This window comes from Phycobacter azelaicus, from assembly GCF_014884385.1.
Classification (GTDB): domain Bacteria; phylum Pseudomonadota; class Alphaproteobacteria; order Rhodobacterales; family Rhodobacteraceae; genus Phycobacter; species Phycobacter azelaicus.
The window spans coordinates 965,547-1,022,100 of the sequence record NZ_WKFH01000003.1 but is presented as its reverse complement, the minus strand read 5'-3'; the positions used below and the strand labels follow the sequence as shown (position 1 = coordinate 1,022,100).

Below are 56,554 nucleotides of genomic sequence, written 5' to 3'. Positions count from 1 at the left end.
CGCCCACAAGCTCCCTTTGTTTGTTGTTGCATTCGGCGCCTTTATGGCCGCGGTTATTGTTACGATCAGCACTGTGACAGCGCGAAACAGCGCTGCGCACCAGGCCGAAGAACATTTCGAATCACTCGTGGCAGGCCGGGAAACCGCCGTTGAGGCCCTCATGCGCGGGATTGAGGCCGATCTTCTGACACTCGCCGCCATGCCCTCGACAGAAACGGCCCTGCAACGCCTGTCCGGCGCCTGGACCAACCTTGGCGATGAGGCCGCAAACACGGTGCGTGACGCCTACATCGCCAACAACCCGAACCCACTGGGCGAACGTCACCTGCTTGATCGCGCGAAAGCGACGATTCCCTACAACATCCATCATGCAAAGTTTCACCCGGCCTTCCGAACTCTGCTAACGGCGAAGGGCTATTATGATGCCTTCCTGGTGAACCTGACCGGGAACATCATCTACACGGTCTACAAAGAAGACGATTACGCAACCAACCTCTTCGATGGTCCCTACAAGGATTCAGGAATCGGCGATCTTTACCGCCGGATTGTTGAGGCGGAACCAGGGCAAGTGCTGTTCTCCGACTTCGCCCCCTATGCTCCTAGCGGCAATGCGCCTGCGGCCTTTGTGGGGACACAGCTGGCGTCGAACTCAGGGCAAATGGTCGGAGTTCTCATCCTGCAGATCCCCGTTGGCATGATCAATGCCTTCATGAACGACTCGCGCGGAGTTGGCGAGACAGTCGAGGCCTACTTGGTCGGACCAGACATGCTGATGCGGTCCTCCTCCCGTTTTGAAGGCGGTTACCAGACCCTTGATCCGGTTCCCGAACAGGAGCATATCAGGGCGGCCTTGAATGGGGTCAGCGCCTTTTACCCATCCGTTAAAGGCCACGACGGTCAGAACGTCGCCGCCTTCTCTGAACCTTTCCAAATGATGGACACCGATATGGCCATCGTGATCGAACAGGATCGCGCTGAACTGATGGCGCCGGTGAATAACGCCATGACGGTCCTGCTCCTGATATCGGTGGCCTGTGCAGCAGGTCTGTCGGTGCTGGGATGGCTCTTCGCACGCACGATCACTCGGCCTCTGGATCGCATCAGCGTCAGTATGGAATCGGTTGCCTCCGGTAATCTCAGCACCGAAGTCACCGAGGCCAAGCGCAGTGATGAGATCGGTAAGATCGGTAAAACTTTGGTTTCGATGCAGGAAGACCTGCGTCACGCGCGCAGCGCACAGGAAGAACGGGCAGAACAGCAACAGGAACAGCAGCGCGTAGTGGAGCAGCTCAGCTCTGGCCTGCTGCGCCTCGCGCAGGGTGATTTCTCTCAGACGATTACCGAACCCTTCAGCGGCGAACATGAACAGCTTCGTGCCGACTTCAACAAAACAGTCGAGAACCTCAGCGCCACCGTCTCGCAGGTCGTCGATTCTGCGCAGAGCATCCGCAACGGCGCGGCCGAGATCAGCCAGTCTTCGGATGATCTGTCGCACCGCACCGAAAGCCAGGCGGCCACCCTTGAAGAGACCGCCGCCGCGCTGGATGAACTCACAGCATCGGTGAAATCCGCTGCCGAGGGCGCGCGCAGCGTCGAGAACATCATGGAAGAGGCCAAGCAGGAGGCTGAAAACAGCGGCGTCGTTGTGCAAAGCGCGGTGTCTGCGATGACCGAGATTGAGCAGTCCTCGACCCATATCGCGCAGATCATCAGCGTGATCGATGACATTGCCTTCCAGACCAACCTTTTGGCGCTGAACGCAGGCGTCGAAGCCGCCCGCGCGGGCGAAGCGGGCCGCGGCTTTGCGGTGGTGGCCTCCGAGGTGCGGGCGCTGGCGCAGCGTTCTTCGGATGCGGCGATGGAGATCAAGACGCTGATCAGCGACAGCTCGCGCCAGGTGGAGCGCGGCGTGGATCTGGTCGGCAAGGCGGGCGATGCGCTCACCAATATCGTCGAGCGGGTGAACCATATCTCGAAGCTGGTGACGGATATTGCTGAAGGTGCTGTGGAGCAATCCACCGGCCTCGGGGAGATCAACACAGGTGTGGTGCAGCTTGATCAGGTGACGCAGCAGAACGCGGCCATGGTCGAAGAGGCGACGGCTGCGGGCCACATGCTGAACAGCGATGCAACCAAGCTGGCCGAGCTGGTGGCGAATTTCAAAGTCTCCGGCAGTAGCGGCATCACACAGATGAGCGCGCCGAAACCAGCCGCCAGCACGCCGACGGCGCATGGGGATGACGACTGGGACTTCAGCGATTTCAACGAAGCCGCCCCGGCCGCAACCGGCACCGACGGCAACGCTGCTCTCGACAAGTGGCAGGATTTCTAAGGATCAGAGATCTGGAGCGCCTCACGGCGCTCCTTCAAACTGTGGAACTTTTGGCATTGCGCCGAAAAAACGTGACTGGGTAAAGCATTGACGTCTCAAAATCTTCTTATCATTACGACGGATCGGGCTTTTGCCCGCTCATTGCAATCGCACATGGAATCGGCATATCCCGGTATGAAGGTTCTTTTGGCCAATAATCTGATGATGGCGTACAATCAGGCGGAGGCGGCTCAGCCCACCTTTGCCTTCGTGGAGGACGGCTTCACCCGATTGCCTGAGTTCGAAATGATGTTGGCACTGTTCTCGGCCGTCGACACGCGCTGGGTATCGGTCATGGATAGCCCCGGTGCGACACCAGCCCGTCAATCGAACCCTTTGCTGAATGTGGGTGCGGGTATCTTCGAACTGACCAAGGCTGACAGTCCGCGTCAATTCGCACAATACTATGACATGATGGTCAAGGCACCGCGCCGGGGCGCTCCGATGCGGTCGGCTGCTGCCAGAGCTGCACCTGCCCGCAGCGATTTCAAGAAGATCATCCTGATCGGTTCCTCTACAGGGGGTGTCGAAGCCCTGCGCAGCGTCCTAGTGGGCTTTTCCCACGACTGTCCTCCAACCATGATCGTTCAGCACACTGGAAAGAACTTTGGGCCAGGTCTGGTCTCGCTATTGGACCGTATTTGCGCTGCCAAAGTGGTGCCGGCCGAAGACGGGATTCAGGTCCAGCCGGGGCATGTATACGTGGCGGCTGGACAAACGCGCCACATGGGGTTGTCCTCACGCAAACCTATACGTTTGCGCATGAAGGATGGTCCGCCCATTTCCGGTCATACGCCTTCTGTTGACGCTTTATTCACTTCTGCAGTGCCATATGGGAAGGACGTGGTAGCAACAATCCTGACAGGAATGGGGCAGGATGGAGCAAAAGGTCTGATGGAATTGCGTAAAGCTGGCGCATCCACCTTTGCACAGGATGAAAAATCCTCTGTCGTTTATGGAATGCCAAGGGTTGCTTGGGAAACTGGAGCCGCGCAGAAACAAGTATCGCTCGCCAGGATGGCAGGGGCCCTGCTCCAAGCCGCAAAATCCTGAGTGAAAGGGTAACAAGGAGACCGCTGTGACGTCAGTATTCGCCAACTCCACCTCGGTAACGCTCCTGCAGGGGGAATACCGCGTGTCAACCGATCCGTCGGTCGTGTTCTCGACGGTCCTCGGCTCGTGCATTGCAGCTTGCATCTATGACGCTGAAAATGGCGTGGGTGGGATGAACCATTTCCTTTTGGCGAATGCCAACGGCGGAGCCGTGAGCGCACGCTACGGAATCCACGCGATGGAACTGTTGATCAACGGGGTCATGAAGAAGGGGGCGGAGCGGCGCAACCTCAAGGCCAAGGTATTCGGCGGGGCCAAGATGTCGGTGAACCTGTCGGACATCGGCGCGTCAAACGCACAATTCGTGCAGCAGTTCCTGAAGGATGAAGGCATCCCTTGCATTTCCTCAAGCGTTGGCGGCACCTCGGCCCGCCGCGTGAGGTTCCACCCGGTCACTGGCAGCGCGCAGCAAACACGGGTCGCCAACGACCGCCGTCTTGGTGAACAAGAGATCGCGGCAGCCCGCGCGGCGCCGAAACCGGCACCGGCCGCCACTCCGGCTGGCGCAGGTGATCTGACCCTGTTCTGATCACAGGTCCCGGCACCCAATATTCTACATTTCGAGGCCGGTCGCAGATCTGTGACCGGTCTTTTTGGTTTGAGGCATGAGTACTAGCTGGTGTGGCTGAGTAGAAATTATTCCTTGCCCCGCTGGGGAGGCGCAGCTAGTCCGGAAGAGAACCTTAAACCACTCGTGAGGCTCCATATGCTTTTCTCTCGCATTCGCCGCCACATGTTGGCCGCCATGCTGGGGATCGCCATGGTCTCACTGGCGCCTGCCCACTTGTGTGCGGGTCAGGCCACGATCTTTGCACCTGCAAGCATGACCAACGCTATGGCCCGGCTTAGCGCTGAGTTTGAAGCGCAGACGGACAACAGGCTCTTTTTCTCGTTTGCCGGTTCTTCGGTTCTGGCCCGTCAGATCGAACAAGGCGCTCCGGCTGATGTGTTTATCTCTGCTAATCCGTCCTGGATGGATTATCTTGAGGGCGCGGGCCGGATCCTGCCTGAAACGCGTTTTGATTTGATTGGGAACCGGTTGGTGTTGATCGGACATGGCAACCGGGCGACGGTTGAGATGTCACCTGATTTCGATTTGGCCGGTTTGTTGGCCGGAGAACGCCTAGTGATGGCTCTGACCGAGGCTGTCCCTGCTGGTATCTACGGGAAGGCGGCCCTAATCACTTTGGGGCAGTGGGACAAAGTGCAGCCCGATGTGGTGCAAACGGACAACGTGCGCGTGGCCCTGGCCTTGGTTGCAAACCGGGAGGCTCCGTTCGGTATTGTATATGCAACGGATGCGCGCGCCAGTGCATCGGTTTCTGTTCTTGCAACCTTTCCACCAGGCAGCCATCCGCAGATCGTCTACCCCGCAGCAGCCGTTTCGCCGGGACAAAACCAGATCGCGCTGGCTTTTCTTGAGTATCTGAAAACACCCTCCGCTCAGTCGATCCTGATGGAAGAGGGGTTTTCTGCCTTGCCGGATTGATTGCCGGTATGGAGTGGCTCGGCCCAGAAGAATGGCAGGCGGTTGTCCTGTCGCTGCGGGTTTCCCTTTGGGCGACCCTGTTGGCCCTGCCTATTGCTGTTTTGACGGCGTTTGCCCTAGCCCGGTGGGCTTTTCCGGGCAAACAGCTGCTCAATGGACTGGTGCATCTGCCGCTTATTCTGCCGCCAGTGGTGACCGGGTATCTCTTGCTGTTGATCTTTGGGACACAGGGGCCTGTGGGTGGGCTCTTGCAAGAACTGGGAATCGTTCTTGCCTTTCGCTGGACCGGTGCGGCCCTGGCAGCTGCCATCATGGGCTTTCCCTTGATGGTCCGGGCGATCCGTTTGTCGATCGAAGCTGTGGATCCAAAGCTTGAGCAGGCTGCAGCAACGCTCGGGGCATCACGTCCTTGGGTCTTTCTGACCGTGACACTGCCCATGATCCTGCCGGGTTTGATCGCAGGTTCGATCCTCGGTTTTGCCAAGGCGATGGGAGAGTTCGGCGCGACCATCACCTTTGTGTCCAACATTCCCGGCCAAACCCAGACCTTGCCCTCGGCGGTTTATGCTTTTCTGCAAATCCCCGGAGGTGAGGCGGCCGCCACGCGCCTGGTGCTGATCTCGATTGTGATCGCCATGGGCGCCCTGCTGCTTTCCGAAGTTCTGGCCCGTAAGGCAGCAAAACGGGTTGCAGGCGGATGATGCTATCGGTCAGCCTCAAACACAAAAGGCCGGGCTTTGCCCTCGATGTCGCCTTTGAAGCACCTCCTGGTATCACCGTGCTGTTTGGGCGATCGGGGTCTGGCAAGACAACCGTGGTGAATGCGGTTGCCGGTCTGCTGCGGCCCGCCCACGGGCGCATTGCCCTGAATGATCGGGTTCTGTGTGATACGGATCAGGGGGTTTGGCTGCCGCCAAACCGGCGCCGTATCGGTTACGTCTTTCAGGAGGGGCGGTTGTTCCCTCATCTGACGGTTCGGCAAAATCTGCTGTTCGGCCGCTGGTTCGCGCCAAAGGCATCGCCGCGCGCCGATCTGGATCAGATTGTCGAGATGCTGGGCATAGGCCATCTTCTGAAGCGGCGACCCGGCGGATTGTCGGGCGGGGAAAAGCAACGTATCGCTATAGGGCGTGCTCTGTTGTCCGCTCCCGAGATGATCCTTGCGGATGAGCCTTTGGCGGCCCTTGATGACGCCCGAAAGAGTGAGATCCTGCCCTATTTTGAACGCCTCAGAGATGAGGTCGGGGTCCCGATCCTTTACGTCAGCCACTCCGCGAGCGAGGTGGCGCGGCTCGCAACGACTGTGGTCGTTCTGCAAGACGGAAAGACGACACGGCAAGGTCCAGCGGTAGAGATTCTGAGCGATCCCAAGGTTATGCCGACCGGGGTACGCTCGGTCGGGGCCATGCTGGAAACGCGGGTCAAGGCGCATCATTCCGACGGGCTGAGCGAGCTGGATGCGGCCGGGCTGTCGCTGTTCTTGCCGCGTGTGGCCCAGGCACCGGGAGAAGAGGTGCGCGTGCGCATCTCGGCGCATGAGGTGATCCTGTCGCGAGAAAAACCTCAAGGTCTGTCGGCCTTGAATATCCTGCCGGGGCAGGTTCAGCAAATTCATACCGGCGATGGCCCCGGTGCGATGGTGTCCCTCAGAACGCCTGCCGGACATATTCTGGCCCGGATAACACAACGCTCCGCGCAGGCCCTCGGGCTTGAGGAGGGAAGCGACTGTTATGCGGTGATCAAGTCGGTTGCCATTGCCCCCGGCGACATCAGCAAAACCAGCAGGTCATGACGAAATGGAGGGGCACCGGTTGCGGCACCCCTCACTTCGATCTCTATTTGGGCTGTGCCTTTAGGACAGGCGTCGCAAGAAACCATCACGCGCGACTGTGATGAGCAGGCGATCATGGATCTGTCGATCGATCTCAAAACCGGTGTTTTCCTTGAGGTAGGTCTGGATCGCGGTGTGGGGGTTGTCGCCTTTGCCCCAGGGGCGATCCGTGTAGGTGTCGGGCTCCATGTCTTCGATCAACGTGTCAAAGACCACGCAGTAGCTGCCTTCAGAGGCCAGCGGTGCATAGGCTTTCAGTTCTTGCAGCACGTGCTCATGGGTGTGGTTACTGTCGAGGCAAACGAGAACTTTCTTGTAGTCTTTTGCAATCTCGTGAACCTGGGCAATGATGTCCGGAGCGACCGAAGAGCCTTGGATCATCTCGATCCGTGATCGCATCGGATGAGCCTCGATGGCTTCGCGGTTGTGGGGACGAATGTCGATGTCGATGCCAAGCACTTTGCGCTTGGGCTTATTGGGATCAAAGCTGGTGCCAGCCTCGATGGCCTCGGTCATCTCAAGAAGCGCAAGCATGGAGGCCGAGAAGATCAACGAGCCGCCATGCGCAATACCGGTTTCAATCACGAGATCGGGTTTGATCTCGTGGATCAACTCCTGCATGGCGACGATGTCCTGCGGATATTGGATGATTGGGCGGCCCATCCAGTGAAAGTTGTAGGAGTATTTGGCCTTTGCGGAGGCTTGAAGAAAATTCATTGCGGCCGATTGCAGAACCGGGTCAGCGCGCATGTCCTGCGTGCGAGAGGTGATTTCGCTTTGGAAGGGAGTCATTGTGTCATCCTTTCAGTCGTGGCGGTCAGGCCAGTGCCAGAGGCGGCGGATTGGGGGAAAAGCGGTTGTTGGGTCGGGCCGCGGTGCCCGACGACAAACGGTGGATCGTCCGGGTTGTCGGGGCGCGTGTCAAATTGCAGCAGGTCGCGGCGCCCGTATTGATCGGCGATGTGTTCGGCCAAAGCGCGCACCGTGATGCCGGTCTGGGAGCAGATGTTGCTAATGCCGCAGCGGTCCGACACCGCGTCGTTGACCAGCATCTTGGCGGCGTCTGCCACATCCAGAAAATCCCGAACCTGTCGGCCTGAGGTCAGGGCAATAGGCTGTCCCTGCGATAGGTGTTGATGCAGCGCGGCCACAAGGCGGCGCGGATCTTCGCCGTCACCGTGAAGGTAAAACAGACGCGCCCAAAGAAACTCTACTCCCGCTTGTGGCAGGCTTTGACCGAGGGCAAGGGCGCAGGCGGCCTTTGCTGCGGCATATGGCGATTGAGGGTTCAGCGGACCATCGGTGCCGACGCTTTGGCGCGTCCCTTGCGTCCCCCGCAGATCATATTCCAGGCAGGTTCCAACCCCGACAAAGCGTTGCAGTTGGGCGGCAATCGCACCCTGCGCCATCGCGAGTGTGCCGATCAGGCAATCCGTGTTCTTTGGAGAGGTCTGGTATTTTCCGGCCTCGGCATACCAGGCCATATGCAAGGCCAGATCCTGGCCTTGCATCACCTCAGCCCACCATTTGGCAGGCTCGGCAAAAACATCAGGGACCTCGATGACACGGTCCTCTGCTCCGAGAACCGGGATACGATCCGCGCTGCCGGTGCGTACCACATGGCACAACCGATGCCCGGCGCCGTGCGCGGCTTTGGTGACCGCACGACCGACAAAACCGGTGGAGCCGGTCATCAGGATATGTTTGGGTGACGCACTCATGGGAATTTCTGTATCAGATCGGCATCGCGTACCCGTGCGAGCGCGCGAGTTTCGGCGCATTCAACAAGCGCGTCATCCTTGCAGCCCAGATCAAGGACCATATCGGCTTCATGTATATCGTCTGGTGAGCCAGCGTGGCGGACTGGCAGGCTGGCGATGGAGTCGAGTTGGTTCACCGTCTCTTCACTGCAGTCGCCGATAAGTGCGATACCGTTGGCCTGAAGTGTTCCTGGCAGTTTCACACAGCCAAAATAGAGTGCTGCGGCTGTGCGGATCTGCTCCATCGGGGCTGGCAGATTCGCGATTTGCCCACAGCCGCGCAGTCTTGCGGCCAGAGCATAGTTCTCAAGCGGATCTCCGCCGCTTTGGAGCCGCAATCTAAGTGCGACGATCATCCGTTCTATCGGCAGAGATTGTACGAAGCGCAGGGTTCGCTGAGGGTTTTTTAAACCGCCATGTTGAACTGCAAGACCGTACATGTACTCAACGCCACCGCGGTAGCTATCCCATGCGGTCATCACGTCGTTGAAACCTTCCTGAGAGCGGTTGTCCCCCACGAAATGACGGCTCACCGAGCTGTAGAACGGTGTCTTCGAGTAGATCAGGTCACCATATCCGAGGTATTCACAGGGCATTGTGAAGGCCCAGAAAGCCAGATCATTGCCCATTGGGTGCAGCGCACGGAAGGCATCGCGCCGTAGTATACTGATTTCCGAGAAAATCCGGTGCTTGGCGACATGTTCCATGAGCTGAGCATAATTGCCGCGCGCAATCGTAACATCTTTGTCTTGTTTGTAGAATTGGCTCTTCACCTCATTTGTTACAAGGTCGAACCGTTCCCAAGGCGCATAGAGGGCGGAGGCTTTGGGGTTGGATTCCAGTTGTTCGACAGCTTTGACGAGCGCACCGGGCTTAAGCCGATCATCGTCGGCGAGATAGACCAGATAGGTGCCTTTGCCCGCGCGCATGGTACAGCTGATGTTGCGAATGACCCCTAGGTTTTCGGGCTGGCACAAGGCCAACAAAGGAAGACGATGTTGTGCTTCTGCCAACACCTCCTGAGTGTTGTCGGTAGAGGCGTTGTCCGAAACAATGATTTCCACCTCGAACGGAATTTGCGCCACCACGTCTTCCAGATCCGTAAGAAGGGTCGCGAGGTAGGTTGCCCGATTATAGGTGGGTATGCAGATGCTGAGTTTTGGTTGTGACATCGTCGCCTCTTAGCGGCTTTTTCATTCAGGCCGAGAGCGCGGCAGGTGGAATGGAATCGGCAGGCGGTTCCATCTGTTCGGGGTAGGGGAGTATGGTCCAGAATCTCGTGCCGTGCTCACGTGACAGCCATGCCAGATCGCGGGCAATCTCGTCTTTGATGTTCCAGGGCAGGATCAGCAAATGCTGCGGTGGGTTCTTGCGCAGCTCGATCGGGTTTCGGACGGGTACATGGCACCCCGGCAGGTAGCGTCCCTGTTTGAACGGTGCTGCATCACAGACATAAGGCAGGATCCGCGGGTTCACCCTTGCGTAGTTCAGCAATGTTGTCCCCTTGGCCGCAGCGCCATAGGCGGCCACGGTTTCGCCCTTGGCCTTGATGTCCAATAGGAACGAAAGCAACGCGTCGGCTGCGTGATCGGCCTGGCTTTGCAGATCCTTGAAGAAGGCGCCCGTTGTGATGGTGACGTCGCGCTCTTGCTGCAATATCGCCTTTACAGTCGGTGTTTCCATGTGCTGCGCTGTCGTCCGGCACCCCCATACCCGCAGGCTGCCGCCGTGGGTTGGAAGCTCTTCCACATCAAAGATGCGCAGGTTTGCCGCCGCAAAGATCTTTTGCACGGTTGTGAGCGATAGATATGAGAAATGCTCGTGATAGACAGTGTCGAACTGGCCCTGTTTCACCAGCTGCAGCAAATGCGGAAACTCCAGTGAGATCACGCCCTGATTTGCAAGAAGACGCTCCAGCCCGCGCGTGAAGTCATTGATGTCGGGAACATGCGCGTAGACATTGTTTCCTATGATCAGATCAGCACCGCCGGGTTTCTCCTCACGGAGCGCTTTTGCTTCAGCCTCGCCGAAGAACGCAGTGCGGGTTTCTACACCTTTGCGCGCTGCGACCTCGGCAGTGCTGGCAGTCGGTTCGAACCCCAGGCAGGGTATTTCTGCGGTCACGAAGTTTTGCAGCAGATAACCGTCATTTGAGGCCACCTCCACGACAAAACTGTCTTTTGTCAGCCCTAGGCGGGCAATTGCGCCTTCTGCAAATCGTGCTGCGTGGGCACACCAGCTGCTGGAGGTTGAGGAGAAATAGACATAGTTGTCATCAAACAGCTGATCTGCGTCGCAGAAATCTTCTGTTTGAACCAAGCCGCAGCTTTCACACAGGAAAAGACGCAGCGGGAAATGCATCTCGGGCTGCCGCAACTGCCCTTTCTCAAGATAGGCGTTGGAGGGTGGGGCGTGCGCCAGGTCAAGCACGGGCAGGGACAGTTCAGTTGCGCAATGACGACACTGCATCACAGAGCCTCCTCCAGGATTTTCAGATTGGGTAACTCGGCGTCCCGGTCGGACAAGGCCGTGATCGGGAGCGGCCAGCGAATTGCGACCTGCGGATCACGGTAGGACAGACCGGCCTGATGATCCGGGCTGAAAGCGGCCGAATGGCTGTAATGCAGCGTGACATCGTCGCTCAGCGTTTGAAAACCATGCGCTAGGCCGGAGGGGATATAGAGAGTATCAGCCGCTGCGCCGTCCAACTCTATGCCGGTCCATTGCCCGAAGGTGGGTGAGTCTGGGCGCAGGTCCACCAGTACGTCATAGACGCAACCAGACAGGCAGGTCAGTAGCTTGATTTCGTCAAAAGGGGGCTTTTGATAGTGCATGCCTCTGACGGTGCCACGGGCCTTGGTGCGCGATAGGTTGGTCTGAACCCAGGTGGTGTTCATACCTGCATCCCGGAGCGTTTCGTCACAGGTCAGTCGGCTGAAACTGCCGCGGTGATCGTGATGAGGGTGTGGGCGATAGTGAAAGGCACCAGCCAGTGGCAGCTCGACGATATCAGGGCGCGCCATGGATCAGTGTCCGATCTGGCCCGAGGCAGAGAGTGCGCCCAGAGGCACAGTCGACGCGCCAGGCTTTGGAGCAGGGCCGAAGGGCAGCTGTGCTTCGGGTGTTTCCCAGACTTTCCAGGGGGCTTTTCCACTGTTCCACAGCTCCTCGAGGAGCCTTTTGTCCCGCATGGTGTCCATAGCGCTCCAGAAACCGCGATGCTTGTAGACCGAAAGCTGCCGGTCGCGCGTGAGCGTTTCCAACGGATCTTTTTCCCAGATCGTATCGAGGCTTGGAATGAGATCCAGAACGCCAGGTTCGCAAACGAAGAAGCCACCGCTTACCCAGTTGTGGTCTCCGGCTGGTTTTTCCACGAAGTTCAGTGCTGCAGTCCCATCGGTTTCGAGACTGCCAAAACGACCGGCAGGCTGCACGGCGGTGACAGTTGCTTGTCGGCCTTCCGTTTTATGAAATTCGATCAGCGTTTTAATATCGACGTCCGCAACACCGTCACCATAGGTCAAACAAAAACGCTCGCCCAAATGAGGCCGAGCCAGAGCCAGCCGACCGCCGGTTTGAGTTTCCGCGCCGGTGTCCAGCATGGTGATCCGCCAAGGTTCGGCGGTATGATTCAGGATCTTGTGCTCGCCGGAGGCCAGATCCACCTGCACGTCCGAATTATAGAGCAGGTAGTTCGTAAAGTACTCCTTGATCATATGGCCCTTGTAACCGCAGCAAATCACAAAGTCGGTAAGACCATGCGCGCTGAATGTCTTCATGATGTGCCACAGGATCGGCTTGCCGCCAATTTCGATCATTGGCTTGGGACGCAGGTGGGATTCTTCACTGATGCGAGTGCCAAGTCCGCCGGCCAGGATGACAACTTTCATGTGTGCTCTCGATTCATTTTCTGCCTCGTTGAGGGCGACTTTAGGAAAGCCGCAGTTAATTTTCGGTTGAATTGCCGAGAATTGTATCAATCGCGGTCAGGCGCAGGAGTTGGGGCGGTCGGCAGGTCACGGGGCATGGCGGTATTTCAAATTTGGTAAGAATTGCAATTTAGGGTGTGGTCTGTGATCGCAGACCGCGAGTGAGCGGAACGCAGGTCTTATTGGCAGAGGAGTCCAGACCGCCATGACCCAGATTCAGCCTCACGCTTGTCCTGTATGCAGCGGCGGCAAAATGACTGTTATCGAGCGGCGGCTTAATGTGCCGACCCTGCAAAACGTAACGCTGCCCGATCGAAAAAGCGCGCAAGGTTTCAGTCGTGGTGTGCTGACTATGGTTCAATGTGGGGAATGCGGCTTTGTCTGGAATGCCGCTTTTGATCCGCAGCGGATTTCCTATGATGCCGGCTACAACAACGATGTGTCTGCTTCGGCGTTCTATCAGGCTCACTTGCGGGCCATGGCAGACAGGATATTGGCCGCCGTGCCGTCTGAGCAAGACATTCATTACGTCGAAATCGGTTGTGGAGAGGGCGACTTTCTGCGTCTGCTGCATGAGCGATCAAAGGGGCGTGTAAAGAGCGCTGTTGGATTTGATCCATCCTGTACAACTCCGACCCCACTGCCCGATGGGGTGACTATACATCGCTGTTTCTTCACTCCGGACGAGGTGTCCAAGATCCCGCCGGAGGCCAATGTCATCTGCTCGCGCCATACGATTGAGCACGTCAGCGATGTGCAGGGTTTTGCTGCCAATCTCGCGGCTGCGATGGCGCCGGGGCGGCACCTGTTCGTTGAGACGCCCGATGTTGACTGGATTTTGCACCATGGTGCATTCCAGGACTTCTTTTATGAACACTGTGCACTCTACAACCCGCCCTCGATCAGGCGGCTTTTGTCCATGCACGGTTTGCAGGCCAGCGTTTCACCCGTCTATGATGACCAGTACATGTGGGTTGAAGCGGGCTTAAAATCTGCTGCGGCAACAGCCGTCGAGGCTGAGGATGGGCGTGCCCCAGAGGAGGCCGTCTTGGGCGAGCAGTACCTATATCAGCGCAATGCACTTCTGGATCGCTGGGCCGAATTCCTGATCGGACGCCACGAAGTCGGCGGTGTTGCGATCTGGGGCGCGGCTTCCAAAGGGGTGACGTTCGCTCTGTTGATGAATTCCCGTGCGGCGAACCTGATTGATTTCGGTATCGATCTTAACCCGGCCAAGCAGGGCTGTTTCATGCCGGTCAGCGCCACCCCCATCGTGGATCCGGCCACGGCGATGGCGCAGGGTGTGGCGACCATCGTGATCATGAATCCGAATTACGAAGCAGAAATCCGCGCTCAGATTGACCAGATGGGTTGGCAGGCCGAGGTGGCGGTTCTGAGCGAGGCGGAAGTGTCTTCGGCTGCCTTCGATCTGGTCACAACCGCCAAGACAGTGAGTCAGAACGCATCTTGACTGCGCCTTCACCAAAAACGAGAAGCCATGACTTTGACCTTATCTGCTGCTTACCCAACTGAAGACTTCTGGCGCGGCCGACGCGTGTTTGTAACCGGCCATACGGGGTTCAAGGGCAGTTGGCTAACCTGCTGGCTGCTGCAGATGGGGGCCGAGGTGCGCGGCTTTGCGCGGCCCGCCTCGCGCGACGGTGTGCCCGGTGGGGCTGGTCGTCAGAGTCTGTTCGAAGAGCTGGAAATTGCTGCGCACATGGATCACGTGGAGGGCGATATCCGGGACGCCGAAGCCCTGCGACAGGCTGTAGCAGACTTCGATCCCGAAGTGGTTATTCATATGGCGGCGCAGCCTTTGGTGCGTCTTTCCTATGCAGCGCCGGTTGAGACTTATGCTACCAATGTGATGGGCACAGTTCATCTGCTTGAGGCGTGCCGGACCTCGGCGCCCTCTGTGCGCTCCATCGTCGTGGTGAGCAGCGACAAATGTTACGAGAACCGGGAGCAGATCTGGGGGTACCGGGAAAGCGACCCCATGGGGGGACATGATCCCTACTCGAATTCCAAGGGCTGCACCGAACTGGTGACCGCATCCTATCGTAACTCCTTCTTTCACACTGCGTCGCAACTGGTCGATCGTCATCCTGTCGCTGTGGCGTCCGCGCGGGCGGGCAATGTCATTGGCGGCGGTGATTGGAGCCTTGATCGCCTGATCCCGGATGCGATGCGTGCTTTGGCCTCGGGGCAGACGCTTGCGATACGACACCCAAACGCCCTGCGTCCCTGGCAGCACGTTCTGGATCCGATTGCGGGGTATCTGCTGCTGGCCGAACGTGGCTGGGCGTCGCCTGAACGGTTTGCGCAAGGCTGGAACTTCGGTCCGGCAGATCACATGACGCTCAGCGTTGGCGAGGTGATCACCTCGCTTGGCGACATGCTTGGTCCGGCTTTCAAGTGGTGCCAGGAACCCGGAGACGGGCTCCATGAGGCAACGCTCCTGCGGCTCGACTGCGCAGCAGCCCGAGAGTTTTTGGGCTGGTGTCCTCAGCTTGATGCGGCACAGATGCTGAACTGGACGGCTGAGTGGTACAGAGGCAGCACAGCCGCTCAACGGGCCGATCTGGTGCGGCGGCAGATTGCCGACTACCGGCTCAAGCTTGCTGGCACGGATGCCGCGCAAGGTCAGGGCGGTTCTACGAACGCTCGGGTAACTGCGGCCTAGACCTGCTTCCGGGGCCGTAAGCACCTGCTGCTTACGTGTTGTGACAGTCTACGCCGTACACAATCAAATCCAATCTCACATTCATCACTCCCAGACCGGTTTGGCATGGACCGAACCGGTATTTGTGGTGGGGCAATTTCTCTTGCTTCAGCAGGGGAGATAATATTTATACGTTTGTATAACAAATTTCACTACCAGAGAGATCATGACCCAAAGCCGCCGCAAATTCAGCCGTGAGCCTGCCGATGCGCGCAAGGCGGCCCTGATCGATGCCACGCTTGAGCTTGTGGCTGAAAAGGGCGTGGGCGGATCGACAGTGCGGGCTATTGCCGAACGGGCCGATGTGACGCCCGGTCTGATCCGCCACTACTTCTCGTCCAAGGAAGATCTGATCACCGCCGCCTATGAACAGCACATGACCGGCCTGACCGAGCTCACCGCTGTCATGGCAGAGCAGAGCTGCGGCACCGCAGTCTCGCGTCTGGCTGGGTTCGTGGTGGCCTCGCTCACACCGCCGGTGGTGGATGAACGCTCGGTCGCTCTATGGGCCAGTTTCCTCAACCGGGTGCAGCAGGATCCTGAGATGCGCCGAATCCATGCTGAAACCTATGCGGATTTCCGAGGCCGTTTGGAGAGTTTGATTTCAGCGGCCCTTGCAGAGGTCGGCGCCCCTGCCACCCCGGCGCAGTTGCGCCAGCTTGCCATTGCCGCCAATGCGGTGGTCGATGGACTGTGGCTTGAGGGCGGTGCGCTGCCCGAAGCCTTTGAACCCGGTGAGTTGCCCCAGATCGGCCTGCGGTCGGTCAGTGCGATCACCGGGTTGAACTTGCAAAACCCTTCTCTGGAAAAGGCCGGAAAGCCATGAAAACAACTGATGTGATGCAGCGCCTTGCCGGGCTGGGCGGGGCGAAATGGGACCTCCACTTCAAGGCCCGCGAAATGGCCGCAGGGGGCAAGGATGTGATCGAGATGACCATCGGAGAGCCGGACGTGCCGGTGCCGCAATCGCTGCTCGATACGGCTGCGCGCGCAATGCACGCCGGGCGCACGGGCTATTCCGACGGGCGCGGAGAGATGAACCTGCGCGTTGCCCTGGCCGAAGACTATTCAGCCCGCTCGGGTCGGCCCATTGAACCGGACAACATTCTTTGTTTTCCGGGCACCCAGACCGCGCTCTTTGCGGTGATGGCAGGTGTTGCGCAGCAGGGTGACGAAGTGCTGGTGGGTGATCCGCTCTATGCGACCTATGAAGGTGTGATCCGCGCGACCGGGGCCGAGATGGTGCCTGTGCCGCTGCGCGCTGATCATGGCTTTAGAATGCAGGCCGAGGATATCGCGGCCCGCATTACGCCGCGCACCAGGGCAATCCTTCTGACCACGCCGCACAACCCGACCGGTTCGATCCTGACACGCGAAGACATCACAGACATCGGCAAACTGGCCCTCAAACATGACCTCTGGATCCTGTCGGACGAGGTTTATGCCGATCTTGTGTTCGAGGGTGCAACTTTCACGTCTCCCCTTGCCGTGGAGGAAATCGCCGACCGGGTGATCGCGGTGTCTTCCGTCTCGAAATCTCACGCGTCTCCCGGGTTCCGAAGCGGCTGGTGCGTGGGGCCCAGGTCCTTTTGCGATGCGCTCTTGCCCTATTGCGAGACCATGCTGTTCGGCAATCAGCCTTTCATTGCGGATATGACCGAACAGGCGGTCCGTGAGGGGTCTCCAGTTGCCGCAGGCATGGCCGCGCGGTTTGCCGCGCGAGCCGGGCGGCTGGCAGAGCAATTGCACGCGCAGACCGATTTGCGGGTGCACCGGCCCCAAGCGGGCATGTTCGCCATGATCAATGTCGGGGCGACAGGGCAGACTGGTGAGGCCTACGCGATGGACCTGCTCGCAAGCGTAGGGGTTGCGGTCATGCCGGGATCCTCGTTCGGCGACACGCTGCCGGGCTGGGTGCGGGTCGCCCTGACGATTGAAGACACGCGCTTTGATGAGGCTGTTGCACGCATCGTTTCCCACGCTGTAACACGTAAACAGGCCGTTGCATGACGACGCTGGGTGAAGCACTTGTAGCGGCGCTTGAGGCGCGGGGTGTCGACTTCGTCTTTGGTATTCCTGGCGTGCATACGGTTGAACTTTATCGGGGGCTCGCGGCATCTGGGCTGCGCCATGTCACACCGCGCCACGAACAGGGGGCAGGCTTCATGGCCGATGGCTATGCGCGTGTCACGGGAAAGCCGGGCGTCGCCTTTGTGATCACTGGGCCGGGGTTGACCAACACGCTCACGCCGATGGCGCAGGCGCGAGCGGATTCCGTGCCGATGTTGGTGCTGTCCGGGGTCAACACCCGCGCATCGCTGGGGCTGGGCATGGGGCATCTGCATGAACTCCCGGATCAGCACGCTCTGGCCTCAACCGTGGCTTTGGTGTCCGAACATCTGGAGGTGCCAGATGCGCTGGATCAGGCTCTCAATCGGGCGTTTGAGCCGTTTTCCAAGGGGCGACCGGGTCCGACTCACATCCAGATTCCGCTGGATGTTGCGGGAGCGGAGGCGGCCGCGAGAACCGGCATTGATGCGCCAGAGCGGCCCGCGCCCACGCAGCATCAGGTGTCAGAGGCTGCCGCGCGGCTTGGCGCGGCCAAGCGTCCCGTTATCCTTGCAGGTGGCGGTGCACGGATGCTGGATCTAGAGCTGCGGACTTTGGCGGAACGACTGGATGCGCCGGTTGTGCAGACCGTCAACGCGCGGGGGATTATGCACGGGCATGGGCTTTCGGTGCCTGCCAGCCCCAGCCTTTCTGCCACCCGCGCCCTGATTGAAGAGGCTGACGTGGTGCTCGCTCTTGGCACCGAGTTGGGGCCGACGGACTACGATATGTATGCTAGCGGCACCATGCCTGTGATGGCAGGATTGATCCGCGTGGATATCTGCGAGCGGCAACTGGCGCGTCACCCTGCGGACATGAACATTCACAGTGCGGCAGAGTCGTTCGTGATCGACCTGCTTGCGGCCTTGGAAGGCGATGCCGGACAAGCAGGCGGAGTGGCGCGCGCGGCCAGGGCCCGTGCGGCGGCATGGGCGGAGATCGGTTCCGACTACCGTGCGCAGGTCGAGATCCTGAACGCTATGCGCGATGCGCTTCCAGGCGCTGTAATGGTGGGGGATTCCACCCAGCCGATATATGCCGGGAACCTTTACTATGATCATGATCGCCCCAGTGGCTGGTTCAATGCGGCGACGGGCTATGGCGCGCTCGGTTATGGTATTCCAGCCGCGATTGGTGCTGCCATTGGCGCGCCTGATGCGCGGGTTCTGTCGATCCTCGGCGATGGCGGTGCGCAGTTCACCCTGCCCGAAATCATGGTGGCGGTGGAGGAACGCCTGCCCGTGACCTTCATCGTCTGGAACAACCATGGATACCGGGAGATCGCCACTTCGATGCAGCATGTAGGCGTGACCGTGGTGGGCTGTGATCCGACCCCGCCGGATTTTGCGGCGGCAGCGCAGTCATTTGGCATCCCCCACCAGAGGGTTCCAGCCGAACCGTCCAAGGTCGCTGCGGCTCTGAGGGCTGCGCCCGCCGATGGACCATCACTGATCGAAATATCGGCACCGCAGTTTGTGCCAGGACAGGACGACAGATGACCGACCCAACCTATCAGTTCACCCGCGCCATTACCCGTCGTCCGGGACAGAGCGTTATAGACGGCCTGCGTGCCGAAGACATCGGCACGCCGGATCTCGGTAACATGCTCGAGGCGCACGCTGCTTATGTGACTGCTCTGCAGAGCACCGGCGCCAAAGTGATCGAACTGGAGCCGCTTGAGGCCTTCCCGGATGCGCTGTTCGTTGAAGACACGGCACTGTGCTTGCCCAAGGGCGCGGTGCTGATGCGCCCCGGTGCCCCGTCTCGCAGAGGGGAGGTTGCCGAGATGAAGCCCGCCTTGCGCGACTGTTTCGAGGATCTGCGTGAAGTCACCGGACCCGGCCATATCGAAGGCGGTGACATCCTTGTCACCGGGCGCGAGATACTGGTTGGAAGGTCTGATCGCACCGATGCGGCGGGCGTGGGTCAGCTTACGGAAATTGTGGCGGACTGGGGGTATGCGGTGCGCGAGGTCATCACCCCGCCGGGCGTTCTCCATTTCAAAACGGACTGCTCGCTTCTGGATGCGGAAACCATCCTGTCGACGAGGCGGCTGGATGCCTCGGGGTGTTTCGAAGGCTACCGCGTCTTGCATGTGCCAGAGGGTGAGGAGGCCGCCGCCAATGCGATCCGTTTCAACGACCCTGTTATCATGGCCGCAGGATTTCCGCGCACGGCTGAGATGCTGGACCGCGCGGGGTTTCGCGTGGTGGAGATCGACAATCGTGAGTCCGCCAAGCTGGATGGTGGCATGTCTTGCCTGTCGCTCCGATTCTAAGGGCTATTCCCTGAGTCGGGGCAGGCGAGAGCCGGTCCAATAGGCGCCGCTGTCCTGACGCAGATCTTCATAAGCTTCGATCCGGCGGCGTGCCTCTGCGCCCCCGGCCTCGATCAGGTGGGTCAGCAGGCACTCCAGCACTGCCATGGCGCCGCCATAGGCCCCGAAGGCATGGATCGAGTTCGAAGAGACCGCCAGCACATGATCGGCATGAATGCCGGGCGCGATAACCTGGCTGTCGGAAATCAGAACAACCTTCGCCTTGCGTTCTGCCGCCATGCGCAGCGCCTGAATGGTGCCTGAGGAATAGGGCGCAAAGGTAACGGCGATCAGGCAGTCCCGGTCCGAAAGGTCGATCAGATCGTCAATGGCCGATCCCATGTGTCGCGGCACCAGGTCCAGATCCGGCAGCGCCATGCGGCCCACATAGTGAAAATAATGGGCGAGCGCATATGAAGCCCGGGTGGCCGTTACATAGCATCTGCGTGCTTCGGTCAGCGTTTTCACGATGGAGGCGGTGCGTTCCGGCGTCATCAGCCGCAAGGAGCGCGCGACGATGTTGATCTCGTTTCGGGCCGCGCGGGCCTGCAAGGCTGCGGCGGGGGCGGTTGAGGCCTGCATCTGGGTTAGCCAGTCCTCCCCCAGTCCCGCCTCACGCTCGGTCACCAGGGAGGCCCGAAAGGGGCTGCGCAGGGCTTCGAAGCCTTCAAAGCCCAGGAACTCTGCCAGCCGTACCAGTGTATTGGCGCTGATACCTGCCTTCTGGGCTGTGACCCGGACCGGATCCAGCGCAAAATCACCGGGATTGTCGATTATGTACTTTGCCGCTGCCGCCAGTTTCGGTGGCATCTCGGCTATCCGGTCTTTCAGCGTGGCGATCAGCCGGGTGGTCTGTTTCGGGTCTAGTTGCGGATCCATGAGGTGATTAGGAGCAAATGTTTGGCAAACGGCAAGTGAAAAACAATTGCTCCGGCAGCGTCAGCCTTATCCACGCATCGCAGCACGCCGCAGCGTATCTCCGAGGCTTGAGACAGCAAACAGCACGGCCGCAAGGCAGACGATCGTCGGGCCAGTGGGGGTGTCAAAGGTAAAGGCAAGCTGCAATCCTCCGAGAGCGGACAGGGCGCCTATGATTGCGGCGATCAGGGCCATGCGCTCAGGCGTATTGGCAAAAGGGCGCGCGGTTGCCGCAGGGATCAGCAGGAGCGCAGCAATCAAGAGAACCCCCACGACCTTGATTGCTACAGCCACCACAAGAGCCAGCGCCACGGTCAGCACCATTTGTTCGCGCTTTGGATCGATCCCGGCCGCATAGGCCAGGTCCGGGTTCAGCGTTGCAGTCAATAGCGCGGACCAGCGCGCCCAGAGCAGGAGCAACACAAGCGCTGCCCCGCCCCAGATCACCGCCAGATCCGCACGGCCCACCGCCAGGATATCGCCAAACAGATAGGCCATAAGGTCAATCCGGACCCCTTGCAGGAAAGAGACCGCCACCAGACCGAAGGCCAGAGCGGAATGCGCCATGACGCCCAGCAGCGTATCCATGGCATAGCCACGGTTGCTGAGGCTGGATACGGTGGTCGCCATCACCAGAGAGGTCGCCAGAACGCCCGCAAAGATCGACGTATCAAAGGACAGAGCGAGCGCCACCCCGAGGATCGAGGCATGCGCGGTTGCATCGCCAAAATAGGCCATGCGGCGCCATACCACGAAACAGCCTAATGGAGCGGCGGCCAGGGCGACGCCGACCCCGGCCAGCGCGGCCCGGACAAGAAAACTGTCAAGAAGATCCATCATGAGGCCATATCCTTTGTCGTGGCCCCGTGATCGTGGTCGCAGCCGGGGCCATGATCATGATTATGAGCATGATCGTGCGAGTGATTATGCTCATGCCGGTAAAGTGCAAGCGCGCCTTGAGTTCCCGTCCCGAACAGCGCCCGGTACTCGGGGGCTGAGGCGACGTGTTCCGGCTCGCCTTCACAGCAGATGTGGCCATTGAGGCAGATCACCCGGTCCGAGGCGGCCATAACCACATGCAATTCGTGGCTGACCATCAGGACGGCGCAGTCCAACTGGGCGCGTACGGTGGCGATCTGCTGGTAAAAAGCGGCGGATCCGGGTTGGTCCAAGCCTTGCGTTGCTTCGTCCAGAATCAGCAGTTGCGGGTCATTGAGCAGCGCGCGGGCCAGAAGCACCCGTTGGAATTGACCGCCAGACAGGTCCGACATCTGCCGTTCCGCCAGAGGACCGGCCCCAGCCTGCTGCAGAGCGTCTTCGGCGCGGTCATCGCTGACGCTGGCGGGCAGGCTGAGGAACCGGCGCACGGTCAGGGGCAGTGTGGGATCGATATGCAGCTTCTGCGGCACATAGCCGATCCGCAAGCCCGGCGCGCGGGACACGTCGCCACTGCTCGGCTTCAGTGCACCGATGATGCTGCGCAGGAGTGTGGATTTTCCGGAGCCGTTTGGCCCGACGACGGTCACGATTTCTCCCGGTTCGATCGAGAGGTTCACATCGGACAGGACCGTATTGCCACCGTAGCGGACCGACAGGCCCTTGAGGGTGACAAGACTCATGCGGCTTGTGCCTCCTGGCATTTGGGGCAGATGCCCTCGGCCTCAACCACGGTGCGCTCGATCAGGAAACCTGCTTCTTTTGCGGCCTCGCCCAGCTGGCCTTTGGTTGGATCGGTGTGCACCTCAGCCACTGCGTTGCAGATGCGGCAGATCATGAAGATCGGCGCATGGGTGTCGCCAGGGTGGGTGCAGGCGATAAAGGCATTGAGCCTCTCGATCTTATGAGCAAAGCGGTTTTTCACCAAGAAATCCAGCGCGCGGTAGGCGACGGGAGGCTGCGAGCCAAGCCCTTCCTCGCGGAGGCGGTCAAGGATCTCGTAAGCCCCGAGCGAGCGGTGTTCCTGCAAAAGGATCTCCAGCACGCGCCGCCGCACTGGGGTAAATTGCAGGCCCCGCGCCTTGCAGTCTGCATCGACTGCAGCGATGCAGTCCTGAATACAGCTGTTGTGATCGTGAGTTTCAAAGCCGATCGTTTCCATATGGGTGGTCTCCGCGCGGGCTGAATTGCTGTGCGTATTTTAGCCTTGATATGTAATGTTATGACGCTTATCAAGCGGCTTAATGTTATGTGATAACACGTGCTGGTCAACTCGGGCCGGGATGCGCGCTCTATAAGTAAAGGACTGTCGGGATGAAGGGTTTTTCATATGCAGCGGTGATCCCCGCTGTTCTGGGTGGTGGAATGGTGATGGCGGATGTCCCGCGCGTGGCCGTGGACATCGCGCCGGTGCATGGGCTGGTGGCGCGGGTGATGCAAGGGGTTGGAACCCCGGATCTTGTCATCGCGCCGGGAGCGTCGCCGCATGGGTATTCGATGCGTCCGTCTGAAGCTCTGGCGCTTGAACGTGCAGATGCTGTGTTCTGGATGGGGGAGGCCCTGACCCCTTGGCTTGAAGGTCCCCTGGGAACGCTTGCCGCAGATGCGCATGTGACCGAGTTGCTGGAGGTTCCAGGCACGCTGAAACTGGAATTCCGCACCGGTGCGATTTTTGAGGCGCATGATCACGACGATGGCCATCACGACGGGGAACATCACGAGGAGGATCACGCCGATCACGCGGACGGCCATAACCATGAGGGTCATGACGACCACGATCATGACAAGCACCATGATCACGAAGCGCATGATGATCATGATCACGACAAACATGACCATGACATGCACAAACATGACGACCATGCGGATCACGACGACCACGCGGATCATGCCAACCATGCGGATCACGACGACCATGCGGATCATGACGGTCACAGCCACACAGGTTTGGATCCCCATGCCTGGCTTGCGCCTGAAAATGCTGAGCTTTGGCTGATGGCCATTGCCGAGGAACTGTCAGAGCTGGACCCTGAAAACGCCGCGACCTACAAGGCAAACGCAGCGGCGGGCAAGGCCGAGATCGACGCAGTGATCGATGAGGTCAACGCTCTGCTGGAGCCTTTCCGGGCAAACTCGTTCATCGTCTTCCACGACGCTTACCAGTATTTCGAGAAGAGCTTTGGCCTTGCCTCTGCCGGGGCAATCTCTCTTGGGGACGCCTCTGACCCCAGCCCGGCGCGAATCGCGGAAATCCGTGCTGAGGTAACCGAGCGTGGCGTGACCTGCGTCTTCTCTGAGCCGCAGTTCAATCCGGGGCTTGTCGCTACCGTTCTTGACGGAACCGGAGCCGAGACCGTTGTGATCGACCCCATCGGCACCGAGATCCCGACCGGTCCTACGTTTTATACGGACCTGATCATCGGACTGGGCAAGGCAATGGCGCGCTGCGGCTAAGCATATTAGGAACGCGTGTCAGGCCAAGAACCTTGGCCTGACCTTAAAGGCGATCCTTAAGGAGATGGGTCAAGGTGGCACCTGTCTCGTAAAAGGCCTGACGAACTCCGGCAAATGGCAGGCGGTGGGTTGTGACGGGTGCAACGGGTAGACAGGTCTCATCCCCCGACAACAGCGCCCGCGCCATACGGTTGCCAAACAGAGTGCCGGGGCAGATCCCGCGCCCCGAATAGCCAAAACACGCAAATCCTCCTTCCAGCCGCTGAATTTTTGGAAGATGTTCCGTCGTCATGGCGATGCGCCCGAACCAGATATGTCGCAATGGCATGTCGGCCAGTGCCGGGAACATGCGGGCAATCTTGCGGCGCAGCCAGCCAAGGTGGATTTCCTTGCCGATATGATCCAGCGCACCCATTGCGCCGATGATAAGCCGCCCCTCCCGGTCACGGCGCCACGATGACATGACCAGGGCCGAATCCCAGCATCCCTCAAGGCCCGGCAGTATCTGGTCGAGAACATGATCCGGCAGCGGATCGGTGGCCGCCTGGAAGTAGTGAACCGGGACCTTTGTGGGTGTCTGCAGCCCCTCGATCGCCAGCGCGTAGCCATTGGTGGCAACAATCAGATGTTTGCCGCGCACCCGTCCCTGCGGCGTTGAGATGTTCCAGGCATCGCCGTTTCGTGTGGCACTCAGCGCAGGAGTTTCCCCATGCAGCATAGCTCCGGCACCCGCTGCGGCCCGCGCCAGCCCACGCGCGTAGGACAGAGGTTGGATGGTGCCTGCACGTGGATCAAACAGGGCTCCGTAGACTTGATCAGAGCCAACCCGAGCCTGCGCCTCATCTGCATCCAGTAAACGAACCGGCGCACCAATTGCGCTGAGTTGTTCATACCGTCGGGCCAGATCGGTCATTCCGGCAGAAGCATGGGCGCAATGAAGGGTGCCTTTGCGTACCGGCTCGCAGGCGATTTGGTGTTTCTCGATCAGCCCGTAGACCATATCCGGGGCATCAGCCAATAGGGAGGACAGGCGGCGGCCCGCATCCGCTCCGATCTGGGCGTTGATATCCTCAGGTGGCAGCCACAGGCCCGCATTCGCCAGTCCGACGTTGCGCCCCGATCCGCCACCCCCGAAGGTACCAGCCTCCAGAAGCCGTACTTCGGCGCCCATCTGGGTGGCCTCAAGTGCTGCTGAACAGCCCGTGTACCCTCCGCCGATCACCACCAGATCTGCGGACACGTCATCACGCAGAGGTGGCGCTGTGACCTTTTCCTTGCAGGTGTCGCTCCAAAGGCTGGATGAAAGCTCTGATGTCAAAACAGGAGTACTCCACAGGCAATGCGGTGAAATGGCCCACAATCAAAATGTAGACACGCGGACCATGCGAGCCGATACCGCAAAACGGGCCATTTTGCCGAGAGAAAAATGCCGTCTGGCATATCTTTTCCGCTCCGGTCGAAGACAGTGGCCGTCGCTTTCTGGTGTGACGAAAAAAAACCGATGCGCCCGAAATTGGTCTCTTGGGTGAGCGGCCTGCCAGATCCCGAAACTGTGACGCTGGCATTGATTGCATTATGCCCCCATATCGCCCACAAACGCGAAAATCAGAATGTTTGGAGACTTCGATGAAACCGGTGGAAATCTACACCTCACCTCTGTGTGGCTTTTGTCATGCCGCAAAGCGCTTGCTGAACAAGAAGGGCGTGACCTTTTCCGAGGTCGACGTCATGATGAACCCTGGCCGCAAGTCCGAGATGATTGAGCGGGCGAACGGTGGCCGCACTGTGCCGCAGATCTTCATCGGGGAGACCCATGTAGGCGGTTGCGATGATCTTTATGCGCTGGAAAAGGCCGGAAAACTGGACGCGCTTCTGGCAGACTGAACGGGGAGCTCCTTTCAATGCGCGCTGCACTGCTGCAAATCACCTCTAGCGACGACCCGGCCGAGAACCTGGATACCGTGCGCGGCATGATGGCTGAAGCTGTGGTGAAAGGGGCCGGTTTCGTGCTGACGCCTGAGGTCACCAATTGCCTGTCAACCAGTCGGACGCATCAGAACGCGGTTCTGTGCCACGAAGAAGACGACCCCACGCTTGCTGCCCTGCGGGATGAAGCCGCAAAGCACGGGATCTGGCTGCTGATCGGGTCGCTGGGTGTGAAGACCCATGATGCGGATGGCCGGTTTGCCAATCGTCAGTTCCTGATCGCTCCCGATGGCGCGGTCACCGCGCGCTATGACAAGATCCACATGTTCGATGTTGAGGTGACGCCCGAAGAAACCTACCGCGAATCCGATGGATATCGTCCGGGTGCCTGTGCGGTGGTGGCTGAGACTCCCTTTGCAAAGATCGGTATGACGATCTGCTACGATGTGCGCTTCCCTCACCTTCACAGGGCACTGGCCAAAGCGGGCGCGCAGATCCTGACGGTCCCAGCGGCCTTTTCGCACGTGACGGGGGCGGCTCACTGGCATGCGCTGTTGCAGGCGCGTGCGATCGAAACGGGCTGCTATGTGCTGGCTCCGGCGCAGACCGGCACCCACAAGGCCAGCCGGGGCGCGGTGCGCCGCACATATGGGCATTCGCTTGTCGTTGCACCCTGGGGAGAGATCCTTGCCGATGCCGGCACCGATCCGGGGGTTGTCTACGTTGATCTCGACATGGGAAAAGTGGCACAAGCACGCAAACGTGTTCCTGCGCTGACCCATGACCGAGAGTTCGACGAACCCTGATGGAAGAAACCCATTCCCTGGCCGTTTCGCTGTTCAGCGAAATCCTTATGGCCGAACAACTTGCCAAATCACGGCTGGGCAAGGCGCTGCCCAAGGGGATGGAGCTGTCGCATTTCTCGGTTCTGAACCATCTGGCGCGTGCCGGCCTTGAGCGGTCTCCGGCGCAATTGGCCAAGTCTTTTCATGTCACCCGTGGGGCCATGACAAATACGCTCAACAAGCTCGAGATGGCGGGATACGTCCACATTCGCCCCGACTGGGACGACGCCCGGCGCAAGATGGTTGCGATCAGCCCTGCCGGTCGCCAGGCGCGAGATGCAGCGCTGGCCAGTATCGTGCCGGTTATTTCCGAGGTCGTTGAGGAACTGGGCGGAGATCGCGTCCGCGCCGCTTTGCCAATCCTGCGAGAGCTGCGCGCCAAGCTGGAAGATGATTGATCGCGCGTTCAGATAGTACGAGCCTGCCCTCCAAGTGAACTGCACTTCCCCCGGTTCAATCAGGCCTGAGAAAAAGAAAGGGACGCCATGTCGAAGGCGTCCCTTTCTCAAATTTCCCCATCCGGTTCCGTGAGTGTGGTGCACCCCCGCCAGGGGCGCTTGGACAACCTTCAGGTTCAGCATTCACTCGGTTCTGGGCAAGTGCCCGACGCCAGCTGGATACCCAACTGAACGGTCAGTAGTTACGCTTTTTAGTTTTCATGGCCAAGCTCCCATTAGGATGGGGGAACCTATCCTTTCGTATATGTCGCATCGCGGCGAGGCCTTCATTCGCCGGGTTTTGTGCTGGCAGTCACATAGTTGACCGATAGATCACGCGCCGAAATCGACCAGCTCCAAGTGATTGGATTGAAAACGAAACCTTTCCGGTCCACTGGCTCCAGTCCGGCCTTGCCAAGCAGATCGAACAACTCGTCCGGGGTGATGAATTTATTCCACTCATGGGTGCCGCGGGGCAGCCAACGCATCACCACTTCTGCACCGAAAATCGCCATGACGTAGCTTTTGGGATTGCGGTTGATGGTCGAGCAGATCTGCAAGCCGCCCGGTTTCAGCAGCCGCTGCGTTGCCGTCAGATAGCTGAGCGGGTCCGCCACATGCTCCACCACCTCCATGTTCAGCACCACGTCGAATTGCTCACCCGCTTCGGCCAGGGCCTCGGCAGTGGTGTGGCGGTAATCGATCTCAAGACCGGATTGTTCGGCGTGGATGCGGGCAACTGGCAGGTTTCCGGCTGCCGCATCTGCGCCCACCACTTCCGCACCGAGCCGCGCCATGGGTTCAGACAAAAGGCCGCCGCCGCAGCCGATGTCCAGCAACCGCAAGCCCCTGAAGGGCTCGGGCTGGCTCAGGTCCCTGTCGAACTCTCCCGCGATCTGGGCCGTGATATAGTCCAAACGGCAGGGGTTGAGCATGTGGAGCGGCTTGAATTTGCCGTTGGGATCCCACCACTCCGCGGCCATTGCCTCGAATTTGGCGATTTCTGACGGATCTACCGTGGATTGATGCGCTTGCATTCCTGTCTCCGTATGTTCTTTTGTGCCTATTAGACTAGTTAGGTCAGTAACGGACAAATACTCGGACCAAAAGCGCGCAGTGCAGTATCTTTATCCCCCGGTCGATGCCTACGACCAGCGCATGCTGGATGTGGGTCAGGGCCACAGCATTTATGTAGAGCAGTCCGGCAACCCCAAGGGCATCCCTGTGGTGGTCTGCCACGGCGGCCCCGGCGGAGGCAGCAGCCCGGCGATGCGGCGCTATTTCGACCCGAAACTTTATCGGGTGATTCTTTTTGACCAGCGCGGTTGCGGCCGCTCACGCCCGCATGCCTCCTGCGAGGATAACACGACCTGGCATCTGGTGGCGGACATGGAAGAGATCCGCCGGACGCTCGAAATCGATAGCTGGCTGTTGTTCGGCGGCAGCTGGGGCGCGACGCTGGCGCTGATTTATGCGCAGACTCATCCGGACCGGGTGCAGCGGATGATCCTGCGCGGCGTGTTTCTGATGACCCAGGCGGAGCTGGATTGGTTTTATGGTGGCGGCGCGGGCAGGTTCTGGCCGGAAACCTGGCAACGATTTGTATCCCTCATCCCAGACGGCGAGCGGGGTGATATGATCCAAGCCTACAATAAGCGTTTGTTTTCCGGGAACATGCAGGATGAGATCCGCTTTGGCCGCGCCTGGTCGGCCTGGGAAAATGCGCTCGCGTCGGTCCATTCAAACGGGCATGGCGGCGAAAGCCCCGGCGACTATGCACGCGCCTTTGCCCGGCTCGAGAATCACTATTTCATCAATGGCGGTTTCTTGGATTTCGATGGTCAGATCCTCGCCAACATGGGGAGGATTTCACACATCCCCGGCATCATCGTGCAGGGGCGGTATGACATGATCTGCCCACCGACCTCGGCCTGGCGTCTGAATGAGTTGTGGCCAAATGCAGAGTTGAAAATGATCCGCAATGCAGGTCATGCCTTGTCAGAGCCGGGAATTAGCGCTGAACTGGTGCGTGCTATGGACCGGATTGCCGAGGAGCTGCTGCCATGACCCGTATTGACCGCCGTGCGCTGTTCACCTCTGGTGCTGCTGCTGCCTTGCTGGCGGCTACAGGGACCTCCCTCTCGGCAGCGCCCCGGCCCGGCGGTGTGCTGCGTCTTGCCGTTCCCCGTCAGGACGGGCTGATGGAGCAGGTCGCTCGCGGGGCGATCTTTGATACCCTGACCGAAATCGCGCCTGATGGCGTCTTGCGCGCCGAACTCGCCGAGGCCTGGCACAGCAGCGAGGACGCGCGCATGTGGTCTTTTGACCTGCGCCGCGATGTCCGGTTCCACGATGGCACGCCGCTGACGGCGGATGATGTGGTGGCTTCACTAAAGGGCCGGAGGATCGAGGGCGCCGAAGTTTCCGGTGTGCAACAGGTTGCCGATCACCGCGTCGAGATCCTGCTTCGGGCCGCAAATCCTCATCTTCCCTACCTTCTGGCGAGTCCTGCGCTGGTGATCGCCCCGGCAGGGCAGGTCGATCGGCCCCTTGCACAGGCGGTGGGCACTGGCTGCTACCGGGTCGAGCGCGCCCAGGACGGACGTCACTTCCGTGCTGCAAAAGTAGCGGATCACTTCAAGGCCGGTCATGCGGGTTGGGTCGAGACCGTGGAGGTTGTCGTGATCCCCGATGCGCGTGTACGCGCCGAGGCGCTGCGCGATGGCTATGTGGACGTGGCAGCCCTACCCGCACCCGAGGGGCTGATCGAAAAAGGTGGTTTCCTGTATCATCCCTCGGCCAGCGACATGGCGTTGGCGGCGCGCTCTGACGTGGGTATTCCGCGCACCGTCGGCGACCGCACAGCTTTGGATGACGGTCGCATTGCAGAGCGCTGGTGGCGGATCTGAGCCGCCCTCACCCTGCGATCTGAACTTCTCCTTGCAGATTCGCCGCATCAGGCGTATATGGCTTTCACAACAGCGGCGCGTTGGGCTCTGGTCCAAAGCTCCACCGGGAATTTCAACGGGCCGCGCGCCCGTTTTTTTGTGTCCGCACGACCTATGTTCTAACGACAGCTGGAACCCGAATGACCAACGACCTGATTGCCAAAGCCGCGATTGACCGCCGCCTTGCCGAGATCATCACCCCGGTGATCGAGGATATGGGCTATGAGCTGGTCCGCATTCGGCTGATGTCTGGCAAGACGACGACCCTACAGATCATGGCCGACAAGCCCGATGGCGGGATCGAGGTGGATGACTGCGCCGAGATCTCTAATGCTGTTAGCGCTGTTCTGGACGTCGAAGACCCGATTCTCGATGCCTATGCGCTTGAGGTCTCAAGCCCGGGCATTGATCGCCCCCTGACGCGCCTCAAGGACTTTGACATGTTCGAAGGCTACGAGGCCAAGCTGGAAACCGCCGAACTGATCGACGGGCGCCGCCGCTTCAAGGGTGAGTTGGCCGGGATCGAGGATGACGAGGTTCTGATCAATATCGAAGAGCACGGCGAAACCGTGACCATCGGTCTCAAATTCGACTGGCTGAGCGATGCCAAGCTGGTGCTGACTGACGACTTGATCAAGGAAATGCTGCGCCAGCGCAAGGCGGCCGGCACGCTGAACGAAGACGCTTTTGACGACGTTATCGAAGATGCGCCCCTAGGGGGCGAGGTGACCGAAGGGTCCGAAGAGGAGAACAAGTAATGGCCATCACCTCTGCAAACCAGCTTGAGCTGTTGCAAACCGCCGAAGCCGTGGCGCGCGAAAAAATGATCGACCCCGGTCTGGTGGTCGAAGCCATGGAAGAAAGCCTCGCACGGGCGGCCAAAAGCCGCTACGGCAGCGAGATGGACATCCGCGTGTCCATCGACCGCAAGACCGGTAAGGCGACCTTCACCCGTGTGCGCTCGGTTGTGGCGGATGAGGACCTGGAAAACTACCAGGCCGAGATGACCGTCGAGCAGGCCAAGCAGTACATGGAAAACCCCGAGGTGGGCGACACCTATGTGGAAGAGGTCCCGCCGGTGGAAATGGGCCGGATCGCGGCGCAGTCGGCCAAGCAGGTGATCCTGCAGAAGGTGCGCGAAGCTGAGCGGGATCGCCAGTACGAAGAATTCAAGGACCGCGCGGGTACCATCATCAACGGTCTCGTCAAGCGCGAGGAATTCGGCAACGTGATCGTCGATGTGGGCGCCGGCGAAGCCATCCTGCGCCGCAACGAAAAGATCGGCCGCGAAAGCTATCGCCCGAACGACCGCATCCGCTGCTACATCAAGGACGTGCGCCGCGAACCCCGTGGTCCGCAGATATTCCTCAGCCGCACCGCGCCAGAATTCATGGCCGAACTGTTCAAGATGGAAGTGCCGGAAATCTACGACGGCATCATCGAGATCAAGGCCGTGGCCCGTGACCCAGGCTCGCGCGCCAAGATCGCGGTCATCTCCTATGATGGCTCAATCGATCCTGTCGGTGCCTGTGTCGGTATGCGCGGCAGCCGCGTTCAGGCGGTTGTGAATGAACTTCAGGGCGAAAAGATCGATATCATCCCGTGGAACGAAGATCAGCCGACCTTCCTGGTGAACGCGCTGCAGCCCGCAGAAGTCACCAAGGTGGTTCTGGACGAAGAAGCCGGCAAGATCGAGGTCGTCGTCCCCGAGGAACAGCTGAGCCTCGCCATCGGTCGCCGAGGCCAGAACGTGCGTCTGGCTTCGCAACTCACTGGTCTCGACATCGACATCATGACCGAGGAAGAGGAATCGGCGCGCCGCCAGAAGGAATTCGAGGCCCGCACCGCGCTCTTCATGGAAACCCTGGATCTGGACGAGTTCTTTGCCCAGCTTCTGGTCTCAGAAGGCTTCACCAACCTCGAAGAGGTCGGCTACGTCGAGCTGGATGAGCTGTTGGTCATTGACGGCGTCGATGAAGGCACCGCGGAGGAACTGCAGGCTCGCGCCCGTGACTACCTTGAAGCGCAGGCCAAGGCTGCCATCGATGCGGCCCGTGCGCTGGGCGCCGAGGACAGCCTTATTGACTTTGACGGTCTCACACCCCAGATGGTGGAGGCGCTGGCCAAGGATGGTATCCTTTCTCTGGAGGATTTCGCCACCTGCGCCGACTGGGAACTGGCCGGTGGCTGGACCACCGATGGCGGCGAGCGTGTCAAGGACGACGGTATCCTCGAACCCTTCGGCATGTCGCTCGAAGAGGCTCAGGATATGGTGATGACCGCCCGCGTGCTGCTTGGCTGGGTTGATCCCGCCGAGCTGGAGCCGGAAGTCTCGGAAGAAGATGTCGAAGGCGAGGAACCCGAAGAGGAGGGCGCCGGGGCTTGATCCCGGCGGCTTTCGGTAAGGAGAGGCTGAATGGCTCGTGGTGGCGCGGCAAAAGACCGAAGTGACGGTCCGGAGCGCAAGTGCATTGCAACAGGTGAGATCCAACCTAAAGAGGGTCTCATCCGCTTTGTGCTGGGGCCGGATGGTCAGGTCGTTGCTGATGTGTTAGGTAAACTACCCGGTCGCGGGGTTTACGTGACAGCGAGCCGCTCTGCCCTAGATATGGCAGTCAAGAAGCGGCTGTTTGCTCGCGGCTTCAAGGCTCAGGTCAACGTGCCAGAGGGTCTTGTGGATGAAGTGGAACGTCAGGTTCTGCGCCGCCTTGTTGATCTGATCAGCCTTGCCCGCAAGTCGGGTGATGCGGTTGGCGGCTATGAAAAGGTAAAGGATTGGCTGCTGAAAGAAGAGGCCTCCGTCCTGATCCAGGCGTCCGACGGATCCGGGCGCGGAAAATCGAAACTGAGTACGCCCCACCGGGGAAAATACATCGGTTGCCTCTCTGGGGATGAGCTGGGGATGGCATTTGGGCGTCAAACTGTGATACATGCGGCGCTTGCCTCTGGTGGACTCAGCAAACGTGTTGTAGAGGAAGCGCAACGATTGCAGGGTTTGCGCGAAATGGTGGGCGGCAAGGGCCGCACGGAAGGATAAAGAGCTTTATGAGCGATAGTGACGGCAAAAAGACATTGGGTTTGCGTGGTGGTGGTTCCCGGCCTGGGAACGTGAAACAGAGCTTCAGCCATGGGCGGACCAAGAATGTCGTGGTGGAAACCAAGCGCAAGCGCGTTGTGGTTCCCAAGCCGGGTGCGGGTAAAGGGGGCAGCGGGTCCTCGCCTGCGACGGACGGCTCTCGTCGCCCTGCCGGTATTACCGATGCGGAAATGGCCCGCCGCCTGAAGGCGCTGCAGGCTGCCAAGGCACGCGAAGCCGAAGAGGCTGCGCAGCGTGAGGCCGAGGAAAAGGCCCGCGCCGAAGAGCGTGAGCGCCGCCGCGCCGAGCAGGAAGCCAAGGAACGCGAACAGCGGGAAGCTGAAGAAAAGGCCCGCCAAAAAGCCGAAGAAGAAGAGCGCAAGCGCCGCGAGGCCGAAGAGGCCGCGAAACGCGCAGCTGCAGCACCTGCTGCGGAACCGGCCAAGGCGAAACCTGCAGGCGCAGGCGCCGGTCGCGGTGCGCCCAAGGGTGGCGGCCAGCCGACCCCGCGCAAGGCCGACCGTGAGCGCGAGGAGCGCGGTCGCGGCAAGGGCCGCGACGAAGGTCGCCGTTCGGGCAAGCTGACCCTCGGCCAGGCAACAGGCGAAGGTGGGCGGCAACGCTCCATGGCGGCTATGAAGCGCAAGCAGGAACGCGCGCGTCAAAAGGCCATGGGTGGCTCAGTCGAGCGTGAAAAGGTAATCCGCGACGTGCAGCTGCCGGAAACCATCGTGGTTTCCGAACTGGCGAACCGTATGGCGGAACGTGTTGGTGATGTTGTGAAATCCCTCATGCAGATGGGCATGATGGTCACGCAGAACCAATCGATTGATGCCGATACAGCCGAGCTGATTATCGAAGAATTCGGCCACAAGGTTGTCCGTGTTTCCGACTCAGATGTCGAGGACGTCATCAAGGAAGTCGAAGACAAGGAAGAAGACCTGCAGCCGCGTCCGCCCGTCATCACCATCATGGGCCACGTCGACCACGGCAAGACATCGCTGCTGGACGCCATCCGCGATGCCCGCGTTGTGGCAGGTGAAGCCGGCGGCATCACCCAGCATATCGGCGCCTATCAGGTGCAGACCGAAGGAGGCGCAACGCTGAGCTTCCTTGATACCCCCGGCCATGCGGCCTTTACCTCGATGCGCTCGCGTGGTGCTCAGGTGACGGATATCGTTGTTCTGGTTGTCGCGGCAGATGACTCGGTCATGCCGCAGACCATCGAGGCGATCAACCACGCCAAGGCGGCCGAAGTTCCGATGATCGTTGCGATCAATAAGATCGACAAACCGGCTGCAGATCCGAACAAAGTGCGGGCAGAGCTGCTGCAGCACGAGGTGATCGTTGAAGCCATGTCCGGTGAAGTGCAGGACGTCGAAGTCTCGGCGCATACTGGTCAAGGTCTGGACGAACTGCTTGAAGCCATCGCGCTGCAGGCGGAAATTCTCGAACTGAAAGCAAACCCCAACCGCGCCGCGCAAGGTGCAGTCATTGAGGCGCAGCTGGATGTTGGGCGTGGCCCGGTAGCCACCGTGCTGGTTCAGAACGGTACCCTGCGTCAGGGCGATATCTTTGTGGTGGGTGAGCAATACGGCAAGGTCCGCGCGCTGATTAACGACAAGGGCGAGCGCGTCAAAGAAGCTGGGCCCTCGGTCCCGGTCGAGGTTCTGGGCCTCAACGGCACCCCCGAAGCGGGCGATGTGCTGAACGTGACCGAAACCGAAGCGCAGGCGCGCGAGATTGCGGAATACCGTGAGCAAGCCGCCAAGGACAAACGCGCTGCCGCCGGTGCTGCAACCACACTTGAACAGCTGATGCAGAAGGCCAAGGAAGACGAAAACGTCGCCGAGCTGCCAATTCTGGTCAAAGCTGACGTTCAGGGTTCTGCCGAGGCGATCGTTCAGGCGATGGAAAAGATTGGCAACGACGAGGTGCGCGTGCGCGTGCTGCACTCGGGCGTTGGTGCCATCACCGAGACCGATATCGGCCTGGCCGAAGCATCGGGCGCTCCGGTCTTTGGCTTCAACGTGCGTGCCAATGCCTCGGCCCGCAACACCGCCAACCAGAAGGGTGTGGAGATCCGCTATTATTCGGTGATCTATGACCTCGTGGATGATGTTAAAGCGGCTGCTTCGGGTCTGCTGTCGGCCGAAATCAAAGAAAACTTCATCGGTTACGCCGAGATCAAGGACGTCTTCAAGGTGTCTAACGTCGGCAAGGTTGCTGGCTGCTTGGTCACTGAAGGGGTGGCACGCCGCTCTGCCGGTGTACGCCTGCTGCGCGACAACGTGGTGATCCATGAAGGTACGCTGAAGACCCTCAAGCGCTTCAAGGACGAAGTGCCAGAGGTCCAGTCCGGTCAGGAATGCGGCATGGCCTTTGAAAACTACGAAGATATCCGCGCAGGTGATGTCATCGAGATCTTCGAGCGTCAGGAAGTCGAGCGCAAACTCGACTAACTCGCGTAGGCCACCAAGAATTGAAAAAGCCCTGGACTATCTGTCCGGGGCTTTTTCTTTGACGAACTGCTTTTGCAAGTGAAGTACGCAAACATGCCCACAAAAAAGGTCGAGGACAGCCGATAGGCTGCCCTCTGGAGGTGTGAGTGGTTGGTTTTGGTTCTGCTATAGACCTTGAGGGAAACGGGGCGTTTATGCGGAACGCCCACCAGTCTAAAGCGGGTTCTAGATATGTGCCTGTATGAATCAGCCTCGGACCAGGACAGCCCGTTCTAGTTCAACTTGGTGTATCCTGGTCCTTCTTCAGGGAGACTTTGGAGAGGTTCACTGCGTGATAGTGTGTCTATTTTTTGACAAAAAGGTTAACAAAGCCTTTCCAATTTTAATCAAACACCACAAAGGCTAGTGTTTTTATCGCAAAAACCCCCTAAATCGGCCAGAAAGCCGTGAAATGCTCCAACTGCGCATTTTTTGGGTGATCCCATTTCTTAAGATTTAACGGTTCTTGGGCTTAAAGCCAGTCACGCAGGATCGGGATCAAGGGAATGTCTGCAGGTGGCATCGGATAGTCGCGCAGGTCTTGCGGGCGCGCCCATTTCAGCACCTGACCTTCGCGTGCCTGAGGGATGCCTTCCCACTTGCGGCAGGCGAACAGCGGCATCAGCAAATGGAAATCGTCATAGCTGTGGCTGGCAAAGGTCAGAGGTGCCAGACAGGAGGACCAAGTGTTGATACCCAGCTCTTCTTCCAACTCCCGGATCAGGGCGGCCTCCGGGGTTTCCCCGACTTCAACCTTGCCGCCCGGAAATTCCCAAAGCCCGGCCATGGATTTGCCTTCAGGCCGCTGCGCAAGCAGGATCCGTCCTTCGACGTCGATCAGGGCGACGGCAGAGACGAGAACTGTCTTCATGATCGGTAGTCCGCGTTGATGCTGATGTATTGGTGAGTGAGATCACAGGTCCAGACGGTCGCGGCACCGTCGCCAAGACCCAAATCCACCTTAATGGTGATCTCGTCCTGCTTCATCTGTGCGGCGCCATCCTCTTCCTTGTATGTTGGTGAGACCCAACCGTTCTCTGCGACCAGAACATCTCCAAAAGAGATCGACAGGCGGTCCCGATCTGCCTCGGCGCCGGATTTGCCGATTGCCATCACCACCCGGCCCCAGTTGGGATCCTCGCCAGCAATCGCCGTCTTGACCAACGGTGAGTTGGCAATGGCCATGCCGTGAGTCTTTGCCTCGGCGTCGGACACGGCGCCGGTGATTTGGATCTCGACAAACTTGGTGGCGCCCTCGCCATCGCGCACAACCTGATGCGCCAGATCCATCATAACGCCTTCCAGCGCCTGCGCGAATTCCGCATTCGCCGTAGCATCCACCCCTGAAGCCCCGGTCGCGCACAGCATCAGACTGTCCGAGGTAGAGGTGTCGCTGTCCACAGTGATGCAGTTAAAGCTGCGATCGCAGATCTCTGCTAGCTGGCCTTGCAGGGCCGTTTGATCGAACTGTGCATCGGTGAAGATATAGACCAGCATCGTCGCCATATCCGGCGCGATCATGCCGGACCCTTTTGCGATCCCGGCTATATTCACAGTCTTGCCGCCGATCGTGACCGCGGCGCAGGCACCTTTGGCAAAGGTATCGGTGGTCATGATTGCTGCGGCTGCCGCTTCCAGCGCGTCTTCAGCCAGGCCCGCGTTCAGCTCTGCCAGCTTTGCCACGATCCGGTCGTGTGGCAGCGGCTCTCCGATCACACCGGTGGATGCGGTGTAGATGCGGGCCTCCGGGGCCCCTGTGGTTTCGCTGACCGAAGAGACAATCTCTGATACGGATGTTTGTCCGTAGTGCCCAGTGAAGGCGTTGGAGTTGCCAGAGTTGACCAGAATGGCTGCCGCTTGCGAGGGATCTGTGCCGAGTTTGGCCTGACAATCCCTGACCGGTGCCGACCGTGTTTTTGAGCGGGTAAAGACGCCGGCAACCGTAGTGCCCGGATCAAGGACCGCAAGCATCACATCGGTCCGGCCCTTGTACTTCACCCCGGCCGCAGCGGTAGCAAAGCGAACGCCCTTGATGACAGGAAGATTTGGGAAGTGCTCGGGGGCCAGTGGGGAGCGGGGAAGCGCGCCGGCCATCTGATCAGTTCCTCACCAGGCTGAGATCACGAATCACCGACGGTTCAAGGTCTTCGACTTCGGGCCGTTCGATGTCGGCAGCCGCTGTCAGTGCATTAACACGGTCCTCGACGGCGCGGGTGCGCAGCTCCTGCTCCAGCTCGCCGCGGACCTCGTCAAAGCTGGGCGCCTCGGACTTGCGCCGCTCTCGCAGCAGGATCACATGCCAGCCGAACTGGGTTTGGACCGGATCGGAAATGTCACCCGAACGCATGGCCAGAACGGCCTCTTCGAATTCGGGCACCATGCTGCCAAGGCCGAACCAGCCGAGATCGCCGCCGCTAGGTCCTGAAGGGCCGGTCGAGCGCGTCTTGGCCATGGTGGCAAAATCGGCGCCGTCTTCGAGCTCTTCCTTGATTTCTCGGGCTTCGTCCTCGGTTTCTACTAGAATGTGTGCGGCATGGAATTCATCACCGCCGTTGCCCGTGGAATACTTGCGATCATAGGCCGCGCGCAGCGCTTCTTCGCTTGCAGCACCGGCCATGACCGTTTCGATCACATCAGCTGCCAACAGTGCGCGGCTTTCGTTTTCGACAGACAGCTGGACGTAGTGCGGCACCTCGCCGTTGAGCTGTTGCTTTAGCGCAGTCTGCTGAATCAGCTGGTCCAGAATGGCGTTGTACAGCACTTCATCGGGCAGTTGCTTGTACTGTTGGGGCAGGCTTTCGCGTGCCATGATCATGTGGCCCAGAGTGATTTCTTCGCCGTTCACCGAGGCAACGACCGTATTGGCATGTGGCGCCGCCAGCGACGGAGTGGCGGCGAGCGCGATCAGGGCCGCTGCAGCGGAGCCTCGCAGAAAAGTGAGACCTTTCAGCATTGAATTCTTCCTATTCCCGGGCCGCAGCATGGCGCGGCGTTGACACTTATATAGCTGCCGCTTACATCGCCTAGGGGCTATTGGGCAGCACCGTCGTTTCCACCTTTGTTTATGGGTTGCGGGCAGGGCGGGCAAGCCTGCCTGAGAACGGAAGCCATGACAGGACTGTTGGAGAGCACATGCTGGGTATCGGAACACTCGCCAAAAAGATTTTCGGCACACCGAACGACCGGAAAGTCAAGGCGACGCGGCCGCTGATTGCAAAGATCAACGCGCTGGAGCCCGAGTTCGAGAAACTCAGCGATGAAGGCCTCATCGAGAAGACCGAAGAGCTGCGCAAACGCGCGCTGAACGGCGAAAGCCTAGATGATCTTCTGCCCGAGGCCTTTGCCAACGTTCGTGAAGGCGCGCGCCGTGCCTTGGGCTTGCGCGCCTTCGATACACAGCTCATGGGCGGGGTATTCCTGCATCAGGGCAATATCGCCGAAATGAAAACCGGCGAAGGCAAGACGTTGGTTGCGACATTCCCTGCCTATCTAAACGCGCTGACCGGCAAGGGTGTGCATGTTGTCACGGTGAACGAATATCTGGCCAAGCGTGACAGCGAATGGATGGGAAAGGTCTTCGAGCAGCTCGGCATGACCACCGGCGTGATCTGGTCCGGCCAGCCCGACGATCAGAAAATGGCCGCTTACCAGTCCGATGTGACCTATGCGACCAACAACGAACTGGGCTTTGACTACCTGCGCGACAACATGAAGCCGAGCCTCGATCAGGTGTTCCAGAAGCAGCACAACTTTGCCATCGTCGACGAGGTGGACTCGATCCTGATCGACGAGGCGCGCACGCCGCTGATCATTTCCGGCCCCGCCGAGGACCGCTCTGAGCTTTATGTGACCATCGACAAGGTGATCCCGCTGTTGAGCGAGGAGCATTACGAGGTCGACGAGAAAACCCGTGGCGTTACCTTCACCGAAGATGGCAACGAATACCTCGAGCAGATCCTTATCGAACATGGTTTGCTGGAAGAGGGCGCCTCGCTATATGATCCCGAAAGCACGACGGTTGTTCACCATGTCAACCAGGCTCTGCGTGCGCACAAGCTTTTCCAGCGGGACAAGGATTACATCGTTCGCGACGGCGAAGTCGTGCTGATCGACGAATTCACTGGCCGCATGATGGCGGGCCGCCGTCTGTCCGAAGGCCTGCACCAGGCCATTGAGGCCAAGGAAGAGGTCCAGATCCAGCCCGAGAACAGCACTCTGGCGTCGGTCACTTTTCAGAATTATTTCCGGCTTTACGATCGCCTGTCCGGTATGACCGGTACCGCCATGACCGAGGCCGAGGAATTCCGCGAGATTTACGGTCTGGGCGTGGTCGAGGTTCCCACCAACAAGCCGATTGCGCGTGTGGACGAGGACGATCAGGTCTACCGGACCGGTGCGGAAAAATACCGTGCCATGATCGAGGAGACGAAGACCGCCCACGCCAAGGGGCAGCCGGTTCTTCTGGGAACCACTTCGATCGAGAAATCGGAACTGCTGAGCCAGCTTCTGAAACAGGAAGGTATCGAGCACAATGTTCTCAATGCCCGCCACCATGAGCAGGAAGCGCAGATCGTCGCCGACGCAGGCCGCCTCGGCGCAGTGACCATCGCCACCAACATGGCCGGTCGCGGCACAGACATTCAACTGGGTGGCAACGTCGAGATGAAGGTCATGGAGGCCCTGGAGGCCAATCCGGATGCCGATCCCGTCGCTTTGCGCGCCGAGGAGGAAGCCAAACACGCGACCGAGAAACAGAAGGTTCTCGACGCGGGCGGTCTTTTCGTCATGGCCTCCGAGCGGCACGAAAGCCGCCGGATCGACAACCAGCTGCGTGGCCGTTCGGGTCGCCAGGGCGATCCCGGTCGGACCCGGTTCTATCTCAGCCTCGAAGACGATCTGATGCGCATCTTCGGCTCTGAGCGTCTGGACAAGGTTCTTTCCTCCCTCGGTATGAAGGAAGGCGAGGCGATCATTCACCCTTGGGTGAACAAGTCTCTTGAACGTGCCCAGGCCAAGGTAGAAGGCCGCAACTTCGATATGCGCAAGCAGGTGCTGAAGTTCGATGACGTGATGAACGACCAGCGTAAGGTTATCTTTGGTCAGCGCCGCGAGATCATGGCAGCCGAAGACCTGTCGGAGATCATCCAGGATATGCGCCACGAGGTGATCGATGATTTGATCGATACCTACATGCCGCCCAAGACATATGCTGATCAGTGGGATACCGAAGGTCTGCAGGCCGCCGTGCGTGAGGGGCTTTCCATTGACGCCCCAATCGTTGAATGGGCCGCTGAAGAGGGCGTGGACGACGAGCACATCCGCGAGCGCCTTGAGGCGGCGAGCGATGCGATGATGGCCGAAAAGACCGAGGCCTTTGGCCCGGAAAACATGCGCCAGATCGAAAAGCAGGTCCTGCTGCAGACCATCGACGCCAAGTGGCGTGAGCACCTTCTGACTCTGGAACATCTGCGCTCGGTTGTGGGCTTCCGCGGGTATGCGCAGCGTGATCCACTCAATGAATACAAGAACGAAAGCTTCCAACTCTTCGAAGGCATGCTGGATTCGCTGCGCGAAGATGTGACCAAACAGCTGAGCCGCGTGCGCCCCATGAATGAGGAAGAGCAGCGGCAGATGGTAATGGAGATGGCAGCCCGTCAGGCTGCGATGCAGCAAGCCGCGACGGCGGCAGCGGATGCCGCGTCGCAGGAGGCCGCCGGGGCAACACCCGAAGGCGCAGCGCCGGGGTTTGTCGAGAATGATCCGTCCACCTGGGGCAACCCGTCGCGAAACGACAAATGCCCCTGTGGGTCAGGCAAGAAATTCAAGCACTGCCACGGTCGCCTGTCCTAGGCAGAGCTGACGCGCTGACTCGCCTTGTCGCGTAAAAAACATGCACCCGCGCGGCCTGGCTGCGCGGGTGATTTTGTTAAAGTTTCGTATATTTTGCCAGAATCTCTCCCGCGTGGCGTCACAAACTGGCCGTCTTTGGCAGGCAACCATTCTTTAACCTATTGGTTGGCTGGAGCCTTTGATGATGGACAAGCGGATATTGGTGTTGAGTAGCGCAACTGTGGCCTGTGCCCTTGGTATTGGGTTCTTCATGCAGCAGTCGACCGCTCCGCGCGCGCTGGGAGCGCAAAGTGCCGACCAAGCTTTGATTGCAGAAGATGCTGGGCAAACGGTCCATATTCCATCGGAACCGGAAGCAGGTGAGTTCAGGATCGAGAACATCACCCTGACCTCTGTGACGCAGCCCGATGAAGAGAGCAGTCCAGAGATCGAACGCGCTTCCGTCGCGCCAGAGGCTGCTTGCAGCCTGTCAGTAACGGCGGTGGCCATGCCGGGAGCCATGGTGGACCTGTCCGCTTCAGCACCCTGTCAGGCGGGAAGACGTTTGACGGTGCACCACCATGGCATGATGTTTACTGCTCAACTGGATGCAGATGGCTGGTGGCACGAGCAAGTCCCAGCTTTGGCACCCACTGCTGTCTTCATCGTCGAGCCGGAGCAGGGGCTGGCGGAGGTGGCCGCTGTTCCCGTCCCAGATGTGTCAGACGTGGACCGTGTCGTCCTTCAATGGACCGGCAACAGCGGCTTTGAGATTCATGCACGGGAAAATGGCGCTGAATATGGCGCGCCGGGGCATGTTTGGCACGGCTCCGATCCGGCGCAGGGTGCAGGTGAAATGGTGCGCCTTGGAAACGATCAGTTGTTGGCCCCCCGTTTGGTCGAGGTCTACAGCCTGCCGCGCGGGAGCGCGGGGATTTCTGCAGTGGATATCAGCGTTGAAGCGGAGATCACCCAGACCAACTGCGGTCGCCAGATTGATGCGCAGACCCTCAGCCTTGGCCACGGCGGGGATGGCCGCAGCCTGAGCACCCGGGATCTGACGCTGTCCATGCCCGATTGCGATGCTGAGGGTGACTTTCTGGTGTTGAATAATCTGCTGGAAAACCTGAAAATCGCGGGAAACTGACCTGCGATCATTTCAGGACTAATCATGGCTTCTTTGCGTGCGGCGATCTGCGCCGCACTTTCTCTGTTCGCTGTCTCCTTGCCGCTTTCTGCGCAGGATGTGACGCTGTCTTCGCCCGATGGTGCGGTGGAAATCACCGGTAATCTTTTGGGTTTCGATGGTGAGTACTATCGTGTGGATACGAAATTTGGTGAACTCACCGTTGATGGTTCGGGCGTCACCTGCGACGGCCCGGGGTGCCCAAGCCTTTCAGATTTCATGGCGGAGATCACTCTTTCCGGATCGTCCAACATGGCAGAGGTTCTGTTGCCGGCGTTGATCGAAGGGTTTGCCCTGCGCAACGGCTATCAGACACGGCGCGAAGCGCTGCCAAATGGGAACTTCGAGTATATCCTTCTGCGAGATGGAAGCCGCCCGGCAGCTCGGTTCAGCTTTTTTGTCAGCAACACGGACGAAGGCTTTGCGGATCTTCTCGCGGATCAGGCGGATATTGTCATGGCGTTGCGGGAAATACGCCCTGCCGAACGGGAGCGTGCCCGGCAGGCAGGTATGGGCGATATGACGGCCGGGTCGCGCAGCCGGGTATTGGCACTTGACGCCATGGTGCCGCTGGTGTCGCCCGAAAATCCTGTGCGAAGCATTTCTTTGCCGCAATTGGTCGGTGTCTTTTCAGGAGAGATTTCCAACTGGTCCGAACTGGGCGGCGCTGACGCGCCAATTTCGCTGCACTTGCCGGTATCCGGATCAGGTCTCGCTCAGGCGGTGGAAGATAAGCTGATGAAACCCGCCGCGGCTGCCTTTGCCCCGAATCTGCGGCGTCATGACCGGCACAGCACTTTGGTAAGGGTGATTGCTACAGATCCTTTTGCGATCGGTATTGGCAGCTTTGCCAATACCGGCACAGCCCGCGCATTGACGCTGACAGGATCCTGTGGCTTCTCGCTTCGGGCCACGCGGCGAGCTATCAAGACGGAGGACTATCCCCTCAATGCGCCCATGTTCCTATATTTGCCTGAGCGGCGCCTCGCCAAGGTTGCGCGAGACTTCCTCAGCTACGTCCGTGGACCCGGCGCGCAGATCGTGATCCGCAGGGCGGGTTTCGTGGATCAGGCGCCTGAGCGGATTTCGCTGACGGCCCAGGGTGATCGGTTTGCCAATGCGATCGAGGCGGCAGGACCGGAAGTCGAACTGGAGGAGCTTCAACGTATGATTGCTGCGCTCAGGGGGCACCAGAGGCTAACGACCTCCTTTCGGTTTGAGCCGGGATCAACGCGACCGGATGCTCAGTCGCGCAGCAATATCGAGCAGTTGGGACGCGCGCTGGAAGCGGGAGTTTATGATGCCAGCCGCCTCTTGTTCGTTGGTTTTTCCGATGGGGACGGTCCTGCTTCTATGAACCGCCAAATTGCGCTCAGACGGGCTGAAGCGGTGCGCGATGCGGTGATAGATGCCGCACAGACGGCCAATATGGACCGCGTTGATATCAGTGTCGCAGCCTTTGGGGAGGCCCTTCCCATGGCCTGTGATGACAGCGCCTGGGGTCGCGAGGTTAACCGGCGCGTCGAGGTCTGGGTGAGGTAGTGCCCGCGCGGGATGATCGACCAGAAACGTGGTTCTCCCGTGCGCTTTTCGCTATCTCACAGATGAATTGCTAATCCCAAGGCGGCCAAGGGACTCCGGGCTAGGCCGTAGCACCTACAGGGGCCGGGAGAGCCATATTTCACGGCGCTATAGATAACCGTGGCTGCGAAAACTGAGTTCGCTGGCTTTGCCGATGATCAGATGATCGTGCAACGTAATCCCCAGTGCATCAAGTGCAGTACCTACCTGTGCCGTCATCGTGATATCGCTCTCTGAGGGCGTTGGATCTCCCGAAGGGTGATTGTGCGCCAGAATCACCGCGCTGGCGTTCAGCTCCAGCGCGCGTTTGGCCACTTCGCGCGGATAGACCGGGACATGGTCCACAGTTCCTCGCGCTTGCTCCTCGTCTGCGATCAGTACGTTCTTGCGATCGAGGAACAGCACGCGGAACTGCTCCACCTCGGAATGGGACATGGTCGTGTGGCAATAGTCCAGCAGCGCATTCCAGTCGGAGAGCACGTGACGCTGGATGATACGTGCACGCGCCATGCGGTGCGCTGCGGCCTCCAGCACCTTGAGGTCGGTAATCACCGCTTCGCCGATGCCCTTGACCTGCAACAGACGCTCTGCCGGCGCCGATATGACCCTGTTGAAGTCCCCAAAGGTGTCCAGAAGTCGGCGCGCAAGCGGCTTGACGTCCTGTCGTGGGATGGAGCGAAACAATACCAGTTCCAGCAGTTCATAGTCCGGCATGGCGGCCGCTCCGCCATCCATGAAGCGCCTGCGCAACCGCGCGCGGTGGTCCTTGATGTAGGAGGGAAGCCGACCCGCAGGCACCAAAGCAGCGCGCGCCTCGTCGCTGCAGTCAAACAGCGGCAGTGTTTCGTCTCGAAATGCGCCAGCTTTCCCCATGATCACCACGTCGGAGATATCAAGGTCACCCTTTGTCTGGAATCTTGGCAGTCAAAGTGGTGCAAAGAAAAGAAAAACGCCCCGGTCTGGGGCGTTTTTGCGCTGCTCTTCCGCAACTGCTGTTTCTGGCTGACGATATCAGCCTTTCATGCCGTCCCAGAAGCTTTTGACTGAGGAAAAGAAGCTCCGGGATTCCGGGTTGGTATTCTCTTCCGAGAGATCCTCGAACTCACGCAGCAGTTCCTTCTGACGGGCGGTCAGGTTGACGGGCGTTTCCACGGCCAGTTCAATGAACATGTCACCGGGGGCGCCACCCCGTAGGGCCGGCATGCCCTTGCCACGCAGGCGCATCTGGCGACCGGACTGGCTGCCTTCGGGGATCTGCACGCGGCCACGGCCCCCATCGATGGTGGGCACCTCAATGGCGCCGCCGAGGGCAGCATTGGCCATGGAGACGGGTACGCGGCAATAAAGGTTGTTGCCATCGCGTTCGAAGAGCTCGTGCGGTGCCACTTCCACAAAGATGTACAGATCGCCCGGAGGCCCGCCGCGCAGGCCTGCTTCACCTTCACCAGCCAGACGGATCCGGGTGCCGGTCTCAACCCCTGCCGGGATATTCACCGATAGCGAGCGGTCCTTCTCGACGCGGCCATGGCCGTGACAGGTCTTGCAGGGGTTCTTGATGATCTGGCCGAGGCCCGAACAGGTCGGGCAGCTGCGTTCCACCGTGAAAAAGCCCTGCTGCGCGCGCACTTTGCCCATGCCGGAACAGGTGGGGCAGGTGGTAGGTTCAACCCCGCCTTCGGCGCCGGTGCCTTCACAGGAGGTGCAGGAGACCGAAGTCGGCACCTTGATGGTCTTGTGTAGCCCGGAAAAGGCTTCTTCGAGAGTGACACGCAGGTTATAGCGCAGATCCGCCCCGCGCGAGGCGCGCTGACGCCCGCCTGCCTGGCCGCGCCCGCCCATGAAGTCGCCAAAGAGATCGTCGAAAACGTCCGAGAAAGCAGAGGAGAAATCACCACCGCCCGGATGGCCGCCGCGGGGGCCGCCGCCACCGCCCATGCCGTTTTCAAAGGCGGCATGACCATAGCGGTCATAGGCGGCCTTCTTTTCGGCGTCCTTCAGAACTTCATAGGCCTCGTTGGCCTCTTTGAACTGCGCCTCTGCGTCCGGATTGTCCGCATTGCGGTCCGGGTGCAATTCCTTGGCTTTCTTGCGATAGCCCTTCTTGATCTCATCAGCGCTGGCGCCTTTCGAGACGCCAAGAATGTCATAGTAGTCGCGTTTTGACATCGGTGTATTCCTTATGCCTCAACGAAAAACGGGCCAGTCCGGGGTGCGGACCGGCCCGTGGTCAAGCCTTTGGTCTAAGGCCTTAACGCTTGTCGTCGTCCAGGTCTTCGAACTCGGCGTCAACGATGTCATCATCACCAGAGGCGTTTGCCTCATCTGCGGCGGCGGGTTCATCGTCAGCCTCTTCAGCCTGCGCCTTGTAGATTGCTTCACCCAGTTTCATCGCCGCTTCGGTGACGTTCTGGATGCCAGCCTTGATCTTTTCGGCGTTGGCCTTGTCGCTTTCGAGGTCGTCCTTCAGCGCGGCAATGGCCAGTTCGATCGCTTCGATTGTGGAGGGATCGACCTTGTCGCCATGTTCTTCCATCGACTTCTCGGTCGAGTGGATGAGGCTTTCGGCCTGGTTCTTGGCTTCGATCAACTCGCGGCGTTCCTTGTCCGCCTCGGCGTTCTCCTCGGCGTCCTTGACCATCTTTTCGATGTCCTCGTCCGACAGACCGCCGGATGCCTGGATGGTAATGGTCTGCTCTTTGCCGGTCGCCTTATCCTTGGCGCCGACCGAGACGATGCCGTTGGCGTCGATGTCGAAGGTTACCTCGATCTGCGGCATGCCGCGCGGAGCGGGCGGGATGTCTTCGAGGTTGAACTGACCGAGCATCTTGTTGTCGGCCGCCATTTCACGTTCCCCCTGGAACACGCGAATGGTCACGGCGTTTTGGTTGTCCTCAGCGGTCGAGAACACCTGGGACTTCTTGGTGGGGATGGTGGTGTTGCGGTCGATAAGGCGGGTGAAGACACCGCCCAGGGTTTCGATGCCGAGCGACAGCGGGGTCACGTCCAGCAGAACAACGTCTTTCACGTCACCCTGCAGAACACCGGCCTGGATGGCGGCGCCCATGGCGACCACTTCGTCCGGGTTCACGCCCTTGTGGGGCTCTTTGCCGAAGAACTTGGTGACTTCTTCGATGACCTTGGGCATGCGGGTCATACCGCCGACCAGAACGACCTCGTCGATGTCGGACGCGGACAGACCTGCGTCTTTCAGAGCCGCCTGGCAGGGCTTCATCGAGGATTTGATCAGGTCACCCACCAGCGATTCCAGCTTGGCGCGGGTCAGCTTCATGACCATGTGCAGCGGCTGGCCCGAGGAGGGATCCATCGAGATGAACGGCTGGTTGATTTCGGTCTGCGAGCTGGAGGACAGTTCGATCTTCGCCTTTTCAGCGGCCTCTTTCAGGCGCTGCAGGGCCATCTTGTCCTTGGTCAGATCGACCTGGTGCTCTTTCTTGAACTCGTCGGCCAGGTAGTTGACGATGCGCATGTCGAAGTCTTCACCACCAAGGAAGGTATCACCGTTGGTGGACTTCACTTCGAACAGGCCGTCGTCGATTTCCAGGATGGTCACGTCGAAGGTACCGCCGCCAAGGTCGTAAACCGCGATGGTCTGGGTGTCTTCCTTGTCGAGACCATAGGCCAGAGCCGCAGCAGTCGGCTCGTTGATGATGCGTAGCACCTCAAGGCCAGCGATCTTGCCGGCGTCTTTGGTGGCCTGACGCTGGGCGTCGTTGAAATAGGCGGGTACGGTGATGACGGCCTGGGTCACTTCCTCACCGAGGTAGGACTCCGCGGTCTCTTTCATCTTGCCGAGGATAAAGGCCGAGATCTGGCTGGGGGAGTATTTTTCAGCCTTGGCTTCGACCCATGCATCGCCGTTGCCGCCGTTGATCACGGCAAAGGGGAGGTTTTTCTTGTCTTTTGCGAGGTCGGCATCGTCGAACCGGCGACCGATCAGGCGCTTGACGCCAAAGATGGTGTTGTCCGGGTTGGTGACGGCCTGACGTTTCGCGGGCTGGCCGACCAGACGTTCTTCGTCGGTGAAGGCCACGATGGATGGCGTGGTGCGCGCGCCTTCGGCGTTTTCGATGACGCGGGGCTGCGAGCCGTCCATGATGGCAACGCAGGAGTTGGTGGTCCCGAGGTCGATCCCGATAACTTTGCTCATTTTCGATCCCTTTTCTTTTCAAGGCGATTTCCCGAAGACCGGACCCGTTTTGGCATCCAGCCCCCGATTTCGGTGCCGAGAGGTCTGCATCTCCCGGCGTCACGGCGTATATAGGGAGCAGAAATAGCCCCTGCAACCGCCAGAACGCGTCGAGAAAGACGATTCAATGCGCTTTTTTGCAAGGGGTATGGTTAAGAATGAGATAACAGCGATGAGCAAGCTGCGCCTGCGCGGATTTGAGATTCACAAAAGCTATCTGTCTCGCGCGGGGCAGCGCGATCTGATCGATGCGCTGCGCCCGGTCTTGAAGGCCGCGCCGCTGTTTTCCCCAACCATTCCTGGTGGCAGCAAAATGTCGGTCCGGATGACGTCGGCGGGCGCATTTGGCTGGTACGCCGATACCGAAGGCTATCGCTATGTGGCGCAGCATCCGCGTGGGATGGGATGGCCCGAAATTCCGTCATCGATTCTTGCGATCTGGCACGATCTGACAGGGCTTGAGCGCCAACCAGATTGCTGCCTCATAAATTACTACGGGGAGGGAGCCAGGATGGGGCTTCATCAGGACAAGGACGAAGCGGACTTTTCCTACCCGGTGGTCTCCGTCTCGCTGGGGGATGATGGGCTTTTGCGGGTCGGCGGAAAAAACCGGAGCGGCAAGACGGATTCTGTGTGGCTCAGTTCAGGGGATGTCGTGGTCATGGCCGGAGAGGCGCGGCTGGCCTATCACGGGGTGGACCGCATCCGTTTTAAATCCTCGCGCCTGCTGCCCAAGGGAGGACGCCTAAACCTCACGCTGCGGGTCGTGACCTGATGCGTTTGTCAAAGTCGGCGAGGGCCAACAGTCAGGTTTGCGTTGGTCGTGCGTTGCTAGCGCCGTGCGTTCCAACTGATTGAGGCGCGGCGGCGGGTGTAGAAGTCACCCATCAAGCCCAGCATGACCAACACAACTCCCACCCAGACGGCATATTCCCAGCTGCTGTAATGCGGGTTGTAGTTGATAAAGACATAGCCGCGCGCTTGATCGATGCTGTGAAACAGCGGGTTCCAATCAAACATGGCGAGCATGAAACTGGGCAGGGTATTGGCGAGGAACATCTTGCCCGAAGCAATCATATTGGCCCGCTGATAAATGGTGCTGATGATTCCGACGATGCTGGGAGCCCAGGGCTTCAACACCAAAAACAGCAACCCAACTGCGGCACCGGTGAACCAGGCAATCAGCACCATGGCATAGGCTCCGACCGGATCCTCAATATGCACCGGGGTGAAGGCCACGTGATAGACAAACAGGATTAGCAACAGCGATAGCGTTTGGACATAAAGCGAGCCGATCGCCGCCGACAGAATCGCCACCATCGTGTTCATGGGCGCATGTTGCATCATTGGACTGCTGGGCCCTTCGGCACCGGCCACGGCCCCCACCGTTTTGGCGTGGGTCATGAAAAGAAAGATCCCTGACATCACATATAGCAGGAAATCACCGCGAATGGCTGATCCGCGCAAGCCCATGATCGCAAACATGAAATAGAAGGCTGCTACAAACAGAACCGACTGCAGGATATTCAGGCCGAGCGCGATGAAGGCATTATTGTGTTTTGAACGCACGCTGCGGACAGTGCAGTGAAACACTACCTCGCCGAGAGTGATGATGCCTGAAAACGGCGATCGCTGCGTTCGAAGCTGAAACATCTTGCCTATGGTTTTGCTGCGCCGGGAAGTTTGCGGTGGACTTCTTGCCGTTCTAGTCCTGTCGGAGCATAAGGGACGACAGGAAAATTTTCAATTAACCCCAGGTTCGGGAGACCCGGTTTGACCTATGAAGAGCTTGTTCCCGTGATCCGCCGTCTCGCAATCGAGGCTGGCAACAAGATCATGGAGATTTATAATTCCGACGATTTCGACGTTAAGGTGAAGTCCGATGACAGCCCGGTGACGGCTGCCGACGAGGCGGCGGATGCCCTCATCTCTGCCGGGCTGCGTGCGGCCTTTCCAGATGTTCTGCTGGTCACCGAAGAGCAAAGCGCCTCCCATTCCGAGCGTGGCGATACGTTTTTGATTGTTGATCCTCTCGATGGCACCAAAGAGTTCATCCACCGGCGTGGCGATTTTACCGTGAACATCGCGCTGGTGGAAAAGGGCGTGCCGACCCGTGGCGTCGTTTACGCCCCCGCCAAAGAGCGCATGTTCTTCACGCTCGCTGACGGATCGAGCGTAGAGGAAACAGGCCCCTTCGACCCCAAGCGCATTGGCGAGACCGCGCCGATCCGCGTGGCAGACAGTAACAATGACGCGCTCATGGTGGTCGCGTCCAAGTCCCATCGTGATCAGGCCACGGAAGACTACATCAACAAATACAACGTCAAGGACATGAAGAGTGCAGGCTCGTCGCTCAAGTTCTGTCTGGTGGCAACTGGTGAGGCCGACCTGTACCCGCGCGTCGGGCGCACCATGGAATGGGATACCGCCGCGGGCCATGCCGTTTTGGCTGGCGCTGGCGGCAAAGTGGTCCGTTTCGATGATCATTCCCCCCTTGTCTACGGCAAAGAAGGCTATGCCAACCCGTTCTTCATCGCCTACGCTGGTGGCGTTGAGCTGAAAGGAGCCTGATGTCTGTTCTGATCGTCATCCCTGCCCGGTATGCTTCGACCCGCTATCCCGGCAAGCCATTGGTGGAATTAAAAGGCGCCACGGGGGAAAAACGCACGTTGATCGAACGCTCGTGGCGTGCAGCATCTGCGGTGTCCGGTGTGGACCGGGTCGTGGTTGCCACGGATGACGATAGAATTCGCACGGCGGCCGAAGGATTTGGTGCCGAAGTGGTGATGACATCGGAAAGCTGTGCCAACGGAACCGAACGCTGCGCCGAAGCCCATGCGGCGCTGGGTGGTGGATACGACATCGTGGTGAACCTGCAGGGGGATGCCCCCCTCACGCCGCATTGGTTTGTTGAGGATCTGGTGGAGGGGCTGCGCGCGGCTCCGGATATGGGGCTGGCCACGCCGGTTCTGCGCTGTGATGGTGCGACGCTGAACAGCCTTCTGGCGGATCGTCGCGCTGGCCGAGTCGGCGGGACGACGGCAGTGTTCGCAGCTGATCGTAGTGCTTTGTATTTCTCCAAAGAGGTGCTACCTTTTTGTGCATCTGCCTTTGAAAGTGGCGAGGACACGCCTGTTTTCCATCATGTGGGAGTCTATGCCTACCGTCCTGACGCGCTTGCGGCCTATCCTGATTGGACAAGCGGCCCGCTTGAAACGCTCGAAGGCCTCGAACAGCTGCGTTTCCTGGAGAACGGCCGCAAGGTTCTGTGTGTGGAAGTCGAAGCAAAAGGACGCGAGTTTTGGGAATTGAACAATCCCGAAGACGTGCCGCGAATTGAAGAAATGATGTCCAGAATGGGCAAGGCGTAACCTGGTAGCTTGTTGCAAAAACAGCCTGCGCTGCTGGGCATTACGCTTAGGACATATTGTCATCATAATCTCGTGATTTGGTGTCAGCGAGTCCTCATGAATGGAGTCGTCTTGTGTTGGTTGCAGTAAGCGCCGATGAGTGTAGGTGAAATTTTCGGGTCAATAGACCAATAAAATACTGAGAGATGATCATGCGTAAGAAAGTAACGAAAGCGATTTTTCCGGTTGCAGGTTTGGGGACCCGGTTTCTGCCTGCAACCAAGTCTGTGCCCAAGGAAATCATGACATTGGTGGACCGGCCGCTGGTTCAATACGCCATCGACGAGGCGCGCGAAGCTGGCATCAAGGAATTCATCTTTGTTACCTCGCGCGGCAAAGGCGCGCTTGAGGATTACTTCGACCATTCACCGGTGCTTGAGCAGGAGCTGCGCAAGAAGGGCAAAAAAGACCTTCTTGAGATCCTCAAGCAGACCAATATGGACAGCGGTGCCATCGCGTACATCCGTCAGCATCAGGCGCTGGGTCTTGGCCACGCGGTCTGGTGCGCGCGCCGTCTGATCGCGAACGAGCCCTTTGCAGTCATTCTGCCGGATGACGTGATCGCGGCTGAAACCCCCTGCCTCAAGCAAATGGTTGATGCTTATGCCGAAACAGGCGGCAACATGGTTGCCGCGATGGAAGTCGCGCCGGAAAAGGCGAGCTCCTATGGTATTCTCGACGTGAAGGAAGACATGGGGCCTGTGGTGGAAGCGCGCAGCATGGTGGAAAAACCAGCCATGGGCGAGGCGCCGTCGAACCTTGCGGTGATCGGCCGATACATCCTGGAGCCCTCTGTGCTGCGCAATCTCAACAAGATGAAGCAGGGCGCGGGCGGTGAAATCCAGCTGACTGATGCGATCGCGCAGGATATTGCGCAGGACGTTCCGGTCTATGGTTACCGTTTCCGCGGCCAGCGGTTTGACTGCGGATCCAAGGCCGGCTTCCTGCAGGCGACGGTGTCATTCGCCCTCGCGCGCGAAGAATTGCGGGATGAGTTGATGCAGTATATCAACGAGATCGCTCAGGTCGGACAGGCTGCCGAATAAGTGCACGCCGATCCGCCGCAAAAGCAGAACGTGAGGGAGCTGTGGCTTTAGGAAATGTACTGGTGACTGGCGGCGCCGGTTACATCGGCTCGCATGCGTGCAAGGCTTTGCAAGCATCGGGCTACACGCCTGTGACGTTTGATAACCTGGTTACGGGGTGGCAGGATGCCGTAAAGTTCGGCCCCTTCGAAAAGGGGGATCTTGCGGACCGCGAGCGTCTTGATGCGGTTTTTGCAGAATATCAGCCTGTTGCTGTCATGCACTTTGCTGCGCTCAGCCAAGTTGGCGAAGCGATGAGCCAGCCGGGCCGGTACTGGGCCAACAACACCGGCGGGTCTTTGAACCTGATCGAGGCTGCCGTTGCTGCCGGGTGCCTCGATTTTGTCTTCTCCTCTACCTGTGCCACCTACGGCGAACATGACAACGTCGTGCTTGACGAGACTACGCCGCAACTGCCGCTGAACGCCTATGGCGCCAGCAAGCGCGCGGTTGAGGATATTGTCCGGGATTTTGGTGCTGCACACGGTCTGCGTTCCGTGATTTTCCGCTATTTCAACGTAGCCGGGGCGGATCCGGAGGCCGAGGTGGGCGAGTTCCACCGCCCCGAAACGCACCTTGTGCCACTGGTTCTGGATGCCATCGATGGAAAACGCGATGCTCTGACCATCTTCGGCACGGACTATGACACAGCGGACGGGACCTGTATCCGCGATTACGTGCATGTCTGTGATCTCGTGGATGCGCATGTTCTCGGCCTGAAATGGCTGAAGGATGGCAAAGGCAGCCAGATCTTCAATCTTGGCACCGGTACGGGTTTTTCGGTGCGTGAGGTGATGGACAAGGCCGAAGAGGTTACCGGTCGGAAGGTTCCCTGCAGCGAAGGGCCCCGCCGAGCGGGCGATTGCACCAAGCTTGTGTCAGGCTCTACTCGTGCAATGACTGATCTGGGCTGGAACCCGCAGCGCTCAACCCTCGAGACGATGATCGCCGATGCCTGGAAGTGGCACCAGACCGGCCATTACGAGTCCTGATATGGCGTATCAACCTGTCGCGGCCGAGATGCCAAGACTTGGTTGGCGCGAGGCGTATCGCATGCGATGGAAACGCAGGAGGCTGTTGTGGCAGTCTTGGCGATCGCGTCATCAGTTAAGGAGGCTTTCAAACAGAACGGCGAATATCTCGACAGAAGATATCCTGGCATTTGTGGTTCTGCGCAACGAAGCGAACCGCTTACCGTATTTCCTAGAATACTACAGGCGTCTTGGTATTGGCCATTTCCTTGTTGTCGACAACGGCAGCGACGATGGCTCCACGGAGTTCCTCTTGCAGCAACAGGACGTGTCCTTGTGGTGGACGGAGTCTGGCTACAGGGCGTCCCGGTTTGGTGTAGATTGGCTGACATATCTGCTGATGACATTTGGGCACAACCATTGGTGCCTTTCGGTGGATACGGATGAGCTCCTTACATATGGCGGCATAGAAACCCATGATCTGAGGGCGTTGACGGCACTGCTGGACCGACAGGGGCGTGCGGGCCTTGGGGCGATGATGCTCGATCTCTACCCGAACGGACCACTGAATCGGCAAAGCTACACGGCAGGGCAGAACCCGGTTGAGGTGCTGAAGTGGTTTGATCCGGGGCCTTATCGCGCGGTGCGCCAAATCCCGATGGGCAATCTCTGGCTGCAGGGCGGTGCGCGTGAGCGGGTATTTTTTGCTGAGGAGCCTCGCCGATCTCCGACGCTGAACAAGATCCCCTTGATACGCTGGCACCGCCGCTATGCCTATGCCAATTCCACCCACTCGGCCCTGCCGCCGCCACTGAACGCGCTTTACGATGGACCAGGTGGGGCGCAGCCGTCAGGGGTTTTATTGCATACCAAGTTCCTGCCCGAGATTGTTCAGAAATCGGCAACGGAAAAACAGCGGAGGCAGCATTTCCACACGCCTGCGGAGTTTGATGCCTATTACGATCAATTGACTGCATCGCCAGACTTGTGGCGCGAAAACTCCATAGAATTCACAGGCCCTGAGCAGTTGATCGATCTGGGGCTGATGCGTGCGCCGGACTGGTGAAAACGGGCGCTGCCCAAAATCTATGGCGGCTAGATGGTCGTAACTGTTTCTAAGTGCGTTGTTAATACGCTGTCCGCATGACATATTGTGCACATCCTGGCTGGGGCAGAACGTCAAGCCGGGAGTGATGAACGGCAAGGAGCAGACGTGAGCCTTTGGCAGTCTTACCGAATGCGTATTCGGCGCAAGTACAGGCTGGCCCGCGCATTTCGCAAATCGCGTGAACTGAGGCCTGTGCAGGACAATACCCGGCGGATTTCTCAGGAAGATATCCTCCTTGTTTGTACCATGCGCAACGAACAGATCCGCCTGCCCTATTTCCTTGAGTATTATAGGGGTCTTGGTGTCGATCATTTCCTGTTTGTGGACAACGGATCGAACGATGGTACGGTTGAATATCTGCAAGGCATGCCGGATGTTTCTCTGTGGCGGACGACGGCCAGTTACCGGCGTGCGGGGTTTGGCATCGATTGGATGAACTATCTCAAGCGGCGCTATGCGCACGGCCATTGGGTGCTGGTAGTCGATCCGGATGAGTTTTTCATCTATCCGTTTTGTGACACGCGCCCGATCCGGGCGTTGACGGACTGGTTGGACAATTCCTCGATCCGCAGTTTTTCTGCGATGTTGATTGATGTCTATCCAAAGGGGCGCCTTGATGAGGTCGCCTACCAGCCTGGACAGGACCCTTTGGAGATCGCGAACTGGTTCGATAGCGGCAATTACACCATCAGCCTGAACCCGACCTATGGAAACCTTTGGATACAAGGGGGGCCGCGGGCGCGGGTGTTCTTTGCGGACCGCCCCAAAAAGGCGCCAGCCCTGAACAAGATCCCACTCGTCAAATGGGATCGCAAATACGCCTACGTCAGCTCGACCCACGCCCTGTTGCCGCGCGGGCTGAACCGTGTCTATGAAACGGGCGGCGGGGAAAAGGCCAGCGGTGCGCTTCTGCACACAAAGTTTCTTGATACATTCGGGGCCAAAGCCCATGAGGAACTGGCCCGAAACCAGCACTATGCGCAGTCTGCCGAATACAAGGCTTATGCCGAGGCAATGGATCAGGAGCCTGAGCTGTGGTGCAAATGGAGTGAGCGATACATAAACTGGCGACAGCTTGAAATCCTGGGCCTCATGTCCAAGGGGAACTGGGCATGAGTATTGAGCCCGGCGGAAGAGCGGATCTGCAGCACAGCGGTACCGTGGGCATCGTCATGCTGGTGCACACGGCATTGGATCGCGCAGCGCAGGTTGCGCGGCATTGGGTGGCGGGCGGTTGTCCGGTGGTGATCCATGTGGATCGCAAGGTCCCTGCAGCCGAGTATGGACGGTTTCGCGATGCGCTTGCCGACGAAGCCGGTGTCCAGTTTTGCCGCCGTCATCGTTGCGAATGGGGCACCTGGGGTATCGTCAAGGCAGCGCAATCGGCGTCCGAGCGGATGCTGCGCCAGCACCCGGGGGTGCGGCATGTCTATCTTTCCTCAGGTTCTTGCCTGCCTCTGCGCCCGGTTCAGGACCTGGTCGATTACCTTGC

51 protein-coding genes and 1 pseudogene (2 of these 52 only partly in view) are annotated in these 56,554 nt (G+C 59.3%); 33 read left to right on the top strand and 19 right to left on the bottom strand.

All coding sequences use genetic code 11. From position 1 onward, the window contains the following. The 6 genes from INS80_RS05940 to modC form a co-directional block, all read left to right on the top strand. Positions 1-2,332, top strand: the 3' portion of a protein-coding gene (locus INS80_RS05940; RefSeq protein ID WP_192964756.1) for a methyl-accepting chemotaxis protein. Its footprint begins 8 nt before the window's first position; only the last 2,332 of its 2,340 coding nucleotides appear in the window; the start codon falls outside the window, past its left edge; the stop codon is at positions 2,330-2,332. A gap of 153 nt (positions 2,333-2,485) precedes the next feature. Then, entirely contained in the window at positions 2,486-3,424 is a 939-nt protein-coding gene (locus INS80_RS05935; protein ID WP_192964755.1) for a CheB methylesterase domain-containing protein, read from the top strand. A gap of 25 nt (positions 3,425-3,449) precedes the next feature. After that, complete coding sequence (locus INS80_RS05930) at positions 3,450-4,013, top strand: chemotaxis protein CheD (protein WP_192964754.1); 564 nt, start codon at positions 3,450-3,452, stop codon at positions 4,011-4,013. 177 nt (positions 4,014-4,190) lie between these two features. Next, positions 4,191-4,973 (top strand): molybdate ABC transporter substrate-binding protein, encoded by a 783-nt coding sequence (gene modA, locus INS80_RS05925; protein WP_192964753.1) that lies wholly within the window; start codon positions 4,191-4,193, stop codon positions 4,971-4,973. A gap of 8 nt (positions 4,974-4,981) precedes the next feature. After that, positions 4,982-5,674: a molybdate ABC transporter permease subunit gene (gene modB / locus INS80_RS05920; RefSeq protein WP_192964752.1), complete on the top strand. Its 693-nt coding sequence runs from the start codon at positions 4,982-4,984 to the stop codon at positions 5,672-5,674. Beyond that, positions 5,674-6,765 (top strand): molybdenum ABC transporter ATP-binding protein, encoded by a 1,092-nt coding sequence (gene modC, locus INS80_RS05915; protein ID WP_192964751.1) that lies wholly within the window; start codon positions 5,674-5,676, stop codon positions 6,763-6,765. The genes modB and modC overlap by 1 nt, the downstream gene beginning before the upstream one ends. A gap of 60 nt (positions 6,766-6,825) precedes the next feature. On the opposite strand, the gene INS80_RS05910 is transcribed toward modC, so the two are convergent. The 6 genes from INS80_RS05910 to rfbF are packed head-to-tail and all read right to left on the bottom strand — an operon-like array spanning position 6,826 to position 12,454. Further along, on the bottom strand, positions 6,826-7,596 hold the full coding sequence (locus INS80_RS05910) for a cephalosporin hydroxylase family protein (RefSeq protein WP_192964750.1): 771 nt from the start codon (positions 7,594-7,596) through the stop codon (positions 6,826-6,828). Further along, on the bottom strand, positions 7,593-8,525 hold the full coding sequence (locus tag INS80_RS05905; protein WP_192964749.1) for an NAD-dependent epimerase/dehydratase family protein: 933 nt from the start codon (positions 8,523-8,525) through the stop codon (positions 7,593-7,595). Before INS80_RS05905 ends, INS80_RS05910 begins: the two co-directional genes overlap by 4 nt. Further along, positions 8,522-9,736: a glycosyltransferase family 2 protein gene (locus INS80_RS05900; protein WP_192964748.1), complete on the bottom strand. Its 1,215-nt coding sequence runs from the start codon at positions 9,734-9,736 to the stop codon at positions 8,522-8,524. Before INS80_RS05900 ends, INS80_RS05905 begins: the two co-directional genes overlap by 4 nt. 25 nt (positions 9,737-9,761) lie before the next feature. After that, complete coding sequence (locus INS80_RS05895) at positions 9,762-11,033, bottom strand: class I SAM-dependent methyltransferase (RefSeq protein ID WP_192964747.1); 1,272 nt, start codon at positions 11,031-11,033, stop codon at positions 9,762-9,764. After that, positions 11,033-11,587 (bottom strand): dTDP-4-dehydrorhamnose 3,5-epimerase family protein, encoded by a 555-nt coding sequence (locus tag INS80_RS05890; RefSeq protein WP_192964746.1) that lies wholly within the window; start codon positions 11,585-11,587, stop codon positions 11,033-11,035. The genes INS80_RS05895 and INS80_RS05890 overlap by 1 nt, the downstream gene beginning before the upstream one ends. A gap of 3 nt (positions 11,588-11,590) precedes the next feature. Next, on the bottom strand, positions 11,591-12,454 hold the full coding sequence (gene rfbF / locus INS80_RS05885; protein WP_192967204.1) for a glucose-1-phosphate cytidylyltransferase: 864 nt from the start codon (positions 12,452-12,454) through the stop codon (positions 11,591-11,593). A gap of 292 nt (positions 12,455-12,746) precedes the next feature. On the opposite strand from rfbF, the gene INS80_RS05880 reads away from it, so the two are divergent. The 6 genes from INS80_RS05880 (at position 12,747) to INS80_RS05855 (ending at position 19,605) form a co-directional block, all read left to right on the top strand. Then, positions 12,747-13,964, top strand: coding sequence for a class I SAM-dependent methyltransferase (locus INS80_RS05880; RefSeq protein WP_192964745.1), 1,218 nt, complete (start codon positions 12,747-12,749; stop codon positions 13,962-13,964). Between the two features lie 27 nt (positions 13,965-13,991). Continuing rightward, the gene (rfbG, locus tag INS80_RS05875; RefSeq protein ID WP_192964744.1) at positions 13,992-15,179 is read left to right on the top strand and encodes a CDP-glucose 4,6-dehydratase; all 1,188 of its coding nucleotides are present in this window, start codon (positions 13,992-13,994) and stop codon (positions 15,177-15,179) included. 205 nt (positions 15,180-15,384) lie between these two features. Next, a complete protein-coding gene (locus INS80_RS05870) occupies positions 15,385-16,044 on the top strand; it encodes a TetR/AcrR family transcriptional regulator (RefSeq protein WP_192964743.1) in 660 nt (219 codons plus the stop codon). Beyond that, complete coding sequence (locus tag INS80_RS05865; protein WP_192964742.1) at positions 16,041-17,228, top strand: pyridoxal phosphate-dependent aminotransferase; 1,188 nt, start codon at positions 16,041-16,043, stop codon at positions 17,226-17,228. The genes INS80_RS05870 and INS80_RS05865 overlap by 4 nt, the downstream gene beginning before the upstream one ends. Then, positions 17,225-18,826: a 5-guanidino-2-oxopentanoate decarboxylase gene (locus tag INS80_RS05860; protein ID WP_192964741.1), complete on the top strand. Its 1,602-nt coding sequence runs from the start codon at positions 17,225-17,227 to the stop codon at positions 18,824-18,826. The genes INS80_RS05865 and INS80_RS05860 overlap by 4 nt, the downstream gene beginning before the upstream one ends. Further along, positions 18,823-19,605 (top strand): dimethylarginine dimethylaminohydrolase family protein, encoded by a 783-nt coding sequence (locus INS80_RS05855; protein WP_192964740.1) that lies wholly within the window; start codon positions 18,823-18,825, stop codon positions 19,603-19,605. Before INS80_RS05860 ends, INS80_RS05855 begins: the two co-directional genes overlap by 4 nt. A 3-nt stretch (positions 19,606-19,608) precedes the next feature. On the opposite strand, the gene INS80_RS05850 is transcribed toward INS80_RS05855, so the two are convergent. The 4 genes from INS80_RS05850 to INS80_RS05835 form a co-directional block, all read right to left on the bottom strand. Continuing rightward, entirely contained in the window at positions 19,609-20,523 is a 915-nt protein-coding gene (locus INS80_RS05850; protein WP_192964738.1) for a MurR/RpiR family transcriptional regulator, read from the bottom strand. A gap of 66 nt (positions 20,524-20,589) precedes the next feature. Continuing rightward, the gene (locus INS80_RS05845; RefSeq protein WP_192967203.1) at positions 20,590-21,399 is read right to left on the bottom strand and encodes a metal ABC transporter permease; all 810 of its coding nucleotides are present in this window, start codon (positions 21,397-21,399) and stop codon (positions 20,590-20,592) included. After that, entirely contained in the window at positions 21,399-22,181 is a 783-nt protein-coding gene (znuC, locus tag INS80_RS05840) for a zinc ABC transporter ATP-binding protein ZnuC (RefSeq protein ID WP_192964737.1), read from the bottom strand. The genes INS80_RS05845 and znuC overlap by 1 nt, the downstream gene beginning before the upstream one ends. Further along, the gene (locus tag INS80_RS05835) at positions 22,178-22,660 is read right to left on the bottom strand and encodes a Fur family transcriptional regulator (RefSeq protein WP_192964736.1); all 483 of its coding nucleotides are present in this window, start codon (positions 22,658-22,660) and stop codon (positions 22,178-22,180) included. Before INS80_RS05835 ends, znuC begins: the two co-directional genes overlap by 4 nt. A 152-nt stretch (positions 22,661-22,812) precedes the next feature. Between INS80_RS05835 and INS80_RS05830 the strand changes: the two genes are divergently transcribed. Beyond that, positions 22,813-23,952 (top strand): zinc ABC transporter substrate-binding protein, encoded by a 1,140-nt coding sequence (locus INS80_RS05830; protein WP_192964735.1) that lies wholly within the window; start codon positions 22,813-22,815, stop codon positions 23,950-23,952. A 43-nt stretch (positions 23,953-23,995) separates the two neighbouring features. Here the strand turns inward: INS80_RS05830 and INS80_RS05825 are convergent, their stop codons facing one another. Next, a complete protein-coding gene (locus INS80_RS05825; RefSeq protein ID WP_192964734.1) occupies positions 23,996-25,270 on the bottom strand; it encodes an NAD(P)/FAD-dependent oxidoreductase in 1,275 nt (424 codons plus the stop codon). Positions 25,271-25,578: 308 nt separating this feature from the next. Between INS80_RS05825 and grxC the strand changes: the two genes are divergently transcribed. The 3 genes from grxC to INS80_RS05810 are packed head-to-tail and all read left to right on the top strand — an operon-like array spanning position 25,579 to position 27,121. Continuing rightward, a complete protein-coding gene (gene grxC, locus INS80_RS05820; RefSeq protein WP_192964733.1) occupies positions 25,579-25,836 on the top strand; it encodes a glutaredoxin 3 in 258 nt (85 codons plus the stop codon). Positions 25,837-25,853: 17 nt separating this feature from the next. After that, the gene (locus tag INS80_RS05815; RefSeq protein WP_192964732.1) at positions 25,854-26,684 is read left to right on the top strand and encodes a carbon-nitrogen hydrolase family protein; all 831 of its coding nucleotides are present in this window, start codon (positions 25,854-25,856) and stop codon (positions 26,682-26,684) included. Next, entirely contained in the window at positions 26,684-27,121 is a 438-nt protein-coding gene (locus tag INS80_RS05810) for a MarR family winged helix-turn-helix transcriptional regulator (RefSeq protein WP_192964731.1), read from the top strand. The genes INS80_RS05815 and INS80_RS05810 overlap by 1 nt, the downstream gene beginning before the upstream one ends. Before the next feature lie 326 nt (positions 27,122-27,447). On the opposite strand, the gene ubiG is transcribed toward INS80_RS05810, so the two are convergent. Further along, complete coding sequence (ubiG, locus tag INS80_RS05805; protein ID WP_192964730.1) at positions 27,448-28,197, bottom strand: bifunctional 2-polyprenyl-6-hydroxyphenol methylase/3-demethylubiquinol 3-O-methyltransferase UbiG; 750 nt, start codon at positions 28,195-28,197, stop codon at positions 27,448-27,450. Between the two features lie 79 nt (positions 28,198-28,276). Between ubiG and pip the strand changes: the two genes are divergently transcribed. The 6 genes from pip (at position 28,277) to infB (ending at position 35,646) form a co-directional block, all read left to right on the top strand. After that, positions 28,277-29,227 carry a prolyl aminopeptidase gene (gene pip / locus INS80_RS05800; RefSeq protein WP_192964729.1) on the top strand — a complete coding sequence of 317 codons (951 nt, stop codon included), beginning with the start codon at positions 28,277-28,279 and terminating at the stop codon, positions 29,225-29,227. Further along, entirely contained in the window at positions 29,224-30,069 is an 846-nt protein-coding gene (locus tag INS80_RS05795; RefSeq protein WP_192964728.1) for an ABC transporter substrate-binding protein, read from the top strand. Before pip ends, INS80_RS05795 begins: the two co-directional genes overlap by 4 nt. 179 nt (positions 30,070-30,248) lie before the next feature. Next, positions 30,249-30,866, top strand: a complete 618-nt coding sequence (gene rimP / locus INS80_RS05790; protein ID WP_192964727.1) for a ribosome maturation factor RimP — start codon at positions 30,249-30,251, stop codon at positions 30,864-30,866. Beyond that, a complete protein-coding gene (gene nusA, locus INS80_RS05785; protein WP_192964726.1) occupies positions 30,866-32,494 on the top strand; it encodes a transcription termination factor NusA in 1,629 nt (542 codons plus the stop codon). Before rimP ends, nusA begins: the two co-directional genes overlap by 1 nt. Positions 32,495-32,524: 30 nt before the next feature. After that, on the top strand, positions 32,525-33,145 hold the full coding sequence (locus INS80_RS05780) for an RNA-binding protein (protein ID WP_192964725.1): 621 nt from the start codon (positions 32,525-32,527) through the stop codon (positions 33,143-33,145). 8 nt (positions 33,146-33,153) lie between these two features. Beyond that, positions 33,154-35,646 (top strand): translation initiation factor IF-2, encoded by a 2,493-nt coding sequence (infB, locus tag INS80_RS05775; RefSeq protein ID WP_192964724.1) that lies wholly within the window; start codon positions 33,154-33,156, stop codon positions 35,644-35,646. A gap of 511 nt (positions 35,647-36,157) precedes the next feature. Here the strand turns inward: infB and mutT are convergent. The 3 genes from mutT to INS80_RS05760 are packed head-to-tail and all read right to left on the bottom strand — an operon-like array spanning position 36,158 to position 38,638. After that, a complete protein-coding gene (gene mutT / locus INS80_RS05770) occupies positions 36,158-36,556 on the bottom strand; it encodes an 8-oxo-dGTP diphosphatase MutT (RefSeq protein WP_192964723.1) in 399 nt (132 codons plus the stop codon). Beyond that, positions 36,553-37,779, bottom strand: a complete 1,227-nt coding sequence (gene argJ, locus INS80_RS05765; protein ID WP_192964722.1) for a bifunctional glutamate N-acetyltransferase/amino-acid acetyltransferase ArgJ — start codon at positions 37,777-37,779, stop codon at positions 36,553-36,555. The genes mutT and argJ overlap by 4 nt, the downstream gene beginning before the upstream one ends. A 4-nt stretch (positions 37,780-37,783) precedes the next feature. After that, positions 37,784-38,638: a peptidylprolyl isomerase gene (locus INS80_RS05760; RefSeq protein WP_192964721.1), complete on the bottom strand. Its 855-nt coding sequence runs from the start codon at positions 38,636-38,638 to the stop codon at positions 37,784-37,786. A gap of 179 nt (positions 38,639-38,817) precedes the next feature. Here INS80_RS05760 and secA point away from each other — a divergent pair, with 179 nt between their 5' ends. From secA to INS80_RS05745, 3 genes are all read left to right on the top strand, one after another. Next, positions 38,818-41,535 carry a preprotein translocase subunit SecA gene (gene secA / locus INS80_RS05755; protein WP_192964720.1) on the top strand — a complete coding sequence of 906 codons (2,718 nt, stop codon included), beginning with the start codon at positions 38,818-38,820 and terminating at the stop codon, positions 41,533-41,535. 202 nt (positions 41,536-41,737) lie between these two features. Next, complete coding sequence (locus INS80_RS05750) at positions 41,738-42,661, top strand: hypothetical protein (protein WP_369411439.1); 924 nt, start codon at positions 41,738-41,740, stop codon at positions 42,659-42,661. 24 nt (positions 42,662-42,685) lie between these two features. Next, a complete protein-coding gene (locus INS80_RS05745; RefSeq protein WP_192964714.1) occupies positions 42,686-44,242 on the top strand; it encodes a phosphate ABC transporter substrate-binding/OmpA family protein in 1,557 nt (518 codons plus the stop codon). A gap of 147 nt (positions 44,243-44,389) precedes the next feature. Here INS80_RS05745 and radC read toward each other — a convergent pair whose 3' ends face one another. The 3 genes from radC to dnaK all read right to left on the bottom strand — a co-directional run bounded on the left by radC (position 44,390) and on the right by dnaK (position 48,449). After that, on the bottom strand, positions 44,390-45,154 hold the full coding sequence (radC, locus tag INS80_RS05740; protein WP_192964713.1) for a RadC family protein: 765 nt from the start codon (positions 45,152-45,154) through the stop codon (positions 44,390-44,392). Between the two features lie 138 nt (positions 45,155-45,292). Then, entirely contained in the window at positions 45,293-46,447 is a 1,155-nt protein-coding gene (dnaJ, locus tag INS80_RS05735) for a molecular chaperone DnaJ (RefSeq protein WP_192964712.1), read from the bottom strand. 82 nt (positions 46,448-46,529) lie between these two features. After that, positions 46,530-48,449 (bottom strand): molecular chaperone DnaK, encoded by a 1,920-nt coding sequence (gene dnaK, locus INS80_RS05730; RefSeq protein ID WP_192964711.1) that lies wholly within the window; start codon positions 48,447-48,449, stop codon positions 46,530-46,532. 211 nt (positions 48,450-48,660) lie between these two features. Here dnaK and INS80_RS05725 point away from each other — a divergent pair, with 211 nt between their 5' ends. Continuing rightward, entirely contained in the window at positions 48,661-49,263 is a 603-nt protein-coding gene (locus INS80_RS05725) for an alpha-ketoglutarate-dependent dioxygenase AlkB family protein (RefSeq protein ID WP_192964710.1), read from the top strand. A gap of 56 nt (positions 49,264-49,319) precedes the next feature. Here INS80_RS05725 and INS80_RS05720 read toward each other — a convergent pair whose 3' ends face one another. Continuing rightward, positions 49,320-50,141 (bottom strand): ABC transporter permease, encoded by an 822-nt coding sequence (locus INS80_RS05720; RefSeq protein ID WP_192964709.1) that lies wholly within the window; start codon positions 50,139-50,141, stop codon positions 49,320-49,322. Positions 50,142-50,261: 120 nt separating this feature from the next. Here INS80_RS05720 and cysQ point away from each other — a divergent pair, with 120 nt between their 5' ends. The 7 genes and pseudogenes from cysQ to INS80_RS05685 all read left to right on the top strand — a co-directional run. After that, on the top strand, positions 50,262-51,059 hold the full coding sequence (gene cysQ, locus INS80_RS05715; protein WP_192964708.1) for a 3'(2'),5'-bisphosphate nucleotidase CysQ: 798 nt from the start codon (positions 50,262-50,264) through the stop codon (positions 51,057-51,059). Next, positions 51,059-51,859 (top strand): 3-deoxy-manno-octulosonate cytidylyltransferase, encoded by an 801-nt coding sequence (locus tag INS80_RS05710; protein ID WP_192964707.1) that lies wholly within the window; start codon positions 51,059-51,061, stop codon positions 51,857-51,859. The genes cysQ and INS80_RS05710 overlap by 1 nt, the downstream gene beginning before the upstream one ends. Positions 51,860-52,050: 191 nt before the next feature. After that, entirely contained in the window at positions 52,051-52,944 is an 894-nt protein-coding gene (gene galU, locus INS80_RS05705) for a UTP--glucose-1-phosphate uridylyltransferase GalU (protein WP_192964706.1), read from the top strand. A 41-nt stretch (positions 52,945-52,985) separates the two neighbouring features. Then, on the top strand, positions 52,986-53,975 hold the full coding sequence (gene galE / locus INS80_RS05700; RefSeq protein ID WP_192964705.1) for a UDP-glucose 4-epimerase GalE: 990 nt from the start codon (positions 52,986-52,988) through the stop codon (positions 53,973-53,975). Position 53,976: 1 nt separating this feature from the next. Beyond that, on the top strand, positions 53,977-55,020 hold the full coding sequence (locus tag INS80_RS05695) for a glycosyltransferase family 2 protein (RefSeq protein WP_226892570.1): 1,044 nt from the start codon (positions 53,977-53,979) through the stop codon (positions 55,018-55,020). Between the two features lie 171 nt (positions 55,021-55,191). After that, the gene (locus INS80_RS05690) at positions 55,192-56,178 is read left to right on the top strand and encodes a glycosyltransferase family 2 protein (RefSeq protein WP_192967202.1); all 987 of its coding nucleotides are present in this window, start codon (positions 55,192-55,194) and stop codon (positions 56,176-56,178) included. Beyond that, positions 56,175-56,554, top strand: a pseudogene (locus tag INS80_RS05685) (DUF5927 domain-containing protein); it runs 1,360 nt beyond the window's last position. The gene INS80_RS05690 and the pseudogene INS80_RS05685 overlap by 4 nt, the downstream one beginning before the upstream one ends.

Bases quoted from the DNA above. Each gene is read 5' to 3' on its own strand.
- INS80_RS05935 (WP_192964755.1), top strand. From the start codon at position 2,486: ATGGAATCGGCATATCCCGGTATGAAGGTTCTTTTGGCCAATAATCTG.
- modA (WP_192964753.1), top strand. From the start codon at position 4,191: ATGCTTTTCTCTCGCATTCGCCGCCACATGTTGGCCGCCATGCTGGGG.
- modB (WP_192964752.1), top strand. From the start codon at position 4,982: ATGGAGTGGCTCGGCCCAGAAGAATGGCAGGCGGTTGTCCTGTCGCTG.
- modC (WP_192964751.1), top strand. From the start codon at position 5,674: ATGCTATCGGTCAGCCTCAAACACAAAAGGCCGGGCTTTGCCCTCGAT.
- INS80_RS05910 (WP_192964750.1), bottom strand. From the start codon at position 7,596: ATGACTCCCTTCCAAAGCGAAATCACCTCTCGCACGCAGGACATGCGC.
- INS80_RS05905 (WP_192964749.1), bottom strand. From the start codon at position 8,525: ATGAGTGCGTCACCCAAACATATCCTGATGACCGGCTCCACCGGTTTT.
- INS80_RS05900 (WP_192964748.1), bottom strand. From the start codon at position 9,736: ATGTCACAACCAAAACTCAGCATCTGCATACCCACCTATAATCGGGCA.
- INS80_RS05895 (WP_192964747.1), bottom strand. From the start codon at position 11,033: ATGCAGTGTCGTCATTGCGCAACTGAACTGTCCCTGCCCGTGCTTGAC.
- INS80_RS05890 (WP_192964746.1), bottom strand. From the start codon at position 11,587: ATGGCGCGCCCTGATATCGTCGAGCTGCCACTGGCTGGTGCCTTTCAC.
- rfbF (WP_192967204.1), bottom strand. From the start codon at position 12,454: ATGAAAGTTGTCATCCTGGCCGGCGGACTTGGCACTCGCATCAGTGAA.
- INS80_RS05880 (WP_192964745.1), top strand. From the start codon at position 12,747: ATGACTGTTATCGAGCGGCGGCTTAATGTGCCGACCCTGCAAAACGTA.
- rfbG (WP_192964744.1), top strand. From the start codon at position 13,992: ATGACTTTGACCTTATCTGCTGCTTACCCAACTGAAGACTTCTGGCGC.
- INS80_RS05870 (WP_192964743.1), top strand. From the start codon at position 15,385: ATGACCCAAAGCCGCCGCAAATTCAGCCGTGAGCCTGCCGATGCGCGC.
- INS80_RS05865 (WP_192964742.1), top strand. From the start codon at position 16,041: ATGAAAACAACTGATGTGATGCAGCGCCTTGCCGGGCTGGGCGGGGCG.
- INS80_RS05860 (WP_192964741.1), top strand. From the start codon at position 17,225: ATGACGACGCTGGGTGAAGCACTTGTAGCGGCGCTTGAGGCGCGGGGT.
- INS80_RS05855 (WP_192964740.1), top strand. From the start codon at position 18,823: ATGACCGACCCAACCTATCAGTTCACCCGCGCCATTACCCGTCGTCCG.
- INS80_RS05850 (WP_192964738.1), bottom strand. From the start codon at position 20,523: ATGGATCCGCAACTAGACCCGAAACAGACCACCCGGCTGATCGCCACG.
- INS80_RS05845 (WP_192967203.1), bottom strand. From the start codon at position 21,399: ATGGATCTTCTTGACAGTTTTCTTGTCCGGGCCGCGCTGGCCGGGGTC.
- znuC (WP_192964737.1), bottom strand. From the start codon at position 22,181: ATGAGTCTTGTCACCCTCAAGGGCCTGTCGGTCCGCTACGGTGGCAAT.
- INS80_RS05835 (WP_192964736.1), bottom strand. From the start codon at position 22,660: ATGGAAACGATCGGCTTTGAAACTCACGATCACAACAGCTGTATTCAG.
- INS80_RS05830 (WP_192964735.1), top strand. From the start codon at position 22,813: ATGAAGGGTTTTTCATATGCAGCGGTGATCCCCGCTGTTCTGGGTGGT.
- grxC (WP_192964733.1), top strand. From the start codon at position 25,579: ATGAAACCGGTGGAAATCTACACCTCACCTCTGTGTGGCTTTTGTCAT.
- INS80_RS05815 (WP_192964732.1), top strand. From the start codon at position 25,854: ATGCGCGCTGCACTGCTGCAAATCACCTCTAGCGACGACCCGGCCGAG.
- INS80_RS05810 (WP_192964731.1), top strand. From the start codon at position 26,684: ATGGAAGAAACCCATTCCCTGGCCGTTTCGCTGTTCAGCGAAATCCTT.
- ubiG (WP_192964730.1), bottom strand. From the start codon at position 28,197: ATGCAAGCGCATCAATCCACGGTAGATCCGTCAGAAATCGCCAAATTC.
- INS80_RS05795 (WP_192964728.1), top strand. From the start codon at position 29,224: ATGACCCGTATTGACCGCCGTGCGCTGTTCACCTCTGGTGCTGCTGCT.
- rimP (WP_192964727.1), top strand. From the start codon at position 30,249: ATGACCAACGACCTGATTGCCAAAGCCGCGATTGACCGCCGCCTTGCC.
- nusA (WP_192964726.1), top strand. From the start codon at position 30,866: ATGGCCATCACCTCTGCAAACCAGCTTGAGCTGTTGCAAACCGCCGAA.
- INS80_RS05780 (WP_192964725.1), top strand. From the start codon at position 32,525: ATGGCTCGTGGTGGCGCGGCAAAAGACCGAAGTGACGGTCCGGAGCGC.
- infB (WP_192964724.1), top strand. From the start codon at position 33,154: ATGAGCGATAGTGACGGCAAAAAGACATTGGGTTTGCGTGGTGGTGGT.
- mutT (WP_192964723.1), bottom strand. From the start codon at position 36,556: ATGAAGACAGTTCTCGTCTCTGCCGTCGCCCTGATCGACGTCGAAGGA.
- argJ (WP_192964722.1), bottom strand. From the start codon at position 37,779: ATGGCCGGCGCGCTTCCCCGCTCCCCACTGGCCCCCGAGCACTTCCCA.
- INS80_RS05760 (WP_192964721.1), bottom strand. From the start codon at position 38,638: ATGCTGAAAGGTCTCACTTTTCTGCGAGGCTCCGCTGCAGCGGCCCTG.
- secA (WP_192964720.1), top strand. From the start codon at position 38,818: ATGCTGGGTATCGGAACACTCGCCAAAAAGATTTTCGGCACACCGAAC.
- INS80_RS05745 (WP_192964714.1), top strand. From the start codon at position 42,686: ATGGCTTCTTTGCGTGCGGCGATCTGCGCCGCACTTTCTCTGTTCGCT.
- radC (WP_192964713.1), bottom strand. From the start codon at position 45,154: ATGGGGAAAGCTGGCGCATTTCGAGACGAAACACTGCCGCTGTTTGAC.
- dnaJ (WP_192964712.1), bottom strand. From the start codon at position 46,447: ATGTCAAAACGCGACTACTATGACATTCTTGGCGTCTCGAAAGGCGCC.
- dnaK (WP_192964711.1), bottom strand. From the start codon at position 48,449: ATGAGCAAAGTTATCGGGATCGACCTCGGGACCACCAACTCCTGCGTT.
- INS80_RS05725 (WP_192964710.1), top strand. From the start codon at position 48,661: ATGAGCAAGCTGCGCCTGCGCGGATTTGAGATTCACAAAAGCTATCTG.
- INS80_RS05720 (WP_192964709.1), bottom strand. From the start codon at position 50,141: ATGTTTCAGCTTCGAACGCAGCGATCGCCGTTTTCAGGCATCATCACT.
- INS80_RS05710 (WP_192964707.1), top strand. From the start codon at position 51,059: ATGTCTGTTCTGATCGTCATCCCTGCCCGGTATGCTTCGACCCGCTAT.
- galU (WP_192964706.1), top strand. From the start codon at position 52,051: ATGCGTAAGAAAGTAACGAAAGCGATTTTTCCGGTTGCAGGTTTGGGG.
- INS80_RS05695 (WP_226892570.1), top strand. From the start codon at position 53,977: ATGGCGTATCAACCTGTCGCGGCCGAGATGCCAAGACTTGGTTGGCGC.
- INS80_RS05690 (WP_192967202.1), top strand. From the start codon at position 55,192: ATGCGTATTCGGCGCAAGTACAGGCTGGCCCGCGCATTTCGCAAATCG.